This is a genomic window from Pseudoalteromonas caenipelagi (genome assembly GCF_013140855.1).
Taxonomy (GTDB): Bacteria; Pseudomonadota; Gammaproteobacteria; order Enterobacterales; family Alteromonadaceae; genus Pseudoalteromonas; species Pseudoalteromonas caenipelagi.
On record NZ_JABBPG010000014.1, the window covers coordinates 1 to 57,671 of the forward strand.

The 57,671-nt window shown below is 43.0% G+C and carries 50 protein-coding genes (1 of these 50 running past the window's edge); 30 read left to right on the top strand and 20 right to left on the bottom strand.

Going from position 1 to position 57,671, the window contains the following annotated elements:
- Positions 1-180: 180 nt before the first annotated feature.
- Both gppA and rhlB read right to left on the bottom strand, forming a co-directional pair.
- Positions 181-1,683 (bottom strand): guanosine-5'-triphosphate,3'-diphosphate diphosphatase, encoded by a 1,503-nt coding sequence (gene gppA, locus HG263_RS20880; RefSeq protein ID WP_171628004.1) that lies wholly within the window; start codon positions 1,681-1,683, stop codon positions 181-183.
- 45 nt (positions 1,684-1,728) lie between these two features.
- Positions 1,729-3,000 (bottom strand): ATP-dependent RNA helicase RhlB, encoded by a 1,272-nt coding sequence (gene rhlB / locus HG263_RS20885; RefSeq protein ID WP_171628005.1) that lies wholly within the window; start codon positions 2,998-3,000, stop codon positions 1,729-1,731.
- Between the two features lie 91 nt (positions 3,001-3,091).
- On the opposite strand from rhlB, the gene trxA reads away from it, so the two are divergent.
- The 3 genes from trxA to HG263_RS22620 all read left to right on the top strand — a co-directional run bounded on the left by trxA (position 3,092) and on the right by HG263_RS22620 (position 6,282).
- Positions 3,092-3,418: a thioredoxin TrxA gene (gene trxA / locus HG263_RS20890; protein WP_171628006.1), complete on the top strand. Its 327-nt coding sequence runs from the start codon at positions 3,092-3,094 to the stop codon at positions 3,416-3,418.
- A 214-nt stretch (positions 3,419-3,632) separates the two neighbouring features.
- The gene (gene rho, locus HG263_RS20895) at positions 3,633-4,892 is read left to right on the top strand and encodes a transcription termination factor Rho (protein WP_171628007.1); all 1,260 of its coding nucleotides are present in this window, start codon (positions 3,633-3,635) and stop codon (positions 4,890-4,892) included.
- A 127-nt stretch (positions 4,893-5,019) separates the two neighbouring features.
- Entirely contained in the window at positions 5,020-6,282 is a 1,263-nt protein-coding gene (locus HG263_RS22620) for a methyl-accepting chemotaxis protein (protein WP_281358334.1), read from the top strand.
- Here HG263_RS22620 and HG263_RS20905 read toward each other — a convergent pair.
- On the bottom strand, positions 6,259-9,090 hold the full coding sequence (locus HG263_RS20905) for an ATP-binding protein (protein ID WP_171628009.1): 2,832 nt from the start codon (positions 9,088-9,090) through the stop codon (positions 6,259-6,261). The genes HG263_RS22620 and HG263_RS20905 overlap by 24 nt on opposite strands.
- A 68-nt stretch (positions 9,091-9,158) precedes the next feature.
- Between HG263_RS20905 and HG263_RS20910 the strand changes: the two genes are divergently transcribed.
- Positions 9,159-9,773, top strand: coding sequence for a DNA-J related domain-containing protein (locus HG263_RS20910; protein WP_171628010.1), 615 nt, complete (start codon positions 9,159-9,161; stop codon positions 9,771-9,773).
- Here HG263_RS20910 and dbpA read toward each other — a convergent pair.
- Positions 9,736-11,121 carry an ATP-dependent RNA helicase DbpA gene (gene dbpA / locus HG263_RS20915; protein WP_171628011.1) on the bottom strand — a complete coding sequence of 462 codons (1,386 nt, stop codon included), beginning with the start codon at positions 11,119-11,121 and terminating at the stop codon, positions 9,736-9,738. The two genes, HG263_RS20910 and dbpA, sit on opposite strands and share 38 nt — an antisense overlap.
- A gap of 156 nt (positions 11,122-11,277) precedes the next feature.
- Here dbpA and HG263_RS20920 point away from each other — a divergent pair, with 156 nt between their 5' ends.
- Both HG263_RS20920 and HG263_RS20925 read left to right on the top strand, forming a co-directional pair.
- Positions 11,278-12,672, top strand: a complete 1,395-nt coding sequence (locus HG263_RS20920; protein WP_171628012.1) for a M20/M25/M40 family metallo-hydrolase — start codon at positions 11,278-11,280, stop codon at positions 12,670-12,672.
- Between the two features lie 142 nt (positions 12,673-12,814).
- Complete coding sequence (locus HG263_RS20925) at positions 12,815-13,636, top strand: tetratricopeptide repeat protein (RefSeq protein WP_171628013.1); 822 nt, start codon at positions 12,815-12,817, stop codon at positions 13,634-13,636.
- On the opposite strand, the gene HG263_RS20930 is transcribed toward HG263_RS20925, so the two are convergent.
- The gene (locus HG263_RS20930) at positions 13,620-16,118 is read right to left on the bottom strand and encodes a sensor domain-containing protein (RefSeq protein WP_171628014.1); all 2,499 of its coding nucleotides are present in this window, start codon (positions 16,116-16,118) and stop codon (positions 13,620-13,622) included. The two genes, HG263_RS20925 and HG263_RS20930, sit on opposite strands and share 17 nt — an antisense overlap.
- A gap of 271 nt (positions 16,119-16,389) precedes the next feature.
- Here HG263_RS20930 and ubiD point away from each other — a divergent pair, with 271 nt between their 5' ends.
- Positions 16,390-17,859: a 4-hydroxy-3-polyprenylbenzoate decarboxylase gene (ubiD, locus tag HG263_RS20935; protein ID WP_171628015.1), complete on the top strand. Its 1,470-nt coding sequence runs from the start codon at positions 16,390-16,392 to the stop codon at positions 17,857-17,859.
- An 86-nt stretch (positions 17,860-17,945) separates the two neighbouring features.
- Entirely contained in the window at positions 17,946-18,659 is a 714-nt protein-coding gene (gene fre, locus HG263_RS20940) for an NAD(P)H-flavin reductase (protein WP_171628016.1), read from the top strand.
- 57 nt (positions 18,660-18,716) lie between these two features.
- Here the strand turns inward: fre and add are convergent, their stop codons facing one another.
- From add to cyaY, 7 genes are all read right to left on the bottom strand, one after another.
- The gene (gene add, locus HG263_RS20945; RefSeq protein ID WP_171628017.1) at positions 18,717-19,709 is read right to left on the bottom strand and encodes an adenosine deaminase; all 993 of its coding nucleotides are present in this window, start codon (positions 19,707-19,709) and stop codon (positions 18,717-18,719) included.
- 136 nt (positions 19,710-19,845) lie between these two features.
- Positions 19,846-20,955, bottom strand: a complete 1,110-nt coding sequence (locus HG263_RS20950; protein WP_171628018.1) for a heme biosynthesis HemY N-terminal domain-containing protein — start codon at positions 20,953-20,955, stop codon at positions 19,846-19,848.
- Positions 20,952-22,757: a uroporphyrinogen-III C-methyltransferase gene (locus HG263_RS20955; RefSeq protein ID WP_171628019.1), complete on the bottom strand. Its 1,806-nt coding sequence runs from the start codon at positions 22,755-22,757 to the stop codon at positions 20,952-20,954. The genes HG263_RS20950 and HG263_RS20955 overlap by 4 nt, the downstream gene beginning before the upstream one ends.
- Positions 22,754-23,692, bottom strand: a complete 939-nt coding sequence (gene hemC, locus HG263_RS20960; RefSeq protein WP_171628020.1) for a hydroxymethylbilane synthase — start codon at positions 23,690-23,692, stop codon at positions 22,754-22,756. Before hemC ends, HG263_RS20955 begins: the two co-directional genes overlap by 4 nt.
- A 20-nt stretch (positions 23,693-23,712) precedes the next feature.
- Complete coding sequence (locus HG263_RS20965; RefSeq protein ID WP_171628021.1) at positions 23,713-24,552, bottom strand: DUF2914 domain-containing protein; 840 nt, start codon at positions 24,550-24,552, stop codon at positions 23,713-23,715.
- 16 nt (positions 24,553-24,568) lie between these two features.
- A complete protein-coding gene (locus HG263_RS20970; protein ID WP_171628062.1) occupies positions 24,569-25,222 on the bottom strand; it encodes an alpha/beta hydrolase in 654 nt (217 codons plus the stop codon).
- Positions 25,222-25,542: an iron donor protein CyaY gene (gene cyaY, locus HG263_RS20975; RefSeq protein WP_171628022.1), complete on the bottom strand. Its 321-nt coding sequence runs from the start codon at positions 25,540-25,542 to the stop codon at positions 25,222-25,224. Before cyaY ends, HG263_RS20970 begins: the two co-directional genes overlap by 1 nt.
- A gap of 72 nt (positions 25,543-25,614) precedes the next feature.
- Here cyaY and lptM point away from each other — a divergent pair, with 72 nt between their 5' ends.
- From lptM to HG263_RS21015, 8 genes are all read left to right on the top strand, one after another.
- Entirely contained in the window at positions 25,615-25,863 is a 249-nt protein-coding gene (lptM, locus tag HG263_RS20980; RefSeq protein ID WP_246240055.1) for an LPS translocon maturation chaperone LptM, read from the top strand.
- On the top strand, positions 25,864-27,117 hold the full coding sequence (gene lysA, locus HG263_RS20985; RefSeq protein ID WP_171628023.1) for a diaminopimelate decarboxylase: 1,254 nt from the start codon (positions 25,864-25,866) through the stop codon (positions 27,115-27,117).
- 66 nt (positions 27,118-27,183) lie between these two features.
- The gene (gene dapF / locus HG263_RS20990) at positions 27,184-28,014 is read left to right on the top strand and encodes a diaminopimelate epimerase (protein ID WP_171628024.1); all 831 of its coding nucleotides are present in this window, start codon (positions 27,184-27,186) and stop codon (positions 28,012-28,014) included.
- Positions 28,015-28,032: 18 nt separating this feature from the next.
- Positions 28,033-28,656 carry a DUF484 family protein gene (locus HG263_RS20995; RefSeq protein WP_171628025.1) on the top strand — a complete coding sequence of 208 codons (624 nt, stop codon included), beginning with the start codon at positions 28,033-28,035 and terminating at the stop codon, positions 28,654-28,656.
- Positions 28,657-28,660: 4 nt separating this feature from the next.
- Positions 28,661-29,593: a tyrosine recombinase XerC gene (xerC, locus tag HG263_RS21000; RefSeq protein WP_171628026.1), complete on the top strand. Its 933-nt coding sequence runs from the start codon at positions 28,661-28,663 to the stop codon at positions 29,591-29,593.
- Positions 29,594-29,637: 44 nt separating this feature from the next.
- Positions 29,638-30,336 (top strand): HAD-IA family hydrolase, encoded by a 699-nt coding sequence (locus HG263_RS21005; RefSeq protein ID WP_171628027.1) that lies wholly within the window; start codon positions 29,638-29,640, stop codon positions 30,334-30,336.
- Positions 30,337-30,440: 104 nt separating this feature from the next.
- Entirely contained in the window at positions 30,441-31,928 is a 1,488-nt protein-coding gene (locus HG263_RS21010; protein WP_171628028.1) for a peptide MFS transporter, read from the top strand.
- 77 nt (positions 31,929-32,005) lie between these two features.
- Entirely contained in the window at positions 32,006-32,875 is an 870-nt protein-coding gene (locus HG263_RS21015; protein ID WP_171628029.1) for a dTDP-4-dehydrorhamnose reductase family protein, read from the top strand.
- A 78-nt stretch (positions 32,876-32,953) separates the two neighbouring features.
- Here HG263_RS21015 and HG263_RS21020 read toward each other — a convergent pair whose 3' ends face one another.
- Together HG263_RS21020 and HG263_RS21025 are read right to left on the bottom strand one after the other, a co-directional pair.
- The gene (locus tag HG263_RS21020) at positions 32,954-33,679 is read right to left on the bottom strand and encodes a hypothetical protein (RefSeq protein WP_171628030.1); all 726 of its coding nucleotides are present in this window, start codon (positions 33,677-33,679) and stop codon (positions 32,954-32,956) included.
- Positions 33,680-33,834: 155 nt separating this feature from the next.
- Positions 33,835-34,662 carry a glycosyltransferase family protein gene (locus tag HG263_RS21025; RefSeq protein WP_171628031.1) on the bottom strand — a complete coding sequence of 276 codons (828 nt, stop codon included), beginning with the start codon at positions 34,660-34,662 and terminating at the stop codon, positions 33,835-33,837.
- A 214-nt stretch (positions 34,663-34,876) separates the two neighbouring features.
- On the opposite strand from HG263_RS21025, the gene HG263_RS21030 reads away from it, so the two are divergent.
- From HG263_RS21030 to HG263_RS21045, 4 genes are all read left to right on the top strand, one after another.
- Complete coding sequence (locus tag HG263_RS21030; RefSeq protein WP_216628531.1) at positions 34,877-35,512, top strand: hypothetical protein; 636 nt, start codon at positions 34,877-34,879, stop codon at positions 35,510-35,512.
- 112 nt (positions 35,513-35,624) lie between these two features.
- On the top strand, positions 35,625-36,308 hold the full coding sequence (locus tag HG263_RS21035) for a pseudouridine synthase (protein ID WP_171628032.1): 684 nt from the start codon (positions 35,625-35,627) through the stop codon (positions 36,306-36,308).
- Between the two features lie 69 nt (positions 36,309-36,377).
- Positions 36,378-36,755: a BlaI/MecI/CopY family transcriptional regulator gene (locus tag HG263_RS21040; RefSeq protein ID WP_171628033.1), complete on the top strand. Its 378-nt coding sequence runs from the start codon at positions 36,378-36,380 to the stop codon at positions 36,753-36,755.
- A 1-nt stretch (position 36,756) separates the two neighbouring features.
- Complete coding sequence (locus tag HG263_RS21045) at positions 36,757-37,974, top strand: M56 family metallopeptidase (protein ID WP_171628034.1); 1,218 nt, start codon at positions 36,757-36,759, stop codon at positions 37,972-37,974.
- Positions 37,975-38,018: 44 nt separating this feature from the next.
- On the opposite strand, the gene HG263_RS21050 is transcribed toward HG263_RS21045, so the two are convergent.
- The gene (locus tag HG263_RS21050; RefSeq protein WP_171628035.1) at positions 38,019-38,402 is read right to left on the bottom strand and encodes an MAPEG family protein; all 384 of its coding nucleotides are present in this window, start codon (positions 38,400-38,402) and stop codon (positions 38,019-38,021) included.
- Between the two features lie 252 nt (positions 38,403-38,654).
- On the opposite strand from HG263_RS21050, the gene HG263_RS21055 reads away from it, so the two are divergent.
- Complete coding sequence (locus tag HG263_RS21055; protein ID WP_171628036.1) at positions 38,655-39,527, top strand: EamA family transporter; 873 nt, start codon at positions 38,655-38,657, stop codon at positions 39,525-39,527.
- Here HG263_RS21055 and HG263_RS21060 read toward each other — a convergent pair.
- Complete coding sequence (locus HG263_RS21060) at positions 39,524-41,053, bottom strand: carbon-nitrogen hydrolase family protein (RefSeq protein WP_171628037.1); 1,530 nt, start codon at positions 41,051-41,053, stop codon at positions 39,524-39,526. The genes HG263_RS21055 and HG263_RS21060 overlap by 4 nt on opposite strands.
- 295 nt (positions 41,054-41,348) lie before the next feature.
- Here HG263_RS21060 and HG263_RS21065 point away from each other — a divergent pair, with 295 nt between their 5' ends.
- A complete protein-coding gene (locus HG263_RS21065; protein WP_246240056.1) occupies positions 41,349-42,395 on the top strand; it encodes a GGDEF domain-containing protein in 1,047 nt (348 codons plus the stop codon).
- Between the two features lie 7 nt (positions 42,396-42,402).
- On the opposite strand, the gene HG263_RS21070 is transcribed toward HG263_RS21065, so the two are convergent.
- Positions 42,403-44,697 (bottom strand): penicillin acylase family protein, encoded by a 2,295-nt coding sequence (locus tag HG263_RS21070; RefSeq protein ID WP_171628038.1) that lies wholly within the window; start codon positions 44,695-44,697, stop codon positions 42,403-42,405.
- Between the two features lie 308 nt (positions 44,698-45,005).
- Here HG263_RS21070 and HG263_RS21075 point away from each other — a divergent pair, with 308 nt between their 5' ends.
- The 6 genes from HG263_RS21075 (at position 45,006) to folX (ending at position 51,724) form a co-directional block, all read left to right on the top strand.
- Positions 45,006-48,344, top strand: coding sequence for an ATP-binding protein (locus tag HG263_RS21075; protein ID WP_171628039.1), 3,339 nt, complete (start codon positions 45,006-45,008; stop codon positions 48,342-48,344).
- 24 nt (positions 48,345-48,368) lie between these two features.
- On the top strand, positions 48,369-48,992 hold the full coding sequence (locus HG263_RS21080) for a YceH family protein (protein WP_171628040.1): 624 nt from the start codon (positions 48,369-48,371) through the stop codon (positions 48,990-48,992).
- Positions 48,993-49,050: 58 nt separating this feature from the next.
- Positions 49,051-49,887: an NAD(+) synthase gene (gene nadE / locus HG263_RS21085; RefSeq protein ID WP_171628041.1), complete on the top strand. Its 837-nt coding sequence runs from the start codon at positions 49,051-49,053 to the stop codon at positions 49,885-49,887.
- A gap of 193 nt (positions 49,888-50,080) precedes the next feature.
- A complete protein-coding gene (gene folM / locus HG263_RS21090; protein ID WP_171628042.1) occupies positions 50,081-50,788 on the top strand; it encodes a dihydromonapterin reductase in 708 nt (235 codons plus the stop codon).
- A gap of 12 nt (positions 50,789-50,800) precedes the next feature.
- The gene (gene folE / locus HG263_RS21095; RefSeq protein WP_171628043.1) at positions 50,801-51,355 is read left to right on the top strand and encodes a GTP cyclohydrolase I FolE; all 555 of its coding nucleotides are present in this window, start codon (positions 50,801-50,803) and stop codon (positions 51,353-51,355) included.
- A 9-nt stretch (positions 51,356-51,364) separates the two neighbouring features.
- On the top strand, positions 51,365-51,724 hold the full coding sequence (gene folX, locus HG263_RS21100) for a dihydroneopterin triphosphate 2'-epimerase (protein WP_171628044.1): 360 nt from the start codon (positions 51,365-51,367) through the stop codon (positions 51,722-51,724).
- A gap of 4 nt (positions 51,725-51,728) precedes the next feature.
- Here folX and HG263_RS21105 read toward each other — a convergent pair whose 3' ends face one another.
- Positions 51,729-52,166 (bottom strand): YqaA family protein, encoded by a 438-nt coding sequence (locus tag HG263_RS21105; protein ID WP_171628045.1) that lies wholly within the window; start codon positions 52,164-52,166, stop codon positions 51,729-51,731.
- Between the two features lie 70 nt (positions 52,167-52,236).
- Here HG263_RS21105 and HG263_RS21110 point away from each other — a divergent pair, with 70 nt between their 5' ends.
- Positions 52,237-52,743, top strand: coding sequence for a TlpA family protein disulfide reductase (locus tag HG263_RS21110; RefSeq protein ID WP_171628046.1), 507 nt, complete (start codon positions 52,237-52,239; stop codon positions 52,741-52,743).
- A gap of 67 nt (positions 52,744-52,810) precedes the next feature.
- Here HG263_RS21110 and HG263_RS21115 read toward each other — a convergent pair whose 3' ends face one another.
- Positions 52,811-56,308, bottom strand: coding sequence for a S8 family serine peptidase (locus tag HG263_RS21115; RefSeq protein ID WP_171628047.1), 3,498 nt, complete (start codon positions 56,306-56,308; stop codon positions 52,811-52,813).
- Positions 56,309-56,661: 353 nt separating this feature from the next.
- On the opposite strand from HG263_RS21115, the gene HG263_RS21120 reads away from it, so the two are divergent.
- Positions 56,662-57,087, top strand: coding sequence for a c-type cytochrome (locus tag HG263_RS21120; protein WP_171628066.1), 426 nt, complete (start codon positions 56,662-56,664; stop codon positions 57,085-57,087).
- A 46-nt stretch (positions 57,088-57,133) separates the two neighbouring features.
- Here the strand turns inward: HG263_RS21120 and HG263_RS21125 are convergent, their stop codons facing one another.
- Positions 57,134-57,671 carry the 3' portion of a cytochrome b/b6 domain-containing protein gene (locus HG263_RS21125; RefSeq protein ID WP_171628048.1) on the bottom strand. The gene runs 104 nt beyond the window's last position, so only the last 538 of its 642 coding nucleotides appear in the window; its start codon lies off the right edge, out of view; it ends in the stop codon at positions 57,134-57,136.

Consider the following 57,671-nt stretch of genomic DNA (forward strand, 5'->3'; position numbering starts at 1 on the left):
GTTGTTGCTTTGCTTATTCAGCGTAGCGCTCCGTGTCAGTGGGGTCGCATTATAGGGCGGCGAATTAAAAGCGCAAGCGGTTTTTGCAGAATTTTTGAAGAAAAGTGATGAAAATAGGTTGTTCGCGTAATTTTCGAGCGAAAAGGCTTGTTTTAGTAGTTAAATATACAAATAAAGCGCTTAATCGCGCTTTATTTGTATATTCCAGCCAACTCTAGACTGGTATTGAGCCTCTTGTTCTAACTCACTTTGCATAAGCGGGTGCTTCATAAGCCAATCAGATTCGAAACTCAGTGTTAGTACATCATCTTTATCTACCCAGATTAATACAGGAGGCACAACATCATCTTGTCGACGCATTGATAAAATAACAGCTAGCCGCATAATCCGAGTTAAGCGTTGTGCATACAATTCTTCAGCACATAAGGATTTAAACAACTTAATTTCAAGGTCTGCTCTATGAGACGCTGTTAATGCCACAATTATCTGCTTTTCGGCTTTTGAATATCCCGGCATCCCCGTATGAGTTAGAATGTAGGCACTGTGTTTATGATACAGTTTATAGTCAACAATTAGACCAATTTCATGTACACAGGCTACAGCCTCTAAAATTTTTTGTGCCTGACTAATATCAAGTTGCCAACTTTGAGATAGTTGTTTAACCAACGATAAACTCAATTCCGCCACATAACTGGCTTGCTGTTTATCTACATGATATCTATCCATAAAACTATTCAAAGTACGCTTGCAAATATCAGAATTATGTAACTCAGGGATCATGCTATAAAGCACCCCTTCTCGCAGCGCTCCACCGGCTAGCCCCATTTGCTGTATCTGTAAAGATTTGAATAGCGCAACCAAGATAGCAAGCCCAGATACAAATACCAATCGACGTTCTTCACTTAATCCTGGCAAATTAAGCTGCTTGATCGTTTTACAAGCAATTGCCTGTATTTGTATTTCATTGAGCTTATCTAAAGTAAGCATATCACTTTGGCCGTTTGCGCTAAGAATTTCTTGAATCGCTTGTACAGTGCCTGATGCACCTATCGCGAGCTCCCATCCCATGGTGATGAAATCTTTTTGAATCGGTTTAATAACTGACTCAGCAGCTTGGATAGCATTCGCAAAGTTTTCCTTACTTAAATTACCATCACTAAAAAACTGTTCCAGATAAGTAACACACCCCATATTAAGGCTGTTATACAGTAACGCATCAAACCCTTTGCCGATCACGACCTCAGTACTAGCACCACCGATATCAATAACCAACTGGCGTCCTTGACACGCTGACGTATGAGCAACCCCTTTGTAAATTGTCTTCGCTTCGAGTTCGCCGCTAATTACATTGATTTTATTTTGCAAAATCAACTCGGCTCGAGTTTTAAACTCATCGGCATTTTTAGCCAAACGAAGTGTTGCAGTGGCAACGATACTAATATTTTGTTTAGGAATGTCTTGTAGCCGTTCGGCAAATAGCGCCAAGCATTCCCAACCTCTTTGCATCGCTTCTATAGACAATATGCTGTGCTTGTCCAAACCTGCAGCCAAACGGACTTTTCGCTTAACCCTTCCTATGGTATGAACACCACCTGCGACATGACGTGCAATAAGCATATGGAAGCTATTGGAACCTAAATCAATAACCGCAAATACATCACTTTGAGGAGTTTTTTGCACCACTATTTATAAACCTCTAGAAACATCTACCAATGTGATCGCCCTAAATCAATTAGAGCGTTGCTTTTGGTAACTACCTTGGCGACGTCCGTTGTTACGGTTTCGTGGTCCAGATGAGTAGTTCCTTTTTCTTTGTATATTAGGCTTGGTCAAATCATCAAGCAATGCAGATTTGTCATAATGTGATAATGGAATTGCATGCTCTATATAAGATTCAATTTCATGCAAGTTGTAAGCATACTGCTCACAAGCAAAACTAATTGCGTGACCTGATGCACCGGCTCGAGCCGTTCGTCCAATTCTGTGCACATAATCTTCACAGTCATCAGGCAAATCAAAGTTAAATACATGACTTACTTCAGGGATGTGTAATCCCCGAGCAGCAACGTCTGTAGCCACCAAAAAGTCAACCTCACCTTTAGTGAACTGAGCTAATATACTCTGCCTCTTTTTCTGATTTACATCACCAGTGAGCAACCCCACTCGATGGCCATCAGCTTTTAGCCACGCATAGACGTTTTCACAACTTTGCTTCGTGTTCGCAAAAATAATTGCTTTATCAGGCCATTCTTCTTCTATTAGTGTTAATAATAACGGAATTTTGTCATCGTGAGACGGATGAAATAATTCTTCTTGAATTCTTTTGCCCGTTTTTACATCTGGCTCTATCTGAACATGCTCAGGGTTAGTCATATGTTCAAATGCTAATTCCTGTACGCGATAAGATAATGTCGCAGAAAAGAGTAAATTCAAACGCTCCGATGTATCAGGCATACGATTAAACAAATAACGTATATCTTTTATAAAGCCAAGATCGAACATACGATCAGCTTCGTCTAACACAACAACTTCGATTTCATTTAGGCTGTACGCCCCTTGTTTATAGAAATCGATCAAACGCCCGGTAGTACCAATTAAAATATCTACGCCATTTTCCAATTGCGTGCGTTGTTTTTCGTAATCTTCGCCACCATATACTAAACCTAGTTTTAAATTACACTGTGGCGCAAGAACTTTTGCATCTTTATGTATCTGAATCGCTAACTCCCTCGTGGGAGCCATGATCAGTGCCCTTGGGTGCTTTCTGGTAACACCTTCTGTTTGCAATAAACGGTGGCAAGTGGCTGTTAAAAAAGCCAATGTTTTACCCGTACCCGTTTGAGCTTGGCCCGCAATGTCGCGGCCTTCAACAACAAAAGGTAAACACTTTGCTTGAATTGGCGTACAATATTCGAAGCCATTCTCAGTTAATCCGGCGACCACTTCCGGTGCTAAAGCAAAGTCAGAAAATTTTTTATTGGTCAAATGTGTCTTAGTCATAGCAATAAAGCATAACGTTTAAACTTGCAATAAGAAACAAGAGTGTTTAAATACGCATTAAATAATTCGCCAAATTCTAATGGAGAGCGCAATGAGCGACAAAATAATTCAACTTACCGATGATAGCTTTGAAGCAGATGTACTTAAATCAGATAAACCAGTACTAGTAGATTTCTGGGCTGAGTGGTGCGGTCCTTGTAAAATGATTGCCCCTATTCTGAACGAAGTAGCTGAAGAGTTTGCTGATAAAGTAACTATCGGTAAATTAAACATTGATCAAAACGCTGGCACACCACCTAAATTTGGTATTCGTGGTATTCCAACGCTTTTACTATTTAAAGATGGTGCTGTTGTTGCAACTAAAGTGGGCGCACTATCTAAAACTCAATTAGTTGAGTTTTTAGAGAGCAACGCTTAATTTACGTGCTCTGGAAGCACCTGCTTTTAGCTCAAAAGCAGGTGCTTCCTAGCAAGATTTCCAGCTTAATTAAGATTTTTCACACAAAATTTGTATAAAGACTGGACGCCCATCGGCCTAGCTGCTAATTTATATCACCACAAACCTATAGCTTTACCAAATCAACCTCTCTCGTATTAACGAGAATGACAAGTGAAATAAAGAACCCACCAATATGCATTTACGCGAACTTAAAGACAAGTCAATCAATGAACTTGTAAAACTAGCCGAGTCAATGGGACTCGAAAACGTGGCCCGTCTAAGAAAACAAGACATTATTTTTGCCATTTTAAAAGCCCACGCCAAAAGTGGCGAAAACATTTATGGCGGCGGTGTTTTAGAGATTTTACAAGATGGCTTTGGCTTTTTACGCTCTTCAGAAGCATCTTACTTAGCAGGCCCTGATGATATTTACGTATCACCAAGCCAAATTCGACGCTTTAGTATGCGCACAGGTGATACCATCAGCGGCCTTATCCGTCCGCCAAAAGATGGTGAGCGTTATTTTGCCTTACTAAAAGTCAACGAGGTAAATTACGACAAGCCTGAAAACTCTCGTACCAAGATATTGTTTGAAAACCTCACACCTATCCATGCAAATGAACGTTTTGTAATGGAAAGAGGTAACGGCAGTACAGAAGATATCACGGCTCGAGTATTAGATTTAGCCTCACCAATCGGTAAAGGACAACGTGCTCTTATCGTTGCGCCGCCTAAAGCTGGTAAAACGATGCTTTTGCAAAACATTGCACAGTCAATTACCTATAACAACCCAGATGCCACACTGATGGTGCTGTTAATTGACGAGCGCCCAGAAGAGGTTACTGAAATGCAACGCCTTGTAAAAGGCGAAGTAATCGCATCAACGTTCGATGAGCCAGCTAACCGCCATGTGCAAGTTGCAGAAATGGTAATCGAAAAAGCGAAACGTTTAGTTGAGCACAAAAAAGATGTTGTCATACTACTTGACTCTATTACACGTTTAGCACGAGCTTACAACACGGTGATCCCTTCATCGGGTAAAGTATTAACCGGTGGTGTTGACGCTAACGCTCTACACAAACCAAAACGTTTCTTTGGAGCAGCACGTAATGTCGAAGAAGGCGGAAGCCTGACAATTATCGCCACTGCACTTATCGATACAGGCTCTAAGATGGATGAGGTCATCTATGAAGAGTTTAAAGGTACCGGTAATATGGAGCTGCACCTTAACCGTAAGATCGCAGAAAAGCGCGTCTTCCCTGCAATTGACTTCAATCGCTCAGGTACACGTCGCGAAGAGCTACTGACTAAAGCCGATGAGCTACAAAAAATGTGGATCTTGCGAAAAATAGTCCATGACATGTCTGAAATCGATGCGATGGAATTCTTAATCGACAAGTTATCAATGAGTAAAACTAACGACGAATTCTTTGATTTAATGCGTCGTAAGTAACCTCCTATGTCATAATTAAAAAAGCCTGTTTTTACAGGCTTTTTTAATGCCAATATTTGACCATTTCCAACTTTATCGACTATATCTTAATAGGTCTTTTACCCACCTAAAAAGGACCTATCAAAGAATGAATGATACTCCTGCTAACGTGCTGTTCGTAACAGGCAATGCTCTTTTGATTTTAGGGGTAAGCTTATTATTCTCATTGCATTTAACGACCATTTTGGCACTCGTCGCGGTTTCATCAATATCAGCGCTTTGCTTTATTTACTACCAAAGCCGAAAAGCCAATGATAAAAAGTATTTAGAGAAACTCGTACTTGCACTCGTAAAAGAAAATAATGTTGATTTAACATTTAGGTTTGATGAAAGCGATAACAGCTTACCGAGAGAATGCTTTGCAGTTAATGCCAGTCTAACAACGATCGAACATATGATAGGTGAAATACTTGCCTCTTCAGCAAGGCTTTACCCAATGGCCGATAATTTAAGAGATACCTATGCATCTATGACGCAAAAAGCCTCGATTCAACACTCTCATGGACAAGATCTTGCCGCTTCAATTAATCGGATATTAGAAGTCTCGAGAGAATTAGATGAAAACTTAGATAAAATTTATCACTCTGTCGACGAAGCCACACATGCAGTAAAGAAAACGCGTAAGGATACGGATAAAAGTCAGCAAAGTCTTTTAGGTTTAGTTGATAATATAGAACAGACCAGCAAGCAAATAGGTACGCTTAAAGCCGACAGTGATGCAATAAGCTCAGTAATAGATGTCATTAACTCTATTGCAGAGCAAACCAACCTTCTCGCCCTGAATGCGGCTATTGAAGCAGCTAGAGCCGGAGAGCAAGGGAGAGGCTTTGCTGTGGTTGCAGATGAAGTACGCAGTCTTGCAGCTAGAACAAGTCAGTCAACACAGCAAGTCCGAGATATGGTTGCAAAAATACAACTCGGTACAGACAGTGCCCATAACTTAATGCAAGAGGCACTAACACAAACAGAACAGACGGTATCTCTCTCTGAAGCGTCGACCAAAGAGGTAGACCAGATTGAGCAGGCTATGATCAACGTCAATAGCATGTCACAGAACATTCATGCTCAGGTAACACAACAAAAAGCAGTCTACGATGAAGCGCAGTCAAGTATAGAGTCAATGGTAGAACTAAACTCAGACGCATTATCTAACTCAAAAATTCAAGCGGTTTCGAGTAGTGACTTACTCAACCTTGCTGGCACGATTCATGAAAAGTTGTCTTTATTCACTGTTGATTGCCCACCTATTGACATCTCACAACGCGATATGCCAAAGGAGGAATCAGCGAAAACGAGTAGCAACAATATGAATAACTCTGGGACAGATTCATCCGACGTCGAGCTGTTCTGATAAACAGGTATATTGCAACTCATCGCAAAGTATTAAATACAAATTTTCAGCTTGCTTGTATTCTTGGGTTTTTAACATATTTTCTAGCTGACGTGCCGTATTTGCCAAAGAAACAAAATTGAAAGTACTGGCCGCACCTGATAGGCGATGACAAGCCCGTTGTAAATAGCACCACTCTTGTGCTTGCCAAAACTCTATAATCGACGCACGTTCACTCGCAAGCGTCGCCACAAAGCTCAATGCAAGATCACTCATATCCAATTGCATAACCGGCGCCTCAGAGACTTTAGATAGATGTCGCTGAAGTACCTTTATCAGCATTTTCCTATCCAGAGGCTTACCCAAATGTCCCGTAAAACCAGATTTTAAATACGCCTTTATTTCATGTTCCATCACATTTGCTGTTAGTGCATACACAGGCTGATCAAACCCAGACAAATGCAGCAAATTCAAAGCCTCCACACCATCCATTTTTGGCATCTGAATATCCATAAGCACAATATCAGGGTACTCTCTCAAGCACATTTCCACAGCTTCTTCACCATTTTTTGCCGCCAGAACTTGCAACCCCAATTGCTCTAAGACTCGTTGAAATAGTGCTCGGTTATCATCATGATCTTCAGCGACTAACACTTTACCATATTCCCAATGGACAGCTTGTGGTTGCTCTTCGCTGCTGGGAAGCTCGCTATGCTCTGGTGAACAAGGGATAAACACGATGAATTCACTCCCTTTATGCAGTTGGCTGTTTACACTAATACTGCCATCCATCATTTCTGTAAGCTGTTGAGACAAGCACAACCCCAAGCCCGACCCACCAAATCGACGAGTAATGCTATTATCTCCCTGTTGAAAGCTTTCAAATACCCGTCCCAGCTGCTCTTGACTCATGCCAATACCTGTGTCGAATACTTTAAACACAAGACCAGAGCTGTGGCAGCTAACATGTAACCCCACTTTGCCCTGCTCAGTAAATTTAACGGCATTTCCAAGCAGGTTAATCAGTACTTGCTTCAAACGCATGTAATCAAGCCTGACCATAATGGAATCATCAAAGTCGCCTTTGACACTGAAATCAAGGCCTTTGACCTTACACGCGTTGTAAAACATGTCGCTAATATCATCAAGCAGACTCTTGGCGGAAAACTCCGTGTACTCAAGCTCAAGGCGCTGTGCTTCTATGCGGCTAAGATCTAAAACATCACTTACCAACGCTTTTAGATGCTCTCCTTGACGCTGGATAACGCCTAATGAAACCTTCAATTCAGGATTACTGGCATGATCATTAAGCATGGCTTCTGCTTGACCTATGATAGAAGTTAAAGGCGTACGGATCTCATGACTAATATTGGCTAAAAACTGGTTTTTTACCTGATTGGCTTTACGTAACTCATCAGCAACCCGCTGTAATTCTATAGTTCGTTCCGCAACCTTTTCGCGTAATTCTACCTTCGCATTCTTCTCAGCTTGTTTGTAGTAAAGGCTAACCACGGCAATAAGCAACGATAAAACAACCATGGCACTTAACCAAATAACTTGCTCTCGTTTATCTATCTGCAGCGCCTGCAAAGCTTGGTTTTGTTTTAGTTCAGTGATTTCCCGATTGAGTTCTACAGCTTCTATACGATTTTGATATTCGACCATTTTGGTCAGTACATTTTCGTTCAAATACTCTGACTGCTTATTTTTATAACGAGTAAAATTAATGAGCGCATCTTCATGCTTACCGGCACTGGCTTGGATCAGAGCCAATGTTGCCAACTCTTCTCGTTCTAAATATCGACTACCAAATTGCGTAGACAACTGCAACGACTCTTCGATCATGTTTAATGCTGTCTCAATGTCACCTTTAGCAAATAATGTTTTTGCCAGTGGAAATAGCCCGAGCATTCGACCTGATTTACTGTTTATTTTTTCTGCATAATAAAGGGAAAAGTTAGCTTCTCTTTGCGCCTGCTCAAAGTTTCCTTGTGCAATACTTACATTGGCAAGGTAAGCATATTGGGCTATCAATTGATCGGTATTATTTTCAGCTTCATAATACTCAATAGCAGCTTGATAATAATGTCGAGCGGAGAGGTTTAAACCTTTTTTGCTGTACAATTCACCTAAGTATGTATTGGCCAATGCAATGCCATAGTCATCATTCAGCTGCTTAAAGTAATTGATCGCGATATCGAGCATTTCTTGTGCAGTGTCAAATTGATACTGACGAATGTAAAGCGCTGATAAATTGAGCATTATATCAGCTTCATCCTGTAAATTACCGTGCTTTTGATAAATCTTTTGCGCTTCACCATAATGCGAAGTGGCCCTGCTCAGTTCATTCGTTTCAACATAAGCAAGGCCTAGATTATTATGCATATGCGCTTGTTCTAATGGCTGCTTACGCTTAATCGCGATATTGAGCGCCTTGAGATAAAGCTCTATCGCAACGGTATAGCGACTCTGATGAAATGCGTTAATTGCCAAAAGCTTGGTTGCAAAATAATAGCTTTCACTGAAAGGCTCCGCTTCATGTTCGGCTTCAATTTCCTTTAAGTAACGCTCTGTCGCAGCAAAATTATCACGCTTAAATGCCTCTCTCGCTAATGACTTTAACAGTTCAAAACGCAACTCAGGACTAATATCGGGGTGAGAGAGTAATTGATGTCCTCTAACTGAGATATTATGCCAATCGTCTAATTCGGCTAATTGTGAGATCTGAGAGGCTAATGTAGGAGGTGAAGAAGGTTGTGAACACACTATTCCAATATTGAATATCAATATTGCGTATATCACGATGCGATAAAACACTCCTTGTAACATCCTTGTAATCACCATATTAAATAAAAATAATGCTATGCTGAAGATACACTAACTAACATGGTCGAACAATGCTCAATCCGCTTATCGATGCCATTTTCCTCGTTATCTCAGATCAACAGATACACAAGGTGCATACTATAAGCCGCTCTGTGGATATCAATGAAGTTTTACCAAAATTAGACAAAGACCCCTATAAAGATTTATTTAAAAAAAACTTTCTAATCATGAATGCGCTGTACCAGCTTCAGCAGGAGTTGTTCGATGATGGATATTATTTGCACATTAGTAGCATGCATATTGAGCTTTTTGAGCTGAAAGAAAATACACTGGCAGACAAAGAAGCCTTGCGAGATTACTATTTAGACTGGCGTAATTACGAAACTTCGGAGCAAGAGATCATCGAATTATTAGATGACTTTTGGCAACAGTTAGGCAAATACAAAGTAATGAAAAACGCTTCAAATGAGCGTATTAAAGACTTGTGTCTGCGATGGGCATTGCCCTATCCCTATGACCATCAAAATTTAAAGAAGTGTTGGCGCCAATATGCTGTAGCACATCACCCAGACAAAGAAAGCGGGAGTACAGAGCGCTTTAAGCAACTCAAAGATGAATATGAATTGCTTAAAGCCCATTTAAATACTGTTAACTCACGCGGCGTACGCGAAACTTTCTGCCCTTAAGTTTTCCTTCACTTAATTTGCGAAATGCTGGTTTAGCAGCATCACGCGCGACTGCAACATAGGCGCTGTTATCAAGCACATTTATTTTTCCTATTTGTGCAAACGCAATACCTTGTTCTCCAGTCAAACTACCAACAATATCGCCAGGACGTACTTTTTGCTTTTTACCGCCATCAATTTGTAATGTCACCATATCTGGTTTGTAAGGTGGTTTATCTAATAAATTGTGTGATGGCACTGGCGTAGGTTCAAAATCGCGGTCATATACATCGCCAATTTGAGCGACTTTAAACGCTTCACTTTCACCATAAATCGAGCACGCCAAGCCTTTTTTACCACCTCGCCCTGTCCGCCCAACTCGGTGTACATGAGTTTGTGAGTCATGTGCTAAGTGATAATTTATCACCATATCCATATCATCGATGTCCAGCCCTCGCGCAGCAACATCTGTTGCAACTAATATAGATGCGCTTTTGTTGGCAAAGCGAATTAAGGTTTGTTCTCGCTCCCGTTGTTCCAAATCACCATGTAAAGCAACGGTATTGAAGCCAGCAGCAGTGAGATCATCACACACCTTTTGCGTTTCTACTTTGGTATTACAAAATACCACACAGCTTTGCGGCTTGTACTGTAACAACAGTAAGCGCAACGTGTTAAAACGTAACTTGTTATTATCTAACTTAAAGAAGAGTTGTTTGATGCTGGTATTCACCGTTTGGTCTTCAACTTTAACCATATGTGGATTTTGCATCACACGCTCAGCAATCGCTTCAATACGCTTTTGATACGTTGCACTGAATAACAATGTCTGACGCTGTTTGGGTAAATACGACACAATATTGTCTAAGGCATCAGCAAAGCCCATATCAAGCATCTGATCGGCTTCGTCTAACACTAAGCTGGTCACTTCGGTTAAATTTAACGTCCCTTTAAAAAGGTGATCTTCTATACGTCCAGGTGTGCCAACAATAATGTGTGCGCCATGCTCAAGAGAACCAATTTGAGGTCCAATAGGCACTCCCCCGCATAATGTTAAAATTTTGATATTATGAATGCCACGAGCAAGTTTACGCATTTCAGTCGCCACTTGCTCAGCCAACTCTCTTGTCGGACACAACACAAGCCCTTGTACTCGATAGCGATTCACATTTAGACGAGATAACACACCTAAACTAAAAGCCACTGTTTTACCGGAACCCGTTTTTGCCTGTGCAATGACATCTTTTCCCGACAAAACCACAGGCAGGCTTTGTGCTTGGATGGGCGTCATGCTTTTAAAGCCTAAATCTGTCAACGTTTCTAACAGCTCTGCTGCTAAAGGTAAGGTATTAAATGCGGCTGTATTCATATGTTATTCTCAATGAATTAGATTGAAGCCGATTCTAGCAGAAATCTCACTGTGCGAATATCGCAGAGATTGAGTATTTAGTCCCATAAGGTTTGCCACCCGAGTCATTGATGCGACAATGACCGCCTGTTTTCATATTCACACCCCAAGGATACAATGAAAAAACTGCTGACAACGCTATGTGCGATAGTGCCACTAATAGGCACGGTACAGGCACAAGAATTCACTTCAACACAACTTGAACAAGTAAAGCAAGTAAGAGAACAAGCCCTCAATAGTGACCTAAGTTGGCAACTGCTCGAGTCTTTAACCTCTGAAGTTGGGCCACGTTTACCGGGTAGTGAAAATGATAAAAAGGCTGTTGCATGGGCGAAACAGCAGTTTGAACAGCTTGGTTTTGATAAGGTTTGGCTAGAGCCTGCGACTTTCCCTCATTGGCGCAGATATCGCGAATCAGGCGCTATCGTCAGTCCTTCCACACAGCCTTTACACCTAACGGCTCTTGGCAATAGTGTGAGTACACCTACTGATGGTATCACTGCTGCGGTAGTGATGTTTGAAACTCTAGACGAACTCATTGCCGCGCCCAAAAAAAGCTTAGAAAACAAAATTGCGTTTGTAAACTATCGCATGAACAGGCACATTGACGGAAACGGTTACGGTCCTGCAGTACGCGCTCGCAGCTCCGGCGCTGTGGAGGCTGCCAAAAAGGGCGCAATCGCATATATGATGCGTTCGGTCAGTACCAGTCATCATCGCTTTGCACATACAGGTAACAGCCGCTATCAAGAAGGGGTGAGCAAAATCCCTAACACCGCTATCGCTAACCCAGATGCAGATCAATTAGAGCGTCTAATAAAAGCAGGGCATGCAGTCTCAGTTAACATCAACCTACAAACCGAAGACTTAGGAGAAGGAACTAGTTACAACGTTATTGGTGAGATAACAGGCTCCGAGTATCCTGAACACTATGTACTAATTGGCGGACACCTTGATTCTTGGGATTTAGGCACAGGAGCGTTAGATGATGGAGCAGGCGTTGCACTGACCATGGCTGCTGCAACCCACATCAAACAAGTCGCGCGCCCAAAACGCTCTATTCGAGTTGTACTTTTTGCCGCAGAGGAGCTAGGACTGTGGGGTGCAAAAGCGTATTTCAAACAACATGCCGATAAGCTAGATAACATCGTTGCGGCAGCAGAATCAGATTTTGGCGCAGACCTTGTATATGGCTTTGAGTCGAGTGTATCGGCCACATCTTTACCAATTGTAAGAGCGATTGCACAACAGCTAGCACCGCTAGGCATAGAATATATTCGTGCGAACAGTGCACGTGGTGGACCAGATCTTATCCCTCTTCGTCAAGCCACAGATGCGCCTATATTCGCTTTACATCAAAATGGTACTGATTACTTTGACTATCACCATACAGCTGACGATACATTAGATAAAGTTGCCCCTGATAAGCTCAAGCAAAACACTGCAGCGTATGCCGTATTTGCTATGATGGCAGCCAACGCCAAGACAACGCTTACTGGTAAAGCTAAATAGTCCTTCGAGTGGTCGCCGTTTTGCGGCCGCTTTACTATTCCCGTCCTTCGTTCATTTTCGCTAAATATACTACTGTTAGCAATCTACACGAACTCTTGTTAAAGTGTGAACTCATCAGAGCATATATCATAGGGAATAATGTATGTACTTTAATAGCTTATCAATGATTCATCGGCTAACACTCAATATACATGGTTGGCTAGAGCTGGTAATCGTAAAATACAAAGTACAACTTATTCTCTTGTTCACCATTATAGCCGTTATTCATCAAGCCCTCTCATATCAGCAATCACACCGTCTGCAACAAACTGTGTTACTGCAACCACAAAAGGACGATGTATGGATAATCAATATGGGACACTTCCAAACCCAGCGCAAATACCAAGCACAGTATCGAGTCGCACAGGTGCTAAATGTCACAGGTGAGCATGTTGAGCTGCAGCAAGGTAGCTTTACTTACCGTAAAAGGCGCGGCGCAGAACGTGCGATATCTCTTGATTCTCTGATGCTAGATAGCTATTTTAGAAAGCAAACACTGACCCTAAAACGTAGCGAACTTCTGTCATATTTTGAGGCGCAAGCCATTGATACGGTATATCGCCCCGAAGATATTTATGTACTAGGTGGAATCGTAAAAAGACGCGCTATGCCCAAAGCTATCAATGCCAGCATCCGCACAAAGGTGGTGCTTAACCATTACAACAACGAAGGTATAACGCTTTTCCAAAAAGGTGAATATCAAGCTGCGCGAGAAAGCTTTTTACAAGCGGCTGAGCAAGGTGATAGTTGGGGACAATATAATTTGGCTGGTATGTTAGAGCACGGACAAGGCGGAGAAAAAGACTTACAGCAAGCGATTTATTGGCTAGAACAAGCAGCTGTACAAGGACATAGCCAAGCAAAACAGCTGCACAAAGATCTGTGTATACAACAACGGGCACTATGCACTAATGAGATTCATTAAAGTGCATCAGATATGCTTCAAAATCTTCGGCCCCCAAAGGTCGACTATGGTAGAAGCCTTGCGTAAAGTCACAGTGTAACTGCTTTAACAGACCAAGCTGCTCAGCAGTTTCGACCCCTTCAGCGACCACTTTAAGATTTAAATTAGCTGCCATCGAAATAATCGCAGCGACCAGAGCTCGGTCTTCTGCATCAGCGGGGAGGTCACGAATAAACTCTTTATCAATTTTTAACTTAGATAGTGGAAAACGCTTTAAGTAACTCAAAGATGAGTACCCGGTGCCAAAGTCATCAATCGCCAGCTCAACGCCCATTTCTCGCAGTGAGTCTAGTTGTCGCAAAATATGACCTGAATTATCAGCCAATACATTTTCGGTAATTTCTAGAGTTAAACAATTGGCTGGTAAGCCCGTTTCTCGCAGTACCTTTGCGACCAGTACAGAGACATCTTGTCGCTTAAACTGTGTACTTGATACATTAACGGTCATAAAGAAAGGTTTGCAGGCTTTGTCATACCAACTTTTAGCTTGAGAGCACGCTTGATAAAGCACCCACTCACCCATTGCTAAAATCAATCCAAGCTCTTCACTGACTGGAATAAACTCTACAGGAGATACCTCTCCCAGCGTCTCACTTCGCCAGCGCAGTAAAGCCTCGCAGCCAAGGCGCTGTCCTTGGGTATCATGAATGGGCTGATAAACAACATATAGTTCTTTATTGATAAGGGATTTATGCAGCGCCCCTTCAAGTTGGCTACGTGCTTTAGCATTTTCGTGCATGGCACTGGTATAAAATTGAAAGCAATTTCTACCATGCTCTTTGGCTTTATACATGGCACTGTCGGCATTTCTCAACAATACTTTTCTGTCATCGCCATCATCAGGGTAAAAAGTGATCCCTATGCTGCCTGAGACAAATGCTTCATGCCCTTCAAGCACAAATTGACTGCTCAACTGATGCAAAATTTTATTGGCGATTCCCTCAACATCTCTGATGCTTTTGATGTCTGTTAGCAAAATTGCAAACTCATCTCCCCCTAAACGCGCGACCGTATCTGAGCTTCTGGTACAATCTTGAATGCGCTGAGCCGCTTCAATTAAGAGTAAATCGCCAATATGATGTCCCAGCGTGTCGTTAATTGCCTTGAAACGGTCTAAGTCAATAAAGCAGATAGCCAAACGGGTTTGTTGTGCCTTGGCATTGTCTAAAGCTTGATCAAACTTTTCATGATAGTGGTGACGATTCGCCAAGCCAGTTAAGGTGTCAAAATTAGCCTGCTGCCACATCATTTGCTCATGATGTTTACGCGACGTAATGTCGTTAAATAAGGCAACATACATTTCAATTTCACCTTCGTTGTCAAACACTGCAGATACTTGCAACCAACTTGGATATACATCGCCACTTTTACGACGGTTCCAAATTTCACCTTCCCAGTGACCTCGTTCATTGAGCGTTTGATACAACTTGCTGAAGTAGGCACTACCATGGTGACCTGAATTAAACATCGCTGGTGACTGGCCTATTACTTCATCAGCGCAAAACCCTGTGATCTCCGTAAAAGCCCTATTTACCATCTGAATACGATTGCCTCTATCAGAAACCAATACCCCTTCACTGGTTGTATCAAACACTGTACTTGCTAGGCGCTGACTTTTTTCTTGTGCCAAACGTTCAGTAATATCCTGCAACACATACACATATCCAACATGTTGTTTTAACGAATCTAACACTGGATTTTTGGTAACGCTAAACACGCTATTATGGTTTGCAATGTTGATCTCACAATGCACTTGATAACACGTACTCTGTTTTGTACAAGGACAGCTCTTCAAAAGTGCTTCTATGGGCTGATTAAGCAAATCATGGGTAACACCAAACACATCTTGAACGCGTTGATTAGCCGATAAAATGGTGCCTTGCTTATCGGTGAACACCAGCAAATCAATAATACTATCAAAAATTGCTGTAAGCCTAGCCCCTTGAGCCTCAGAACGTTGCTTCGCGCTGCGCAAACGGACCAAAAGTACCACAAGCACAATTGTTGATATCAGCAATATGACAATGATCGCCGCCAGCAACAGTATCCGCATACTGTTCATTTGCTGAATTTCTTTTGTCTGCTCGGATACTTGCTCTTCCAAATTATTTTGATAGTACCAAAGCGCATCTTGTAGCTCACGCTGGGCACTGATGTCGTGGATCACCGATAACAGCTGAGATTGCCCTTTTTGATCGGTAAAAGGAGCCGAATACACACTGACAGTGCGCAATGTACCATCTGCAAGTTGATGTCTAAAAATAAAGTAGTTACGGCCCTCAGCAAGTGCCTGAGCACGCTCTTGTGCAACTTGCTCATCACTAAGCTGATTAATGTCTTGAATGCGCATTCCCTGAAGTTCATCAACAGCATACCCATAAAACTTTGCCGCCGCGTCATTGGCCGCAATAATGTCTCCTGATTCGGGATTGATGATCATCATCACCGCGCTATGTTGCAAAAAGACGGGATCGTGATTAGACAGTGCAGCTAAGTTGCTACAAAAAAAAGAGAAACACAGAGCTATTGTTTTTATTATCTTCAATCGAGCCACCAGAAAAATAAAGGCTTGAGACCGACTATAGAGCAAAGCGCTTCCTTTTAAAATACTTCAAAGCCCTAAGTATTGCACAACATCAAATAAAGCGCAGATTACTGCCATTTCAAAGTCATCTTGTTATACTTGGTCACAAACTCAGATGCCTAGTAATCAAATGAAATATAAAGACTTGCGAGATTTTATAACACGCCTTGAAGAACAAGGCGAATTAGTGCGTATCTCTCAGCCCATTTCAACCAAATTAGAAATGACGGAAATAGCCGATAGAACACTAAGAGCTGGCGGTCCAGCTTTGTTGTTTGAAAATCCTATCGGATTTGATATCCCAGTTTTAGCAAACTTGTTTGGCACCCCAAAACGTGTTGCTATGGGTATGGGTCAAGAAGATGTTAGCGCTTTGCGCGAAGTGGGTAAATTACTGGCCTTTTTAAAAGAGCCAGAACCCCCAAAAGGTATTAGAGAGGCGCTAGGGCAACTACCGGCATACAAGCAAGTCCTCAACATGCCAGCAAAAGAAGTACGCAAGGCACCCTGCCAGCAAGTTGTACTCAGTGGTGACGATGTTGACTTAACTAAGCTTCCTATTCAGCATTGTTGGCCTGGCGATGCCGCCCCTTTGATCACATGGGGCCTAACGGTAACTCGTGGCCCATACAAAACTAGGCAAAATTTAGGTATCTACCGCCAGCAACTACTGGGGAAGAATAAGATTATTATGCGCTGGTTATCCCATCGTGGTGGCGCATTAGATTTTCAAGAGTGGTGTAAAGAACATCCAGGCGAGCCGTACCCAGTATCGGTGGCACTGGGAGCCGATCCTGCTACCATTCTAGGTGCCGTAACACCTGTGCCTGATACGCTCAGTGAATATGCTTTCGCAGGGCTGTTACGTGGCGCAAAAACAGAAGTTGTTAAGTCGATATCTAACGATTTGCAAGTGCCTGCCAACGCAGAAATAATACTCGAAGGGTATATCATGCCTGGCGAGTTGGCACCTGAAGGCCCTTATGGTGACCATACAGGTTACTACAATGAAGTCGATGATTTTCCGGTCATGACTATCACTCATATCACCCATCGCAAAGACCCTATTTACCATAGCACTTACACTGGCCGCCCACCGGATGAACCCGCTATTCTTGGCGTGGCATTAAACGAAGTGTTTGTGCCGATTTTGCAAAAACAATTTCCTGAAATAGTTGATTTTTACTTACCGCCTGAAGGATGTTCATACCGTATGGCTGTCGTGACTATGAAGAAGCAATATCCAGGTCATGCTAAGCGAGTCATGATGGGAGTTTGGTCTTTCCTCAGACAATTTATGTACACTAAGTTTGTCATTGTCTGTGATGATGACGTAAATGCCAGAGATTGGAATGATGTCATTTGGGCTATTACAACACGCATGGACCCTTCGAGAGACACCACGCTTATCGACAATACCCCAATAGATTATTTAGATTTTGCTTCGCCAGTATCAGGTCTAGGTTCAAAAATGGGACTCGATGCAACGAACAAGTGGCCTGGCGAAACCGACAGAGAATGGGGTGAACCAATTGTCATGGATGAGACCACAAAGCAGCGTGTTGATGAAATTTGGGATAGCCTTGGAATTAAGACCTAGCAATAGGATATCAAAAGGCGCTGTGATAAAGTGCCGACACTTTATACAAACTTTTATATTGTTAGCCCCCGTGCGAAAGGTAAAATATGCAATTAGTTAACGCTGAAGTGGTAACTATCAGCCCACTTACAGAATTTGTTCACAAAGTAACGCTTAAACCCGATACTGCCGTGTCATTTGAAGCAGGACAGTATCTACAGCTAGTATTAGGTGAAAAAGACAAGCGCGCCTTTTCAATCGCCAGTCGTCCATCAATGCACCACGAGCTTGAATTACACATTGGCGCCTCTGGCGCGGACTCTTATGCAATGCAAGCGCTTGAACACCTTCAACAAGCACACACGAATAAGCAAAGTGTTGTACTTGAGGTAGGATTAGGTATCTCACAGCTACGTGTTGATAACCAACGTCCTATCATACTACTTGCTGGCGGCACCGGGTTTTCTTACATTAAATCTATGGCCGATCACCTTGCAGAAATCGAGTTTACTCAGCCTGTGCTACTGTATTGGGGCGTAAAAGAAGAGTCCGCTTTATATGCTAAGCAAGAGATGGAAGCGTGGGCTGCCAGCCGTAAGAATTTTCAGTTTATTCCTGTTGTTGAAAATGCCTCTGCAACATGGCAAGGACATACGGGGTATGTACATCAAGCCGTTATGAAAGATATCGTATCACTAGAACCGTATAGTATTTATATGGCAGGCCGTTTTGACATGATAGGCGTGGTCCGTGATGACTTTATCAATCATGGTGCTGAGCGCGAGCACATGTACGCAGATGCTTTCGCGTTTATTAAGTAACCTTAAACTGAGCTGATAAAAAACGCGCCAATGGGCGCGTTTTTTATCAATACTTAATCAATACTTTGCGCGCAAGGCTTGCTTGTCACTGTCACTTAAGAATGCAATGTCTATCGCATTTCGTTGTGCAAGTTCCATATCTGATTGCGTTAGTCCCGCTTTTGGTGCGGCAACTCGATATTCGTAATCTAATTCAATCCCCTGCACCGCTGGGTCATCGGTATTAATACACGCTAAGATGCCATGTGCCAAGAATTGCTTTAATGGATGTGCTTGTATGTCATTCACGGTACTGGTCAAAAGGTTGCTGGTTAAACACGACTCTATACCGATATGGTTATCACGTAAAAAATCCATTAGCTTAGGGTCTTCTATCGCCTTAACACCATGACCAATACGTGTCGCACCCAATTCATTAATTGCTTGCCAAATACTCTGCGCGTCGCGCGCTTCACCGGCGTGGATCGTGACCCCTAAATAGGCATCTCGTACTTGCTTAAAATGCCCTACAAATAACTCGCCTGGATAACCGATTTCATCACCAGCCAAATCAACAGCAACTAAACTGTCTTTGCAAGCCAACAATGCATCTAACTCATACTGGCACTTTTCAACACCAAATGTGCGCGACATAATACCAATCAGATTGACTTTAATATCTTGGTCCTGAGACGCGGCTTTAACACCATCGATCACCGCTTCGGTGACCCCTTGAGGATGCAAGTTGTGAGTTTGCGCCATGTAATAAGGGCTAAACCGCAGCTCGGTATAATCGATGTTTTGTGCCACAGCATCGGCAACATTTTCCATCGCAATACGACGACAGGCATCGTAATCACCCAGTACTTTTACGCCCCAATCTAGTTTAGCCAAAAACGCCATCAGATCGGGGGCGTTATCTATCACCTGCACATGCTCTCGCAACCCTTCTAAATCCTGAGCGGGTAGCGCAAGGTTAAATTGTTGGCCAAGCTCTAAAATCGTACTCGCACGCACATTGCCATCAAGATGGCGGTGTAAATCAAGTAAAGGTAAAGTTTTATTGATCATAGGTCACTCAGCTGCAGATAAAATTTTTGGGATCATACGCCCCCATCAATAAAGATCAAGGACACATGTCCAATTTTAGTATTGCCGATTTCTTATTCAAGTACAAAAAAGCCAGCAAATTGCTGGCGTTACATTTTTACCATTGGTGGCGGGCCAACTGGTACGCCCTTTGAAACTGCCCTGTTTGCTCAAAACTATACAGTGCAGGCTCAATCCAATACCGCTGCCAATCTTGCTCGGGCAAACTGGCAAATATTTTTGCCGCCAATTCAAAATCCCCTTCAGCATTGGCCATACAGGCTAAACAAAATAACAATTCGCTATGTTCTGGCTGCTTTTTCAACTGCGTTTGAATAGCTTGCGTTAGTTTTATGTCTGCACCCTTTGCATAAGCGAGTACCTGAGCCAGTTGACTAAATTGACCTTTTTTAAGCAGCTTAATAAGCATGTCATGGACATTATCTAAGTACCCGTGACTTGCCATGCTCTGCAAATAAGCAAGCTGAGCATAGGCCTGCACTGCTTTTGGCAATTGAGAAAAATAGTCGCTTGCCTGCTGTTTTGCACAATCAAAAAAGCGTTTAAAAAAGCCTTGCCACTGCATTGTCGCTAAATCAAGTTGCTTATATTTACTTGATAACGTAGCAACTACATCTGCTAGCTGCTGTTCATGCAATAACCCTTCTAAATAACTACTCACAGCCGCCGCATTAGGCTTTTTCTGCTGCATTGGTTGCGACAATAAGGCTAATGCTTGCTCTGATTGATTCGCGTTAAGCCACAGCTTAGGTACTTGTGCCTGCGATTCATCTGACATGGCTTGTAAATGCTGTAAAGCCTGCGCTTGCTCGCCCGATTGCAATGCTGCCTTAGCAAGCAATGCGTGTTGTTGGTCTTGCCACTGCGTAGGCGCATCGTTTTTTGTAAATGCACTTTTGATCATGTGGGCATCGTCGTTAAGTACGCCCCAAATTGAGTCGGTAAGTGCTTGCTCAGATTGAAGACGTTTCTTGTTGCTGAAGTGACCTGTGGTTGAGCGGTATAATCGCCACACAACAAGTATCAGCTTTAGCAACATCCACCCTGTTAATACCATCAGTAGCAGCAAGATAACAAAAGCAACGATAGTCCCTTCAATGGTCGTATCGTTAAAGGCGATAAGCACATACCCCTTTTCATCAATTAGTAAATGCCCTGTAGCCATGGCTACGGTAACGAGGGCTATCACCATCAGCGCTTTTATCATTTTAGCCACTCCTTAACAGCCTCGGTCGATTGCAACTTCACTTGTGTGTTAAATTGAAGTGGCATAGCTTGCAACTCTGTCAATTGGTCCTGAAGCGCCTTAACAGCACTATTGTGAGTATCATAAAACTGCTCAATAGTGTGTTGTGCTGATGCTAACGAGCTGAAGAAAATACTTGCCTGCTTATCCATGAGCGCTGTTTGGGCTTGTGAGAGATGGCTTCTAAGTTGCGCACGCAACAATTGTTGTTGTTCCGCATCGAGTAAAGGGTCTATGACAGCAACTTCACGTGTTCGTACTTTAATAAAATCATCCACTAATTTGTGCCATGTTTTCTTCAAGTTACTTTCAAAGTCACCAATATCACGAGACAATGACTCATCGTTTTGCTCTTTCGGATCGGGTAGTTGCAAGGTCTTCAAAGCCAAATTATCAACTTGCTGCAACATTCCATGCAACTGTAAATAAAGCGCCTCTACAGCAGGCTTTGGTTGAGCCTGCAATGCAGCAATATCCGTCGCTATGGCACTCAATAAAGCGGTGTTATCGTTTTCGTTTTGTACAACATCGTAAAGTCGTTTTAATACCGCTGATGCACCTTGATAGTCTTGATCTGCATTGGCCTTAAACTCCGCCATACGCTGCAAGTACATCACTTCACTGCTTAATGCTCCACTGATCTGTTGCTTGGCCTGAGATAACGCCGCACTAAGTTGTGCGTCAACCGTTTGTGATTGCACTGCTAGACGCTCTTCAAGCTCTTGGTTTTGCTGCTGCAAGCTATTTTGCATCAATGCCAGTTGTGATGTTGTTTGTTTGAGCTGTTCACTCAATTGCGCATTGTCTTTTTGTAATTGCGCCAACGCCGCATAAGTTTTATCACTGATCTGCTGGCCATGTATGATGAGCCCTGCAGTAGCCACACCACCAGTAACCGCGACCAATAATGCTAACACCGCAAGTTTGCTGACTTTTTGTTTGAACACGGGTTGATTTAGGGGCGTCTCAATATTCGATGTGACAGGTCCAGATTGTGTTTCTTGCTCACTCATTTGGCTACCTTGCTGCTGTTGGTTAGGCATTATGCTGTTAAATATGGCCAGATCATCTGGCCCATTAGCAATACTGATACGCTGTGGTTCCACCCCATAGGTGTTTTGTAAATAGTGTCCACTACGCTCACTGACAACAAAAAAATGTCTACTTCTGAGCCAGTCTAAATGCTCGTCTCGTTGAGCATTAAATATCGCATCAAGTGTTGCATTACTCGTGACGACTATACCGTCAATTTGTTCACTACGCCAGTGGTCTAACCAGCCATCGGATGTGTCTTGTTGAGCCACCCGTTTATAGACCGCACAGACATTTAAAATGGCGCCACGTTGCTTAAAAGTCTTGGCAAGTAAAGTGCGTCCACCATGACCTTTAACTAGCACAACTTGTTTAGAGTCTAGTTGCTGAAGTGGTGCTAAAGCCAATAAACCTTCGGAGTCTTGCTGTTTGGGTGCTATCGCCTTGCGTGAAAAACAGCCCTGTACAACGTTTGCGGTTTGCTCACCCACAGCAAAAAGCTGCGCCGTGCAAGGCAATGCGTCGACTTGTTCAGCCAATTGCTTTACCGAGTCTTGCGAGATAAAGACAATAATGTCAGCATCTTGAATTGGCGCCAACTGGCTAGAGGATAACTGACAAGGTTCAATGCGCAGTACAGGTGTATGCACATTGAAAATACCTTGCTGGCTCAGCAATTTTGCCAGTTCTAATCCTTTTCCTTCAGGACGAGTGATCGCAATACGCATCATTGACTATCTTTATAAACCTCAGCGAGGATTTTATCAGCCCCTTGTGCCAACAGTTGCTCAGCAAGTTCAACACCAAGCTGCTCAGCCTGTTCGCTTGGACCCGTTACTTGTGCGCGTAAAATTTGGCTACCATCAAGTGCGCCCACTAGACCGCGCAAAGTAACTTGATCTGCAGTCACTTCAGCATAAGCGCCAATGGGTACTTGACAGCCCCCCTCAAGACGGCGATTCATTGCGCGTTCCGCGAGCACTCGAATGCGTGTATGTTGATGCTCAAGTGGCGCCAATAAACGTTTTGTCACTTCATCATCACTGCGACATTCAATGCCAACCGCACCCTGGCCGTTAGCTGGTAGCGATTGCTCTGGCGTAATAAAGCTTGCAATACGCTCTGGCATCTCAAGCCTGATTAAGCCAGCTGCAGCAAGAATAATGGCATCATAATCACCATTATCTAGCTTAGCTAAGCGAGTATTGACATTACCTCGTAAATCACGGATGTCTAAATCTGGGCGCAGCGCTTTAATTTGACACTGACGGCGTAAACTCGAAGTGCCAACTACTGCACCTTGAGGTAACTCATCCAGTGCTTTATAGCTATTTGACACAAATGCATCACGCGGGTCTTCACGCTCACAAATCGTATACAGTTCAAGACCCTCAGGAAACTCGACGGGAACATCTTTCATCGAATGTACAGCAATATCAGCACGTCCATCCAACATAGCTTGCTCAAGCTCTTTAACAAACAGTCCTTTACCACCAATTTTAGCTAAAGGCGTATCTAAAATGATATCCCCTTGGGTAGACATAGGCACTAGCTCAACGGTTAGCTCGGGGTGGAAATGCTCCAATTGCGCTTTTACAAATTCAGCTTGCCATAATGCCAAAGCACTTTTTCTGGTGGCGATACGTAAAGTATGTTGTTGTGTCATGATTAACCTTTAGTGGCCTGTTACTCGGCCTCTGAAATAATGCGAAAAGATTTTTGTGCTAATAGTTGACCTTGGTCAGTCACTACTTCTACACGCCACTGCCCTGTTTGGCTTGGCATAATATTCTTACTTGAGTACGTGCGAAAACGAATTGCACTAATCGATAAGGGTATCTCGGCCATCAGCTGATCTTGATGAAACCATAAATGCTGCACCGTCTGCCCCTGCATATTATTTATTTCTGTAAAGAAAAATAATTTATCTACAAACTGGGTAAGTTCAAGGTTTTCTTTGAGTACATCAATCGGCTCTCTGTCTACAACCCCAGTCGTTAATACAGCTCGCGAGACTAAGTTACTATCAATTTGCGCACCCAAAGCGACATTGGTGATAGCGGCATGCTCTGAAAATGTATTTTCGCTTAGTTGCTCACTTTGTTCTTCATCGACAACTTGCTCAACAACATCCGATGGCGTCTCTGATTGCATGTCAACCTGGTTTTGCACTGAACTTGAAAGGCGCTCCTCATCGTTAATAATAACAGCCGCGGGGTTATCTACGGTGACTTCTGCCACATTGATAACAGGCGCAGGTGCTGACTTTTTAGGAGTAACGACCTGCTTATGCTCAGCCTCATCATCAGCCTCTATTATTACTTCACTCTGGATAGAGCCCCTGTCAGTGGTTTGTATTTCATCAGCATTGACAGAGTTCATAAGCCCATATATCAACGCAGTAGCAAACAATAACACCACGCTAAAAGCCATAAATATACGCCGCCAATGCCATTGGTAACTTACCGAAGCATTCGCCGTTGGCGCTTTATTTACCGACGTTTTAATAACGATCCTTTGTGTCATTGTTGCAGCTCCTAATTTAAGACAGTGTCGTAATTAACCATGTGCGTATTGCTACGAGCTCTTCGTAGCACACCTGATGTTCCATCGGGTAATCTTGCCAGCTTACCTGATAGCCTTGTTCCAGCAAGGTGTCATAAGCAAGTTTTCCCGCCGACATGGCAACCACAGGGTCATGGCTGCCATGAGCCATAAAGATATTGAGTTCAGGTTGTTTGGCTTCATCCACAAGTTTTTGTGGTGCACACATATACGTTGATAATGCCATAACACCGCCAATTTTATACGATAAACGTGGTGCTAAATGCAGCGCGATGACACCGCCTTGTGAAAAACCAGCCAAAATAATACGCTCAGGAGCAATGCCTTTGTCTAGCTCTGCTTGGATCAATGCTTCAACCGCTTTGGCAGACTCTCTTACGCCGCCTTCATCCGCTCGATTCTCTAAATCCAAAGATTTAATGTCATACCAAGCACGCATCACCATGCCACCGTTAATTGTTACAGGCTGCTCTGGTGCGTGTGGAAAAATAAATCGCACGCCGAGTTCATCAGGTAATTTTAGCTCAGGCGCAATGGGTAAGAACCCTTCTCCGGAATCACCTAAGCCATGTAACCAAATAATGCTCGCTGTGTGTTCCCCTTTTGCTGCGTACTCTACAAACGGCAACATTAGCTGTGCTGCCATTGAATGGGTGTACCAGCTTGGCGAGTGGCAGCATCACACATAAACTGCCAAAATTCTGCCCCCGAGCGATTATCAATCCACTTATCACCGTGAAGCTCAAAATGATGACCGTTAAACTTTGTTGCTACCCACACTTGATGCAATGGTGCTTGTTTGTTTATCACGATTTTACTTTTATCAGCAAAAATAATCTCTAAGATACCTGCTGCAGATTCGTAATCTAGGTCAGCATCACAGTCGTCTATTTGTTCTTCTATGGTGAGCATTAAGGCATCAGCCAACTCATGGTACTCGGAATCAGTCATACGGTATCCCTCATTTGTACAAAGTTTTAGCTATTCAAGCGTGAAAATACTTATCTTCAATAGCTGCTTTTTTTGCGAATTCTGTTACTCTGCGATTATAAAGGCACTGACACCATTAATCTAATGAAAGCGACACTCTCTCAATCTAGCTTATTTTTTCTCGTAATATTCACTACGCTTATATTAGCTGGCTGTGGACAAAGTGGGCCTCTTTATTTGCCCGAAAAGCAAAACTCAAAGCAGACTAATCAAGAGTTAAGCAAGTCTCAAGCAAAACCACAGCAAAATACCAAAGCGCAAACAAATCAGCAGGAAGGTTAGATGGACTTTTTTCAATATCAAGAAAAACAGTTGTTTGCTGAGCAAGTCAGCGTAGCCGATATTGCCAAGCAACATGGTACACCTTGTTATATCTACTCTCGAAAGACATTAGAGCGTCATTACCACGCGTTTACCGATGCAGCGCAAGGGCACCCTCACTTGGTCTGTTATGCCGTTAAGGCTAACTCCAATATTGCGGTACTCAATGTGCTTGCTCGATTAGGAGCGGGTTTTGATATTGTCTCTAAAGGTGAGCTTGCTCGGGTAATTGAAGCCGGCGGTGATACCAGTAAAGTGGTCTTTTCAGGCGTGGCTAAAACGGCCGATGAAATCACCTTTGCTCTTACCCACAACATTAAATGTTTTAATGTAGAGTCAACAGCAGAGCTCAAACGGATTAGTGAAGTCGCTAGCAGTACGGGTAAAGTCGCGCGAGTATCTATTCGAGTCAACCCTGATATCGATGCTAAAACCCATCCTTATATTTCTACTGGACTAAAAGAGAATAAGTTTGGCATCAATATTAAACAAGCCTTTGACGTTTATCAGCTCGCCTATGCATTACCAGGCATTGAAGTGGTCGGTGTTGATTTTCATATTGGCTCACAATTAACCGAGGTTGAGCCATTTTTAGCGGCGTTGGATAAGGTTATTGACCTTGTTGAACAGTTAAAAACGGCGGGGATTGAGCTGCAACATTTAGATATCGGTGGCGGTTTAGGTGTCCCTTATGATAGTGAAAAGCCGCCGCACCCAAGCGCCTATGCAGCGCAAGTAAAGGCGCGATTGACGAATTACCCGCATTTAGAGCTCGTGTTTGAACCGGGTCGCGCTATTGCCGCCAATGCCGGTATTTTGGTAACCAAAGTTGAATATCTCAAGCGCTCTGAGGATAAGCACTTTGCGATTGTCGATGCAGGTATGAACGACATGCTAAGACCCTCATTATACCAAGCTTGGCAAAATATTATTCCTGTGACGCAGCGTCAAGATGGCACGCCAATACATGCGTATGATGTAGTGGGACCAGTTTGTGAGACCGGCGATTTTCTTGGTAAAAATCGTCAATTAGCGATTCAACAAGGCGACCTTTTAGCGCAACGCAGTGCAGGTGCTTATGGCTTTACGATGAGTTCAAATTACAACTCGCGACCAAGAGTTGCAGAGCTTATGGTTGATGGCGATACATGCTATGTAGTTAGACAAAGAGAATCGCTCACGTCACTTTGGCAAGGTGAGCACCTATTACCCTAATTTATTAATGACAGCGGTGCCCCAAGCGTGGCAAAGTAAGTTCATTAGGAGTTGTATTAGAACATTATGTTTGTAAATTTTTCTAAAATGCATGGCTTAGGCAATGACTTTATGGTGGTGGATAACGTCACACAAAATGTATTTTTGTCTCGAGATCAAATCAAAAAGCTTGCAGATAGAAACTTTGGTGTAGGCTTTGATCAACTCTTGATGGTCGAAGCACCGTACTCACCCGATCTGGACTTCCATTATCGAATTTTTAATGCTGACGGCACCGAGGTAGAGCAATGCGGTAATGGCGCCCGTTGTTTCGCTCGATTTGTGCGTATGAAAGGGCTAACTAACCGTCATAAAGTATGTGTCTCGACCAAATCAGGCAACATTACGCTCTATTCTGAAAAAGACGGACAAGTTACTGTTAATATGGGGCATCCGCAATTTGCCCCCAGCAGCGTGCCATTTAAAGCCAGTAAGCCTGAACTCACTTATATCATGAGGGCACAAGAGCATACGGTGTTTTGTGGGGTCGTTTCTATGGGCAACCCTCACTGTGTGATTGAAGTCGACGATATTGACACCGCAGACGTTGAAACGCTGGGACCGCTATTAGAAAACCATGAACGTTTTCCTGAGCGCGCCAATGTGGGATTTATGCAAGTTATAAATGAAGAACACGTAAAGCTCAGAGTTTGGGAGCGAGGTGCACAAGAGACCTTAGCGTGCGGCAGCGGTGCCTGTGCAGCGGTGGTGATTGGCATTACTCAAAAGAAGTTAGCAAATACTGTTCGCGTTGATTTGCCTGGTGGCAGCTTGCAAGTACGATGGCAAGGTGAAGGACACAGTGTAAAAATGACAGGCCCTGCCGAGCACGTTTTTGATGGGCAGATCTCTTTATAAGATACAAAAGGTGTATTTATGAGTAAAATAAACGACATTGATGAACAGCTAATTTGTGATTATTTAACTCATCACCCAGATTTTTTGCTCAATCATCCGTATGTTTTGCTCGACATGGACCTGCATGGTAAAAGCTTAGGGTTACCTAACTTAGCGCTACAGCAACAGCGTGTATTACGCGAACAAAACATTCAGCTAAAACAGCAAATAGCCACTATGGCTCGTAGTGCTATTGAAAACGAACAAATTTTTAGATTACTCAGTGAGTGCCAACGACAGCTATGGTGCTGCAATAGTCTAGGGGAACTAACACAAAAACTTGACGAGTTCCTATGCCAACAACCGAATATTGTCAGTTGTAAATTAATCCCTTACCACAGTGAACTTGCCGATTTAGCACAAACACGCTTACAAAATGGTGTATATCTTGGTCGACTATCTCAGCAAGAGCTGCAACTCTTTTGGCCCCAAGAGGCGTCAATTCAGTCTGTTGCCTTATATATGCTAGGCAGCATCTCTGCGCCAGATGCAATTTTAGCCTTTGCTAGCAACCACGCAGAGCACTTCGCACCTACTAACGACACTTTGTTTATGCAAGAGTTCGTCACCACTTTACAGGTGCGTTTCAGCGCATTGGCCTAAAAATATGGCTGATGAGAACGCGTTGAGCGAGCTGTGGCTTAAGCCTCTAGATGCTTTTATGGCCTATTTACGTCATGAAAAGCAATACTCAAAACATACCTTAAGCCAATACCGCATTCAGTTGCTTCAAGCTGCCAACTTCTTTGCCCCAAACGCCCAAGACTGGCTGATGGTAAGTAGCGAACAAGTTCGCCGTTATAGTATGCACCTGCGTGGTAAACAGTATAACCCGCGCAGTATAAACCTTAAGCTCAGTTGTATTCGTAGCTTGTATAAATACCTAAAAGCAAAGCACACGCAAGATACCACCTTCGTCAACCCAGGAGAAAATATTAGAGGTCCAAAATTTGATAAGCCGCTGCCTAAAAATCTCGATGTAGATCAAATGGCACAACTGTTATCAATTAATGATGATGATGTTTTAGCCGTAAGAGATAAAGCGATGATGGAGCTTATGTACTCGAGTGGTTTGCGAATCAGCGAGCTAGTCAATGTCAATATGGGAGACATACGAGATGGTGAGATCCGTGTTTTGGGTAAAGGCAATAAAGAGCGTGTTATTCCCGTTGGAGGCAAAGCACTGCATGCCTTAGAGCATTGGTTATTGTTAAGGCCTCAGTTGGCCAATGAAGATGAGCTTGCGGTGTTTTTAAGCAAACGCAAACAACGGATCTCTATTCGCCATGTCCGTGAGCGCATGAAAGAGTGGGGCCTTAAACAAGGTATCAGTACACCCATTCACCCACATAAATTACGCCACTCGTTTGCCAGCCATATGCTCGAGTCCAGTGGCGATCTGCGCGCCATACAAGAAATGTTAGGTCACACCAGTCTATCAGCAACACAAGTGTATACACATGTTGATTTTCAGCACCTTGCCAAGGTTTACGACCAAGCTCATCCCAGAGCAAAGAAGCGCCCTAATAAAGACGAATAGCGTTTTGAAACAATGTCCTTAATTCACCAGATAGGTTAGTAACCATGAGATTCAACCGTGCCATAGGCAAAATCAAAGTCCTTAGTTTTGACTTAGACGACACGCTGTATGACAACCACCCAATCATAGCGTCAGCGCTACGAGCGCAAGCCGACTACCTACGCCAATTGCCATGTTGGCCTCATCAAGATAACCGTTTTTGGATGGCATGTCGCAACCAAGCACTCAAAGAAAACCCTGACCTGCTACATGATGTCACGCTGTGGCGGCAACGCGCGCTTTACTTAGGATTATTAGAGTGCGGTTTAACACACGAAGACGCCCTAGAGCATGCGCAAAATGCCTATGCAGCGTTTGCCCAAGCGCGCAGCCAAATCAGCGTATGTCCATCGGTTATCAAGTTACTGAACGACCTTAAGCAACGTTACACCTTAATAGCCATTACCAACGGTAACGCTGATGTCGAGCAATTTAATCTAGCGGGTATGTTTTCTCTGGTGTTACAAGCGGGTAAAGACGGCAGATCAAAGCCTTTTCGCGATTTATTCGATAACGCCGTTAATCAGCTAAACATACTCCCTACTCAGTTATTGCATATAGGTGATAGCTTAGATACCGACGTGCAAGGGGCAAATAATGCACACTGTCGCAGCGTATGGTTAAACAATCAGAATTGCACTTATCGCTATCAAGGCTTAGCTGATATAGAAATAAGCGATATCAAACAGTTACAATATTTTTAGCCTCTTTGAGCTAGGCTGAAAAGCACCGCACTGCGGTTGCATTCATTGACTCTTTAACGTACTAATAAAGGCTGACTTTTAAAATATAATAACGGAAGTGAACTATGTCAGCACAGGATACGGGCTTTTTTGGCCATCCCAAGGGCCTCTCAACGCTCTTTTTCACCGAAATGTGGGAACGCATGAGTTACTATGGCATGCGTGCTTTGCTGGTATTATTTATGACTGCCAGCTTACAAGACCAAGGGCTCGGCTTTACCGTTGCCTCTGCGGCTGCTATTTACGGCCTATACACTGGCGCTGTGTATTTCCTTGGTCTACCCGGTGGCTGGGTTGCAGATAGGCTGCTTGGCGGGCAAAGAACCGTGTGGTACGGGGGTATTATTATCATGTGTGGCCATATTATCTTGGCCATCCCAAGCACCCACTCGTTTTTTATCGGTCTTATTTTTGTTGCATTTGGCACCGGCCTGCTCAAACCCAATATTAGCGCCATGGTTGGACAGCTTTACAGCTCTGACGATGAACGCCGCGACAGTGGTTACGCCATTTACTATATGGGTATTAATCTGGGTTCGGTCATCGGTTACTACGTCTGTGGCTATTTTATGGAAAATGTTGGCTGGCACTATGCATTTGGCGCAGCTGCGGTTGGCATGGCTGTCGGGCTTATTCAGTATCGTAAAACGCTCGGTAATATTGCGGGTGTTGGTGAGGCCCCCACAAACCCTTTTAGCCCAGAGCAAGCAAACAAAGTGTGGGCGCTTATCGCACTGATCATTGCAGGGTTTGCTGGCATCACCGCACTAACTTACGCTGGCATTATTGTTATCAACCCGGTGATTTTAGCGCAGTATGTTGCAGTCGCCTTTACTGTTATCTTTTTTATTTACTATGCGCTTATCTACTTTAAGGGGAACCTTTCTGACGATGAAAAAAAGAAAATGTGGGCACTGTTTTTTGTTTGTGTTGCATCGGCATGTTTTTGGTCTGGGTTTGAGCAGGCGGGCTCATCTTTAAACTTATTTGCACGAGATTATACCGATCGGTTAATTGGCTCATTCACCATACCTACCGCTTGGTTCCAATCAGCGAATGCTATATTTATCATCGTATTATCACCGTTTTTTGCCGCACTTTGGATTAATTTATCAAAACGCCTGATCACCCCATCTTACAACCTCAAATGTGCGGTGGGCTTAGTGATCATGGCCAGTGGTTTTTTAGTGATGTTTATGGCTTCGCAATATGCTGCGCAAGGGCTAAAAGTGGCACCATATTGGTTGATCACAACCTACTTTCTACACACTGTGGGTGAGCTGTGTTTAAGCCCCGTGGCACTCAGTGCGGTTAGTAGGTTATCGCCAAAAAGGTTTGCCGGTCAGATGATGGGCGTATTCGTATTAACCTATTCAATTGGCAATATTATTTCAGGTTTATTGGCTGGTCACTTTGACCCCAATAAAGTAGAAGAGATGCCTAACCTTTATCTACAAATTAGCCTCTTTTGTATTGGCGTTGGTATCATTGTTGGTCTACTCAGCATAAAGTCTAAAAACTGGGAGCAAGAAGCGCAACCGACCAATACATAAACGTTTTTTCAATCAGTTAAACTTGCTAAGCTAGTGGCTGTTGTTTGCCTATTTGGATACTTAAGGAATCAGCCACTATGCAAAAAATTATGCTCACCGGCGCGACCGGACTGCTCGGTCGCACACTTTATAAAACCTTAGTAAAAGACTTTGAGGTTGTTGGTACCGGTTTTAACCGCGCAACTCCCCCGCTCTATCAACTAGACTTAGGCAACCAACAGGCGGTGATTGACTTTTTAGAGCAACACCAGCCCGATGCGTTAATTCATGCCGCTGCAGAGCGTAAGCCTGATGTCTGTGAGAACGAACCAGAGCAAACTATCGCGCTTAATGTTGCTGCCAGCGAGTTTCTTGCCAAGCAGTGCGCCCAACGCGATATTGCACTCATTTTTATTAGCACCGACTATGTATTTGATGGCAAAACGCCGCCGTATTTAGAATCTGCTCAAGCAAACCCGTTAAATCTGTATGGCCAAAGCAAACAACGCGCTGAGCAAGCAGTACTTGCTCACTCAACACGCCACAGCATAATACGTGTGCCCGTTTTATATGGCGACGTATCAGAATTAGCAGAATCAGCGGTATCGGTGATAGCAACTCAGATAAGTGCCACCCAAACCACCGCACATGACAACTGGGCGGTACGTTACCCAACCCATGTTGAAGATATTGCCTTTACCTTAAGAGACTTGCTAAAGCGCCCAGAAAACTTGGGCGGGATTTTTCATATTTCCGATAATCAAGCAATGAGTAAGTATGATATGGCCTGCATTATGGCCGATATTTTAGGCTACCCTCAATCGTTGTTAGAACCTCTTGATGAACCAAGTCAAAGTGCAGCTCGCCCTCACGATTGTGCATTGGCCGATTCAAGATTAAAACAATTGGGGATCGCTCATGGTAGAGAGTTTAAAGAGGCTTTAAAGAGCATACTCTTAACAGCATAGGGCGGGGTTGCTTCAATCAATAAGGGGCAATCAACTTCGCCCCTTTTTACTATCAATGTTTTTAATCAATCCATGAACTTAAAACTTGCTAGTACATGTAGCTGTCGCAGTTACATCTCTTTGCTGAGAACTGCCGCTTAACTGCCAGTAGCCGTTACTTTTAGATAAGCTCACTGATTCACCATACCCTTTAAACTTGCCTGCAATTCTAGTTAAATAACAAACATTAGTGGCGGTAGGTGCCAATGTTTTTGTTCCTTCACCTTGTCTCCAAGTGTATGAACGAAGGTTAGGGTTATAACGACTTAAACATGCCGCACTTGCTTTTACACTGTGCTGATCAGAAGTGCCACCCAAGTATACACCCGATGGTGTATTTTTAACTTCGATAGATTCTTTCCAACCCTCATATTTTCCGCTCATTGAGGTTAAGAAACATACATTGTGACGATCACCCATATACAAGTAGCTTTGTCCCTGCTCCCATGTGTCAAATTGCGTATACTTGTCACCTTTTGGATTAAGCACACACGTGGCCGTTGCAGCTACGTTATCCTGGTCTGATTTACCGCCTAGGTAGTAACTCGCACCCACTTTTTTAACGCTAACTTCTTCAGCCCAACCTTCGAATTTCCCTTGCACACTTGATAAAAAACATACGCGATCTCGTGAAGAACCTAAGCTTACTTGTTGCTCGCCTTGTTTCCAGTGAAAAGTGTTGTATTGGTAATCGCTTGCAAATGCTACGCTGGTTAGTGATGCTGTACCTATTGCGGATAATAAACCAAGTTTAAATAGTTTCATAAAATTTCCTTTTTATTAAACACGCTGACCCAATGCCAGCGCGCAAAATAATAACACAAGAAAATGAAATGTAAAATATTTGGGTACAAGAGGTTTTTAATCTGTAACTTCCTTAAAGGCCAATGCGAGGCGGATAAAAAAGAGTAACGTCAATGTTATTTGGTTAAGAGTTTTCCGACTTTATCTCGTATTAATCGAGTAAAAGGACGGTGAGGTTTTATAGATAATGACAACCTCGGGTTATTCGCCAATTCTAGTATGCTATAACTCAACAAAAGATCAGAAATTTGCTCATGGATAAACTTTCTAGGCTGCTTATGCCAGTAGTGATAAACAACCTTGTCACCTACCGTATGGACTTTACCTTGTTTGCAAAGAAAAAACCCTAATGCAAACTGTTCTGCCGTATGATAGGTCGTATATTTACTTACTTCTTCCATAAGCCACAAAGCGTCTTCAAATAATGATAAGTGAACTTGTGCTAACCCTATAAACCCAGAGTTGTACATCGGAGCACTTTCCGTGATCAGGCAACGGCCGCCCTTGTCGCTATTGAATGTTCGGCCTATTACATTTTTATACTGTCTGGTAAAGCGTCTGCGACTCAAATGACCTTCTAACTTATGCAAAATACTATTGCTGTGATCAATCATATCGAAGTAATGCATTAAGTTACTGCGTACCAAAGTGTCAGAATCTAGAAAAATAATTTTTTTTGCATAGTTTTGAAGCAAAAATCGTATTCCACTCAGCTTCAGTCGGAAGTGATAATTAGAACAACCAAGCCATTGCTTTTGTTGCTGCTCAGTGAAATTGATTACTTGTACATTGGGGATCTCTGGAAAAAAGTCGACCCATTCAGCAAGCACTATAATATTGGCCTTTGGGTTGTAAGTAAGCAATGTCGACATACTTAGTATGGTCTCTTGATAGTATCTTAAGTGCTTACCATACAGAACATAGATAAATGCTTTATCAATCAATTTACTAAACTCTTCTATCTTGCAACATCGCCCGCTATCGTAACCAATTCTTCGATTGCCTTTCAATATAATATCGCGTATTCAGATGAGAATGAAACTTTTAAAAAATAGACTACATTTTTTTACATTTAATAGCTTACCTAACAAAGATACAGGCATTAACATTTCCCTTGCAAATAATTTGCAAAAAACATTTTTCTATAAGGATATTAAAATGAAAACATTAGTAACGACGCTTGCCATTGTAGTCAGTAGTTATGCAGTGGCAGAACCAGAAATGTATGCACCAAGCGGTACAGGTGTAAACTATGACTTTAGAATTGGCCTACAAGCTTTTGACGATCGTGGTCGCGATGCTGGTCGAGTTGAATACACTCAATATCTTTCTTCAGGTTCTAGCACAGAGACTAACTGGGTTGTAGACAGAGACGCATATGATCCAGATGCGCTTAAGCTCCACCTATCAATTTTAAGAAATACACCAGTAAACAAGGACTTCCGCCTCGCGATCAGAGCTGCTGACAATGGTGGTCGTGGTGGATATGGCTACTGGCAATATACGCCATGGGCGAGTGAAGGCGGTGGTTGGTCAGGCTTTGCTTTGGACAGCGACGGTTATGATCCTGATGCATTTAAAATCCGCATTGAAACTAGAAATTGGCAAGAATATGTATCTTTAAGAGACTTCCGTATCGGTTTGAAAGTTGCTGACGACCGAGGAAGAGAACAAGGTTCTGCAACATTTACGCCTTGGGCGTCTCATGGTGGTGGCTGGACTTCGCTAGCTACAGATAATGATTCCTATGATTTCGATGGTTTTGCTGTAAGCCTTGAAGTACGCAAGTATTAAGAGAAAGCATAGACAGCCCTGATTTGGGGCTGTCTTATAATTGACTAAATTGGCGTTTCTATTCAACTAAAATATGTTAGGGTTCCACCTTTACTTTGGTTAAGTCCTAATTATGTCTACACGCCTTGCCAAATACCTTGGCCATGCCGGAGTATGCTCCCGCCGCCAAGCGTCACGCCTGATTGACTCAGGGGATGTCACCGTAAATGGCCGCCCCGCCAATCATATTGATCATGTGACTGAACAAGACGAGATTATCGTATTGGGTAAAAAAGTATGTGGACCTGCCACCAAAGTACTCTATGCCTACCACAAACCCGTTGGCATAGATTGTAAATTAAAGCCTGACGACCCCAGTAGCCTCCTGCATCACTTGTCAACATCACAGCGAGTGTATCCAATTGGTCGCTTAGATAAAGATTCAAGGGGTTTGTTATTACTCACTAACGACGGTGAGCTATGTCAGCGTCTTATCCATCCAGATCATCATGTAGAAAAAGAATATTGGGTGAAAGTTGACCGACCGCTAGACGCTGAATTTTGTCAAAAAATGGCATTGGGTGTCCCTGTTGATGGGCAAATAACCTTACCCTGCCAAGTAAGCTTATTAGATGCTACACGCTTTAAGATTGTGCTTAAACAAGGGCTCAATAGGCAAATTCGTAAAATGGCAAAACATTGTGGCTACAAAGTGATAGACCTTTATCGGGTGCGCATTGCCAACTTCACACTTCCCAACACGCTACCAGAAAACCAGTATCAGCAGATCAATATCGCTTCGTTGAAATTAACTTAAAAACACACTTGACAGATTTGATTACAGATGTAATCTTAACTCCATAGATTACACTTGTAGGCAATACTCATGATAGAACTTTCAAAAGCTGAATTTGCAGTGATGGAAGCGCTTTGGCAAGGCCACCCAGCTAAAGCCAGCGATATTATCCAGCGCTTAAGCAACGATACACAATGGCACGAAAAAACCATCAAAACACTGGTCAGCCGCCTTGTTAAAAAGCAAGCAGTGAGCTTTGAAAAACAAGGGCGAGAATATATTTACACCCCCACTATTGGCCGAGAGGCATATACATTAAAAGAAAGCCAAAGCTTTATTGAGCGCTTTTTTAGAGGCCGAATAGCCCCACTCGTTAGCGGCTTTGCCAAAACTGAGCAACTGTCTCAGCAAGATATTGATGAGTTAAAACAGATCATCAAGCAGTGGGAACAAAAACAAGGAAAGTAACATGCTATATCCGTACTTAGAGTGGCTGTTAAATCCCAATACACAACTGGTTTTAGGTGCCATTATTATCACTTTAGTGCTGTTGCAAAAGTATGCAGCGGATAGCTTAAGTGCCCGCTTAATTTACAGCTTATGGTGGCTAGTACCACTGAGTATCATCGCATTAAACTTACCCAGTGAACTAAAGCCGATTACCAATGATGCGATCAGCTATTTTCGGGTAACGCCACAATTGCAGCAACACACAGCAGTTTGGCAATTTAGTGCAACAGCGGTGTATAGCGCCATCGTTATGCTACTGCTGCTAATGCTTTGGTGGCAGCATTACAAATTTAGCCGTGCTCTAAATATTAAAGCCGTCAAAAACAGTCATTTTGATCAGCCGCTTTTTGTCAGCTCACAATTAAGCACCCCTATGGTGATAGGTTTATGGAAACCGATTGTGGTGTTACCCAGTGGCTATGACAAACAGTTTGACCCCGAAACCTTCAAGCTATTACTCGAGCACGAAAACACCCATATTCGGCGCTTTGATAATGTTGCAAACATGGCGCTTATCCTTTTATGCATTGCTTGCTGGTTTAATCCCATTATGTGGCTGGGCTACCAAAGTTTTCGTCGCGCCCAAGAACTGGCATGTGACGAACAAGTACTACAACAAAAATCAACACATCAACAGCTAATGTATGCAGAAGCACTGATAAGTTGCGCACAAAATGCCCGCAATCGTGCCTTAGCATATAGCTACTACGGAGATAAGAGCACTATGAAACAAAGATTACTACATTTACAAAAGTTATCGGGGGCATCCATGGGTGCCAAATGTTTAGTCGTCGCCCTAGCGTGTGGATCACTCAGTGCTATGGCGCTTGCAAAACCCAATGAAGTACAAGCACATAAACATGAAGGAAAACCGCATCCAGTAATGCGCATAGAGCCCAAGTACCCTGCTGAGGCTGCGAACGCAGGTATTTCTGGGTATGTCACCTTACAATTTACTATTGATGGGCGTGGTCATACGAACAATATAGAAGTGATCGACGCACAACCTCAAGCGGTGTTTGAACAAAGTGCCATTACCGCACTGCGTCAATGGCAATACACTGGCGCGTCAGATACCACGGAGCGTCATGTTGTTCAGCTAGATTATGAGTTAGGTGAACCATCTGAATCGACCAAGAAAAAAGTAAAGCATGAGCGCATTACGGTCGCACATTAAAAGCCTTCAAGGCCAGCTATAGAGCAATATAACTGGCCTTTGCATTATAAACTCACCGCAATCATGGCAATCGCACACCCCAAGCCTACCGCCCAAATCAACGAACGAAAAATGTGCAAATTGAGATAATAAAACACACAGTACAGAATACGCGCCACAATATGGCCGATTGCAAGATACTGCACCGTTGAGCCAACTGTATTCGTGCCAAGTACAACGGCAACAGCCACTGCAAATACCGTTAACGATTCAAAACAATTTTGATGCGCAGCCAACGCTCTTGCACCAAAACCTGTTAACTGAGCTTGCTGAGCCCTTGGGTGTTGATTGTCGTATCCACCAAGACGGTTCATCGCGATGGCTACGGGGGCTTTTGCCAAATACGGCAAAATTACAGCGATGAGCGCACAAATTAAAATCGTTGTCATACTAAGTCCTTGCATGTTTTTTGTTCTTTAACAAAATCCACCTTAGCATGAGCCAAATAAAAAAGCCGCCTTAAATTGAAAGGCGGCTAAATTGTGTAGCATCAAGTTAAAGTATATGCGTAGCAGCTAACAAATGCACTGCGACAGATTGTCGCACTCAAGCAAGCACAGCACACCCCTTTATGAGAAAAATGCGTTAGCCGATACGCATATGCATTGTTAAACTCAAAAAAAAAATAAGATGGATAAGCAATGAGTTGGATAGCCTTTACCGTATTGGCTGCGTTTTCTCAAGCATGGCGAAATGCGCTGCAAAGCCAATTGAGTCAATCAGCCAGTGTTGCAGGTGTGACGCTTGCACGCTTTTTGTTGGCGGTGCCATTGGCTGTGATTTATTTACTGTGTTTGTACCATTATCAAAATGTTCCCACATTAACGATTAATGGGTCGCTGATAGCCTATGTACTGAGCGCCAGCATCATGCAAATTGTGGCTACAGGGTTAATGGTTTTATTGTTTAAGCAAAACAACTATGCGGTGGGTGCAGGCTTAGCTAAAAGCGAAGCACTGATGGCGGCTATATTGGGCATGGCACTGTTTGGCTCTGCTTTATCTTTGATTGGTTGGATTGGTGTCGCCATTGGCGCTATTGCCGTACTGATGCTCAGTGGTTTTAGCGTAAAGCGATTTGCGCCCAAAACAGCTTTACTTGGCATCGCCTGCGGTAGCGCATTTGCGCTCACTTCTTTATGGGTAAGAGAAGCTAGCTTAGCAACTGGACTGCCCTTTTTACACAGTGCCGCGTGGGTGCTGCTATTGGTTTTGTTCACCCAAACTGTGATTTTGAGCCTATTTATTAGTCTCAAAGAAAGGCAAACATGGCAGGTCCTGTGGCAAAAGCGCACACTCCTAAGTACCATCAGCCTGACTAGCTTTGTTGGCTCCGTCGGCTGGTTCAGCGCTATGAGCTTACAACATGTTGCTTATGTCAAAACGCTGGGCCAAATTGAGGTCTTTTTTACTATGCTTATCGCTGTGTTATGGCTCAAACAGCCGATTAAAAAAAGCGACAACATTGGCCTGCTACTCATCGGCATTGCCGCTGCATTAGTGATGTTAAGCTAGCTTTTTTGTTTAACTATTACTTGGTACAAGTCGGTGCGGCGATCTTTTAAGTTCCGTACCGTCCCTTCACTGTGTAGTAGCTTAAGCTTATCAAGATCTAAATCACTAAACAGTAGCATTTCGGTGTTTGGAGTCGCTTCATTTAATGCCGCATCATGCGGAAAAGCAAAGTCTGACGGTGTTAAAACAGCGGATTGCGCATACTGTACATCTAATGAGTCCACTTGCGGTAGGTTACCAACGCTGCCAGCGATAACCACATAACATTCGTTTTCAACAGCTCTTGCTTGGGCGCAATGTCGCACCCGCAAGTAACTGTTTTTAGTATCAGTCCAAAATGGTACAAACAAGATATCTAAACCGCGCTGTGCCATAATACGGCTAAGCTCAGGAAACTCCACATCGTAGCAAATCTGAATACCCACACGCCCGGCATCGGTTTCAAACACACCAATTTCATCACCACCTTCAATCACCCAATCATACGCTTCATGGGGCGTAATATGAATTTTACGCTGCTCATCAATTTTGCCGCTACGGTGACATAAATAACTGACATTATATATTTTCTCGTCTTCCATTAGCGGCATAGATCCTGTGACAATATTGGCGTTATATTCAATAGCCATTGTCGACATAGCATCTCTAAACTGCTCGGTATACTCAGCCAAATAGCGAATTGCTTCGGTTTGATTGCGGTGCTCTTGCAGACCCATTAAAGGTGCGTTAAAAAACTCAGGAAAAATAATAAAGTCACTTTGGTATTCCGACACCGTATCAACAAAATACTCAACCTGTCGCATTAGCTCTGCAACCGACTCCACTTCACGCATTTGCCATTGTACCGCGCCAACCCGAACAATGGTTTTTTTGGTTTCGATGACCGTATCGGTCGGTTGGAACAAAATGTTATTCCACTCTAATAATGTGGCGTACCCTTCGGAGTCGTCATCCTCAGGCAAATACTGTTTTAGTAACCGCTTTACTTGAAAGTCGTTGGCCAACTGAAAGCTTAAAATAGGATCATAAATTTCTTTATGATCGACCTTATCGATGTATTCCATTGGCGTCATTTCATCACAGTGATTGCTATAGCGAGGAATACGGCCACCCGCTAAAATTGCCCGAAGGTTGTACTGCCGACACAACTCTTTTCTTGCATCATAAAGACGTCGACCTAAACGCATACCGCGATGGCTTTTCGCTATCACAACATCTAACCCATAGAGCGCATCACCATTGCTATCACTAAATACTCGGTTGTGGGCATCGACAATTTCATCGTACGTGTGCGGGTTAGAAAAACGGTGATAATCGACTTGGACACTCAGTGCTAAGCCAACCAAGCGACCATCATCTAAAATACCAATCTGACCTTCAGGAAACTGATCTATCAGTCTAAATATTGTATGACTTGGCCACGCGCCGCCTAAGTCGGGATATGCCTCATCCATCAATGTTTTAATTTGTGGATAATCTTCTTTGTTGATATTACACAGCGTAATGCGTGCTTTTTCTATCGACATACTCCCTCCAGCGTAACAATGTGTTAAGCGATATATACTTACTATAGAATACTCAGTAAGCAAAGATTTATAGGCCCTTGAAAAGTTTACATTATCATTGTGGTTATGCGAGTGCCAGTCATTGCGGGTGAATAAAAAGCAATTTCATAGGCTATTAAACTTGATAGCTTTGCCACATCACCTTATTTGCACAACAGCAATAAAACAGTTAAGAACCATCTATACTGATCACTGTATTGCTTTTAAAGCAATTACTTTTAGAAGCAAAACCAGTCAGCGATAAAAGGGGGCATAGTTGGAGCATCCACATAAACAGCCCAATGAAGTGGAACAATTAAAAAATCACTTACTCAAAAAGGTAGCTTGGTACTGCATGGGTCTGCATGCATGCTTAGTTTTTGCATTTTGGTACGCTCAGGTTGAGTTGCTCAGCGTATTCAACGTGTTGAGTGTAGTTACATGGTGGTTTGGTATCACTCTATTAGAACGGGAGCAGCAGTCACTGGCATTGCGTATTTTTAGCTTAGAAGTGACCATTCACTCAGTGCTGGTGTGTGCTGTGATTGGCACTGATTACGGTTTCCAATTCTATCTTTGGGCCGCCTCCTGTTTGCTCCTTCTTGATACGCAACTAAAATTAAAGCAAGCAGTAGTCTGGTGCGCCGCCATTATTGTTATTTTTGCTTTAACCTATACATGGTTTGAAGAGCCTTTGACGTACATTGATTACCAAATGTTCGCCCCATATTTACATTTGCTCAATGTCATAGTTTGCGGTATCCCTATGATCTATACCATAGGCCTAATCAGAGAGATAACGATTAACCAGCAACGTGACCTCGAGACTTTAGCCGCACACGACTCTCTGACCCATCTTTTTAATCGTCGTTATGCCCATGGCTTAATTCAGCAAGCGTATAAAAGCTGTATCAATCAACAACAACCCATATGTGTTGTCATGGCTGATATAGATCATTTTAAGCAGGTTAATGACCTCTATGGTCACGAATTAGGTGATGAAGTCATCGAGCGAGTTGCGCAGTGCTTGAGTCAACAACTAAATAACGCAGATATCGCGGTCCGTTGGGGGGGAGAAGAGTTTTTATTGGTGTTACCTAACTGCTCACAAGCAGACGCACAAAAACACTTAGAACAACTACGCCAATCAATCGAAGCCATGACTTTTGGTAAAGGTGCACTGCAGGTAACAATGAGCTTTGGGCTGGCAACATGGCAAGCCCATTGCGATTTTGAAGAAGTGTTAAAACAAGCTGATGTAGCGCTTTATAAAAGTAAGCATAAAGGGCGAAATACCATTACCGTCGCCCCTCAAGTTCATTAAGTTATCACTATGGGCTAGGCACTATCGTCAACCGATGTACAGCTTCTCCCGGTAGTAACGGTGTGGCTTTGCCTTGTGCATAGTCATCAAATCCGGCGCGATAAAACGCCGAAAGAGGATGACCACTTTGGCCACCAGCAACGGTCATTATTGCCTTTTCTAAGGAGCCAGGTTGCGCAATAAAGCGTTGTGATGCGCCAAAGTCCGACTTTTGAACGGCAGGCATAAACGTATCACCAAACGCATCTACTTTCGGCATATCAAGTAAACCACTTAAAATAGGAAGTTGTCGACTAAATGGATGCTTTACTCGTAAAGCATTAACCTCTCCCCACCGCCATGCACTCATATCAGCGCCATACTCCTGCGCCAGCTCAGCTTTAGCTTGTGCATAAGCTTTCAGTTGTAAGCTCTGCCAACTATCATGGCCATTTAACCAGCTATGTGGTTGGCTTTTTAACAGCTGCCACAGTGCAGGTTCAAGATAGTTCTTAATATGGCTAAGCGAACTACCCTGTAATTTTAATTTATCCTCTATTTGCGCAAATACCTCATCAATCAATGCTCCCCTAAAGCGCCTCACTAGCGTATATCCCACTGAGCTTGCACACGCACATCCTTGCCAGTTTTGTAAGTGTTGCAAATCTTCACCATAGGGTGCTTTGCCTTGTGGAGCGCTATTTAATAGCTCAGCTAAATGTGTATGCCATGGAGCAAGAAAGCGCGCTTCGTTATCTTGTTGTAACTGATTGAAGTCTTGCTCTGTAAACTGCGACTTCTCAGTGAGTCTATCTCTGATCTGCTGTGCCCGTGCGCCCAATGCATATCCACCATCACCGAAACGTTGGTGTTCACTAATAGACACCACTCGTGCATTTGCTGTCCACAACCTTTGTCCTTGTGGATTGACGATACTTGGCCTCACGCTTTCATTTTTGTGCCATAACTGCGAGTACTCACTTTGCTTGATAGCTGTGTTAACAGGATTAGTGCGTGCAGGAATAGCCCCCATGGGCTGCCAGCCAGCACTGCCTTGAGCATCAACAACCATTAAATTTTGTACAGGAATACCTACTTCTGGAGCTAACTGCATTGCCTGAGCGACAGAAGTTGCCCGCTCAAGTTCCAATAAGTTTAAGTTCACTGCGTAAGACTGATGTGCAACCCAGCTCAATGCGTAACTTTTCCCATTAAAACGTTTGACCGGACCAAACTCGCTCATCATCAACTCGTACTGATGAAACTTACCGTTGGGCAACGCTATTTGTTCTGTGATCAACCAAGTCTTGGCATGCGCATCAAGCTCAAGCCAATCTGCAGTATCTAAATAACCATTCGTAAAGCCCCAAGCAATTTGATTATTACTGCCTACAACAATAGAGGGAGCCCCAGGCAGTGAGACGCCTGTCACTTGCCATGCCTGTCCTTGATAAGAATAATTAAGTTGGGCACGGTACCAAATGGCAGGAACATTCAAGCCTAAATGCATATCATCAGAAAGCATGGCTTTATTGGTTTGTGTTAACTGCCCAGTAACAGCCCAATTATTGCTGCCCAAATGAGCTAAAGATGCGATAGGACTTACTTTCGCCTGAACAGCCGAGCTCTCAAGCTCAGGAGGTTGAATATTAGGCATCGGTATTGTTGAGCCATCTAAAGCCGCTTGATATTGGCTCGGTTGCGTTAGAAACAAACGCATTTTTTCACCAAACATGCTTTCAAGATGAATAAGCGCCCGATCACGTTCGAAGTTACCTGCTTGTAAGTCTAAATACATCGCAAAAATAACTAACACACTATCCTCAGGCCGCCATGGCAATTGAGCGCTCCCCGTTAACAGATACTCAAAACCCTCAAAGCCCGCCTGTGTGCGCCCATCATTGACACCTTTTGCATATGCTTGCAAAGCAAGTTTGTGCTGCTGGGGCAAAAGCTTAACAATACGTTCACTGCGTTGCCTAAATTGATGAAAACGCATTCTTTCATCCAAACTGATAGCCGCATCACCAAATAGCTCACTGAGTTCGCCCGCAGCACTGCGCCGCAATAAATCCATCTGAAAAAATCGGTCTTGCCCATGTGCATATCCCAACCCATAGGCTGCATCTTGGCGATTATCCGCATAAATTACCGCTTGGCCCAAAGCATCGCGATTAACAACAACCTCTGAGATAACGCCGCCGCTGGTTTGCGTACCATCTAGTTGCGGCAAACTCAGCGAGAGCACCCCATATAGCGCTCCAGTAAGCAGTAAACATGCGATAATGACAACCACCAGCAGCCACTTAAGTAACTTAAGCATATCCTTTTCTCTCTTAATTATTTATAAGTTCATAGGAGCTGTTGCTCTTTGCTGTTTAATTATGTCCCCCTAAGGACTGCACTTGAAAGATCAACAAGCCCTAGTTTAAGCAGTCATATGTGACATTTAACAGATGGTTATTTACCCTCGTTAAGATCAACAAACTGACTGTCACTTCCAAGCCCTAATAATACAGACTCTCAATAGTCTAGTGCATCATCGCGAGTCATTTTTATTATAGAACACGCCTGTTTATAAAACGCACAGTGGTCTATAGTTATTAAACGCTCAATAACTCTCGCTAAGTAATGTTTGCAAATTTGTCGAATGCACCAAGGAAGACGCAATCCATTAAAGTCAGCTTTTGGCTGCTACTTGGTGCGATTGTTGCCTTTGGCGGTTACGTTGATACTGTAAATTACAATCGGCTAGTACAAGAAGAAAAAAGCAGGGCCTACGAAACAGTCAACGTATATAGAACTCAAATTGAAGGTATCCTTGCAACTAATATTCAATTAGTCAGAGGGCTGGCCATTGCCGTTGCGCAAGAAGAGCAGCTCACTCAGGCATCGTTTGAGCGGATTGCAGAGCCACTATTTCGCTCCAGTGGGGTACTGAGAAATATAGGAGCTGCACCAGATATGGTTTTGCAGTTTATTTACCCTCTTGAAGGCAATGAGAAAGCACTTGGCCTGAATTACCTCTCCCACCCTACGCAAGGCGCTGAAGCAATTGAAGCTAGAGACTCTGGTAAAATTGTACTGACAGGACCGTTAGAGTTACTGCAAGGAGGACAAGCCCTTATAGCCCGCGTACCCGTTACAGATAAAAAAACTGAATTTTGGGGCTTGCTCTCAGTGGTCATAGATATACAAAAGTTATTTACTATGGCGCGCTTAGAAGATCTAAAAAACAACTTTAATGTGGCTATCCAAGGGCGCGAACTATTAGATCAGCAAGGTGAATTTTTTTATGGGGACAGTAGCATTGTACTTGAGCAATCTTTGTCACTAACTATTAATGTTGCAGGGGGACATTGGACGCTATACGTCTATCCAAGAGGAGGATGGCAACCACAAAGCGCAACCATTTGGCCTTTTCGCCTTGCTTTAGCAACAATTATTTTGCTATTTATCGGGGCTTTTGTCTTTTTTAACCGTCTATTAAAGCAGCTGCAAGATAATGCCCACTCACTCAGTAGCATGGGTGCGCTGGCAGAAGTAGGTGCATGGACTATCAATTTAAAAACAAGGAATATTTCTTGGTCGGAAGTGACCAAAGAAATCTTTGAAGTGCCCGCCAGCTATCAACCTTCATGGATTGCTACCACCGAGTTTTTTGTCGCAGGTGCACACCGCAGATTAATGCAAGAAACCTTTGATAAGGCAATTAAAAAGGGCATCGATTTTGAACAGGAAATGTTGATAAAAACGGCAAAGGGGAATGAACGCTGGCTGATGGTCAAAGGCAGAGCTGTTAGGCATGGAAATTATACCAGTCAACTTTATGGCTCAGTGCAAAACATTCACGCTCGTAAATGCCTTGAAATTGAGCATAACAAAGTTGCTAAAAACAATGAGTTACTAGCCCAGCTTAGCAGTCACGAAGCGGTTTTAAACTTAAAGTTGGAACCCGCTCAAAACATTGCCATCCGAGCCGTATGTGAAGGCCTTGAGGCACAACGTGCCAGTATCTGGCTACTTAACGCTGATGGCTCACAGTTGATCCCCTCTGCTTTTAGTAATACGCGTGAAGAGGACCTACAACATTTCCCGCCATGGCGAAAAAAACAACTGCCCGATCTGTTTGCTGCAATTTTTAAACAGGAACTGATACTAGCAAACTTTGCCCACACTCACCCATGCACTCAAGAGCTTAAAGATAATTATTTAAGTCCGTATGAAGTTAATGCCATATTAGGATGCAGCATTGCTTACAAGGGACATGCCATCGGCCTGCTTTGTGCGGAGTATAAGCATCCTCATTTAGTGTGGGATAACACCGATAAAAAGTTAATTAAGGCTGTTGCTGCAACCTTAGGCAGCTTATTTGCAAGCAGAGAACAGCAACAAGCAAGGCAACAAGCTGTAATGGAAAAAGAGCTTGCACAGCAATCTGCAAAAATGAAAGCTGAGTTTTTGGCCAGTATGAGCCATGAAATACGTACGCCACTCAACGGCGTATTAGGCATGTTACAAATTGTCACCAACTCCGATTTATCTCCTTCACAAATGCATCATTTGCAACTGGCACAGAACTCGGCAGAGTCATTGCTGAGTATCATCAATGACATATTAGATTTTTCAAAAATTGAAGCGGGTAAGCTGCAAGTTGAGCTTATTGAATGCGACTTGGTCAAAGTTATCAGCGATAGCATTAGTAGTTTTGCGCCCAAAGCGCTAGAGCAACATACTAGATTGGTTCTTGATACACATGAACTGAAGGTTCAATGCGCCAAAACAGATCCTCACAGGTTGAAACAAGTGCTCAATAACTTACTTAGTAATGCTATAAAATTTACTGAAAATGGCACGGTTACACTGAATTGTTACACGGAGCAACAGGCCCAACACACTCGACTATGGTGTAATGTTGAAGATACTGGCGTAGGGATAAGTAAATCTCAGCTAAGTAAAATATTTGACTCGTTTACACAGGCTGATGTGTCGACCACAAGAAAGTTTGGTGGAACAGGTTTAGGATTAACCATTGCACGTCAGTTATGTGGTTTATTAGGTGGTAACTTGAATGCCTATAGTAAAGTTGACGTAGGTAGCACCTTCAGCTTTTATATTGAACTTCTTGAACCACAGCCCTTATCCTCTATTGAATTTAATTGTGAGGCATTGATCATTGTCGATCCGCACTTAAAACAAGAAGCGCGACAACACTATTTGTTCGATAGTTGGGGAATGCCTTTAATCCACCTGGACTCAATTACTCAAGCCATAGAATATGTTGAGGATAAATTATTAAAAGACCCGGCTTTAATTATTGCTTCTGAGCAATTATTAAATACATCAAGCACCCTACTGCAACGATTGCACCAGCTACATCAGCGGTCTAAAGGAGGCTTGGCTGTGCTGGGAAATAGACTGGTAGCCAAAACAGAATTTACTCCCTTAACGCCTGATTTAACACTACTTAGGCCACTTACACCTGCAGATATGCTTAAACTGTGTCAGTTGGATCACAAAAACTCAACTCACACCGAAAGTACGGCCACTGACCTCAGTCACCTAGAGGTGTTACTTGTAGAAGACAATAAGATTAACCAAACCGTAGCCTTAAAATTGCTGAGTAGATTTGGTATTCATGCCCAATGCACTGATGATGGCCTACAAGCCGCAGAACACCTAAAACTGCGTGACGAGCCATACGATATCATCTTGATGGATTGCTTAATGCCTGAACTAGACGGCTATCAAGCAACTAATCTAATTCGCACTGGTGGTGTTGGTGCTCAGCATAAACAGACACCGATTATTGCGCTGACAGCAAACGCCATGCAAGGAGACAAACAAAAGTGCTTAGCCGCGGGGATGGACGATTATATATCCAAACCAATCAAAGTAGACGAGCTAGAAGAGAAACTAAGATACTGGCAAAATGAGACTAAACAAAACGTTGCCAATAGCGTACAGTGATAAAAAAATATCGTGAGTGTGACTATGGAACTGAATGAAGTTGAACAACGTATTGTTGGTTGCCTGCTAGAAAAACAAACAACCACCGCTGAACATTACCCACTATCGCTTAACGCTCTAACCAATGCTTGTAATCAAAAATCTAATCGCGACCCGGTGATGAACATCACTGAATCAGAGGTATTAGACGCAATTGAAGCATTAAAATCTAAGCATATTGTCACGATAGATGAAGGCTTCTCGGGAAGAGTTAACAAATACGACCATCGATTTTGCAATACTGAATTTAGTCGACTGCAATTTAGCGAACAACAAAGAGCCATTATTTGTCTGCTACTGCTAAGAGGAGCACAAACACCTGGCGAACTACGAACTCGCAGTGCAAGATTAGCGACTTTTTCGCAAGTTAGTGAAGTTGAAGACGCGCTGGAAACACTACAAAATGAAGGCTTTGTAAAAAAGCTTGCTCGAGAACCAGGCAAACGTGAGAGCCGCTATATACACCAATTTCAAGACGCCGAGCATTATTCAGCAGCACCAAATTCCCCTTCTCAAAAAATAGAAAACTCAGAACTAGATGCGCTACTGATAGAGATCGAACAACTTAAAAAAGAATTGGCTGACATCAAACAGCATTTGGGACTTTAAATTAACTTTCAATCACAACATAATATCCCCAAATAGCATTGGCAATGAGGAGCATAAAATGCGCCAAGCGATACTCGCTGAAATGCAAGTACAGCCACAAATAGATGTGGCATTCGAAATCACTCGCAGAATAAACTTTATTAAACAACGTTTAGTTTCGGCGCACTGCCGTACTTTAGTGTTAGGTATAAGTGGCGGTGTTGATTCATCAACCTGTGGTAGATTGTGCCAATTGGCCGTCGATGAGCTCAATGCAGAGCATGACACAGACCAGTATCAGTTTATTGCTATGCGCTTACCTTATGGCGTACAAGCAGATGAAGGTGAAGCGCAACTTGCTCTAGACTTTATTAAGCCTTCTCACCGCATCACTGTAAATATTAAGCCAGCAGTCGACGCAATGCACGAACAAGCGATGCAGGCTATGCATACGGCGCAATTATCTATACCAGCGCAAACGTCTGTCGACTTTGTTAAAGGTAATGTAAAAGCTCGCCAGCGTATGGTTGCCCAATACGAAATTGCGGGATTAACACAAGGTTTGGTTGTTGGCACAGACCATAGCGCTGAAAATATCACCGGTTTTTATACCAAATTTGGTGACGGTGCGTGTGATTTAGCTCCGTTATTTGGCTTGTCTAAGCGTCAAGTTCGCAGCTTAGCAGCACATTTGAGTGCACCTGTAGAATTGGTCACTAAAGCCCCTACTGCTGATTTAGAATGTGATAGGCCAGGCCTAACCGATGAAGAAGCGCTTGGCTTAAGCTATGACCAAATAGATGACTTCTTAGAAGGTAGAGATGTTGCACCTGAGGTAGAAGCAAAACTCATCGCGATTTACCAACGCACCCAACACAAACGTCAACCTATACCAACAGTATACGACGCCTTATAGCCACAAACATCTAACCTTTTGATTTTAAAGCAGCACATTGCGATATAGCACAACGCAGTGTGTTGCCTTGCTAGTATAAAAGCGGCACACACTAAGAATCTGAATGTATCGCAGTGATCGACAATTCGTAACATGACGTAAAAATTACGTTATAGTTAACTTATTGATACTTTTCAGAGGATAAGAGTTTTTAATGACCGCACCGATTTTGATCACTGGCGCAGCCCAACGTATCGGCTTGGCTTTAGTGCAACATTTTGTAGCAACAGGCCAACCAGTGGTAATTACCTATCGCACCAGACATAACGTTATTGATGAACTAGAACAAAGCGGTGTGCATTGCATCAGTGTTGATTTTGATAACTCACAGTCTGTAGAACAACTTCAAGAAACGCTGCGCGCTCGCTACAGTGCTCTGCGGGCTATTATTCACAATGCCTCTAGCTGGGACTGTGAAGCCAATAATCCTGACTTTGACAGCTTGTTTGACAACATGATGCGAATCCACGCCAAAGTACCTTATAAGCTAAACTTAGCACTTGCAGATTTACTTTTGGCTTCGCCAGTACCAGCTGACATTATTCATTTGACCGACTATGTGGTTGAGACAGGTAGTCCAAAACATATCGCCTATGCTGCCAGTAAAGCCGCGTTAGATAACCTCACCCGCTCTTTTGCGACTAAGTTTGCACCTAAAATTAAAGTTAACTCAATTGCGCCAAGTCTGATCATTTTCAATCAAGATGACCCACCTGAGTATAGAGAAAAAACCTTGAAAAAATCACTCATGGGAATAGAACCCGGTTGCAAGGAAATAATTAATAGCGTTGAGTTATTGCTCAACAGCGACTATATCACTGGGCGCACAATCCCAGTCGATGGCGGTCGTCACCTAAAATAAGCAGAGACCATTATGCACGACAATTTAAAAGACAGTTACAAACAAATTATTGCCGCGGTTGGAGAGGATGGTGACCGAGAAGGGTTACTAGAGACACCTAAACGAGCCGCAAAAGCGATGGAATATTTAACCAAAGGCTATCGCGAAACGCTTGAAGAAATTACTAACAATGCGGTATTCACATCCGACGCCGACGATATGGTATTGGTACAAGACATTGAATTGTACTCAATGTGTGAACACCATCTACTGCCGTTCGTTGGTCGTTGCCATATTGCCTATATTCCTAACGGAAAAGTACTCGGGCTCTCAAAGTTTGCTCGTATCGTAGATATGTATGCACGCCGATTCCAAATTCAAGAGCAGTTAACACATCAAATTGCAAAAGCCGTTGAGCAAGTTACTGGCGCTAAGGGGGTTGGCGTTATCGTTGAAGCAAAACATATGTGTATGATGATGCGTGGAGTAGAAAAGCAAAACTCGAAAATGCGTACCTCTGTAATGCTAGGTAACTTTCGTGAAGACCCAAAAACCCGCAATGAGTTTATGCAGCTAGTAAAAAACTAAGGATAGCCTATGCAAAATGCCATCATTAATGTCACAAACTTACGATTACGTACTTATATTGGCTTTAATCCAGAAGAGCGTGAAAAAAAACAAGACGTTGTGGTTAATATCGAGATCCATTATCCCGCAGATACCGCTTGCGTCAACCATGATGAGGTCGAGCACGCGCTTAACTATAAAACAGTCACAAAAGCCGTGATAAAACTCGTTGAGGACGGCCATTTTCTGCTGTTAGAAAAATTAGTAGCAGACATTTTAACCGAGTGCCACCGTCATTCATCTGTAACTTACGCCAAGGTGAAGGTTGATAAGCCGCATGCATTGCGATTTGCAGATTCAGTATCACTCACCTTAGATTGGCATCGATGAGCAGCTAAAACAGCTGCTCTACTCCTACAGCTAGCGTAATTACCATCGCATATCTCAACCCTTTACCAAGGGAGACGAGCAGCACAAATAGTCGCTTTTTCATCTTGAATACGCCAGCTAAAACAGTCAAAGGGTCGCCAATAATTGGCACCCACGAAAACAACAAACTGATACTACCAAATCGTGTGTACTGAACTTTCGCTTTTTCCAGTTGACGCTCTGAAACAGGAAACCAACGCCTATCCTTAAAGTACATCGCATTACACCCAAGCCAGTAGTTAATACAACTTCCCACAACGTTTCCCAACGTCGCAATTAGCCACAGCATCACCAAGTTTGCGTTATCTAATACGGCTAACCCAGATAGAAATATTTCTGATGAACCTGGCAAAAGTGTTGCCGAGCTCAACGCCGATAGAAACAAGCCTTGATATAACCACATAATTTATCTCATACACTTAAAAATAGGGTATTCTCTAACACTAATTTTGCCACTCAAAAGGAAGATAATAATGATAAAAAAGGTTAATCACTTAATATTTGCATCTGCTTTGCTATTGAACATCTCGGGTTGTAGCACAGTGCAGGCTGATAGCCAGCCACCAAAAAATTATGAAACTTACATTACTGCTGGTGACAATTTTAAGCACCGTTCTTTCACCGATATCAATGGCGACAAAATTGAGTTGGGAGATAAACGTAAGCTGGTCATTTTATTCGCAACTTGGTGCAGCGATTCCCAACGAACACTACAAGAGCTTAAAGCCTCTCCCCTTATTAATGACCCGAATCTACAGATCATTGCCATCGGTCGCAATGAAAACAATGAGTCTATGGCTAAATTTAACGAAGAATACCAGCTACCATTTGCATTGGTTTCAGACCCTGAGCGCGAGATTTACAGCCAATATGCCAATGCCGGCATTCCTAGGCTTATTTTACTCAATGAACGCAATCAGGTAGTAAAAACACTCATAGGTGAAGAACCAAACAGTATTGATAAGGTGATTTGGAAGTAAATGGCATTGTGATTTACAAACAAAAACGCCAGTCATAAGACTGGCGTTTTTAGTTTAAGCATTATGCTTATTTTTGCTTGCGACGACGTAGTGCAGCAAATGGTGCAGCTAATAGCGCTAACCATGCTAGTGAACCTGAAGAGCTCTTCTTCGGCTCAGGGGTTACGTCAACTACAGGCGGCTGTTCTGCATCCGTATCTACTACGTTGGTAATATTTACGATAACTTCCGCAGGCTCAGAGATATTGCCCATTACATCGATAGCAGTAACAATCAGTTTAGCTTCGTTGTTACCCGCTTCAAAATCTAGAAGCTCACCGTTAGCAACCACAATCTCACCCGCTGCATTCACAGATAAGCCTGCATGGGTAGAAGATTTCAAGTAGAACTCAGAAACATCTAACGTGTTCTCAACTGTTTCTGCCGCTAATGTCGCAATAACTGTACCAGTCTCTGTGTTTTCAGCAACGCTTACTTCAACACCGTTAAGTACAGGTGCGTCAAATGGCATAGGGTTGTTTAATACTGCATCAGTCATTGGTGCAACCACACCTGATAAATCAGCGCTTGTAAGTGCAAATGGCGCATCAGCAGTTACATATGCTTTCGCTCCTGGTGCTAGCTTCTCAACTGCTTCACCTGATGCTGTTACCAACTTAGCATTTGATGTAGCAAATTTAGCAGTACCAGCAAGTGCATCCTCAAACTCAGCTGTGTAAAGACCTAAGTCATAACCAAAGCCGACTTTTGATTCAAACGCAATATCTTGACCTAGGTTATCAGAACCTAAACCAATCCACTCAGCACAACCTGTAAAGGTTACTGTGTTAGAGCCACCTTCATGTGCAAAAGCACTCACGAAAGCTGCACCCCAATTAGGCGCACCATCTACTAAAGGAGCAACTGCAGAGCGTGTACGTCCAGGGATAGCAGCACTACGACCCACATCACTATATTGAGCTAGTAAATAATCATGCTCACCGTCACCATCAATGTCTAGACGAGTTTCATAGCCACCAACTTGACGCTGATGAGCAAGCGCATCGCGTAATACTAATGAAGACGTGAACCATAAACCTGACTCACAACCTTCGCTTTCATAAACGTTGAACGTCGTTGCAACAAGATTTACTGACTTGTCTTCTTTTGACATAGCTTCACGCTGAGCAACTAGTTGCTCAGTCATAGGTGTGAATTCTTCTGCACCGTTATTTGTAACAGTTACCATCACCTTGCCGTCAACTAATTCATAACCCACGCTGATGCCCTGTGCTGCTTTTGGAAGCACATGGTAAACCAAGTGTAAATCATGATCGCCATCAGTTGCTGGGTCGTCGAATACTAACGCACCGTCAAATTCAGCTAACGTTAGCGCTGGACTAAATGCCGCTAAATCATCTGCATTAAGCGGGTTACCTAGCTTCCACTGTGGAAGTTTCGATGCGTCAATTGTTAGTGTTACATCAAACTCAACTGTTTGACCTGCAGGCACGGTAACCGACTCAGGCATATTCCAGCTGATAGCGCCAGTTTCTGCGTCATTTGCGTAACGAGCTTCTGTGCGTAGGTTGTATGTTCTTTCTTGTGCTGAGAAGTTCTTCAAAGTAACTGTTTTAGTATACTCCGCAGTGCCTTCTACATGTACTAGACCAAACGATAATGCTGCCTGATTTGTGTCGAACTGCTCATGGTGAACCCAAGCAGCAACTGGAGAATTAACCGCTTTTTCAACATCTACTAAGCCCGCACCAATCATACTAATAGGCGCTAATTCACTATCAGGATTAACTGTCAACGCTTCGTTCGTTACGTTTAAGTTCGCCGTATTCATCAGCGTTGCTTTGATTTCGTATGCGTTGCGCTCAGGAAGGGCTTCTCTAACTAGTGCTACAGCACCAGCAGTCATAGGACCAGAGAACGATGTACCAGTTGCTGGAGCTAAACCGTCTTGTGTGCCCGTCGCAGCTACCATGATGTTCGTACCTGGAGCTGTAATTTCAGGTTTCAACAAGCCATCCATAGAAGGACCGCGAGATGAGAAATCTGCAACCGCGCCCGCTAAGTTTTTCATTTCAACTTTAACGCTGTACGTTGCTGCACCTGACGCTAGTTGCTCTTTTAACGCTGCACCCGCTTCAAAGTTAATACCTACAGAGCGAATTGTTACGTCATCTGAACTACCGCCCATTGGCGCTGGAGAACCATCGTTGTTATTGTTTGCGATAAGAACAAACGTCGCGCCTTTAGCTTGTGCATTAAGCACTTTAGATACAAACGCACATGCACCACGGTCGATAAGCACTGCTTTACCCGTGAAGTCAACATCATCAGCGAAAGCCTCACAACCATTCTGATTTGCATCCGGATAAACTAATGGCGCAATATCACTCGTCATTTCGAATGCGCCTTGAGGGCCAAAGCTTGCACCTTGAATGATTGCTTCAGAACCTGCAACAGTACCTGAAGCAATTGGTTCAGCAATAGTTGGGTGTGTCATTGCACCTACAGATAGTGCATTTGGTGTTGTACTTGGACCACCAATGCGGAATGGGTTGTCACCATCATTACCTGCAGAAATAACCATGTTAACACCTAGGTCAACCGCTCGTTGAATTAGGTATTGAGTACCACTTTGCGTGTAAGTATCACCATACTCACCACCTAATGACATATTAATTACATCAACACGGTCACTGATATCTCCGTCGCCATTAGGGTCCATTGCAGCCTCTAGCGCAGCCGCTTGTGCAGCACCTGGACAGCCACCGCCACATACAGAGTAAACATATAGTTCAACATCTGGAGCTATACCGGTAACAGAGTGAGATACTGAAGTACCATGACTAGTCGGGTCACCTTCTGCAGGGCCGATTGACGGGTCATTCTCTATTGGGTCAGCGTCGTTACGCATGTAGTCGTAACCACCTTTTACTTGACCTTGTGGCCATGAAACGCTTGTAGGGTCTTCTTGAGCCGCTTGATAAGCCTCAACGGTACCAGCGCCATCAAAAATAGCGTGAGTGTAATCAATACCAGTATCAAGTACCGCTACTTTTTGCCCCATACCCGTTGCTACGCCAGCAGTTCTAACCGGGGTTGCTTTAACATAGTCAGAAGATTCTTCAATGTGTAACTCAGAGTCAAACATTGGTAATACTTTAGAGACGCGAGGGTCATTTTTTAACTTTTCAACAGTCTTTTCTGACGCTTCGATGATTAATGTAGGAGCCAATACTTTAGTACGACCAATTACTTTCGCATTAATATCTATATTGCTTAGTTCTAAACTAACTGCGTTTTGAATACGTTCAATTTGTGCAATTGTTGCTCTTGTATCACCAGTTTGATAGGTGCCCTGAGCAAACAAGTCAGCTGAAGATGTTGCTTTTAAAACAACTAAGTATGAAACTGGTTTTTGTTTTTGAATATCACTGATATTGACTTTATCAGTTTGAAAACTAGCATATTTGTTTACTAATTGCGCTGTTTGTGCAGACACGCTAGCAGATAGGATAACACCACCTACCGCCGCTGCAATTGCAGTCTTTTTGATCATATTAGACATGTTTTCCCCTAGGACTTGTTGTTTACTATGTGTTGCTATTATTTTTCAAATTGAGTGGTCAATTAATATAATGTAAACACACAGACACAAGCAACATAGATGAGACATAAAAGTATGACTTAATTCACAAACTAACAATTAATACACATAACGCCATGTTTATTAAGAACAAATTAATGTAAAAAAAAGTAAACACACACAAAAAATGTCATAATGCTATGATTTAAAGCGCTCAAAAAGACTAAACACCTTTAAAACCCACCTGAATACACTTGCCTCTATAAACGATTTCCGCAACACTGGTACACTAAAATAATATTTAATGGAGTAAGTAAGTGAAAAAATTACTAATAATGGCATTGGCTTTGGCTAGCTTAAATGCAAATGCAAATAGCCTATTTGAGTCAAATGAAGATGCGATTGAATACCGTAAAGCAGCATTTCAGTTAATACGCTACCAAATTGGTGATATGGGTGACATGCTTAAGGGTAAAGTACCATTCGATGCAAAACGCTTTGAACAAAGAGCGAACAACGCAGCTCAGCTATCTACTATACCTTGGGAAGCGTTTATAGCAGGCTCAGACAAAGGCAACACAGATGCATTACCTGCAGTGTGGTCGGACAAAAAAACTTTTGATAGCAAAGCTAAAATGTTCGCACAGTACGCGCAAGAACTTGCCCTTGTAGCTAAAACTGGTGATAAAAAGGTAATAGGCCCAGCTTTTAAAAACTGGGCAAAAGGTTGTAAAGACTGCCACAAATCTTTTAAAGACTAATATTAAAAAAGGCCTAAAAAGCTTCCAATTTAGGCCTTTATTGTAATCAGTTAATTAGTGCACTTAGCGGTTGCTCACCCCAAACACTCATTATTAGCACTGATAGTATAATAAATATCAAATAAGCCCATTTACCAGGCACCATTCGAGGCTTTAGTTGGACGTTGTTTTCCTTACCCGTTAAAAGCGTTTTGGCTAGATTCTTACCTTTCAAGCGATAGACAATAATTGCCAATATATGTAGAGCTATCGTATACAGTAAAACCTCAAAGTTTTCATGATGTAGTTCAGAGGCTATTTCGCTCCAAGAAGTCGGAATATAAGCAACTAAAGGCCCCTCAACTAAAATATCATCGGTACTCATTAAACCACTGAGTAGCTGTACCACAATGAGCACAAAGAACAGCAGTACCATGTAGCTTCCAGCAGGGTTATGACCGACACTCTGAGCGCCACTACGCATAGCCAATAATGCCGATTTTGGCGAATGTATAAGAGATGAGAGCTTAGCCGTATCACTACCAATAACCCCCCAAATTAACCGAGTGAGCATGAGTGCTAAAATCAGGTAACCTGTCACAAAA

What these genes read in the sequence shown, in the direction of transcription:
- HG263_RS20905 (WP_171628009.1), bottom strand. Translation starts at nt 9,090, where the DNA reads ATGTTACAAGGAGTGTTTTATCGCATCGTGATATACGCAATATTGATA.
- folX (WP_171628044.1), top strand. Translation starts at nt 51,365, where the DNA reads ATGCAAAATGCCATCATTAATGTCACAAACTTACGATTACGTACTTAT.
- HG263_RS21110 (WP_171628046.1), top strand. Translation starts at nt 52,237, where the DNA reads ATGATAAAAAAGGTTAATCACTTAATATTTGCATCTGCTTTGCTATTG.
- HG263_RS22620 (WP_281358334.1), top strand. Translation starts at nt 5,020, where the DNA reads ATGAATGATACTCCTGCTAACGTGCTGTTCGTAACAGGCAATGCTCTT.
- HG263_RS20920 (WP_171628012.1), top strand. Translation starts at nt 11,278, where the DNA reads ATGAAAAAACTGCTGACAACGCTATGTGCGATAGTGCCACTAATAGGC.
- rhlB (WP_171628005.1), bottom strand. Translation starts at nt 3,000, where the DNA reads ATGACTAAGACACATTTGACCAATAAAAAATTTTCTGACTTTGCTTTA.
- xerC (WP_171628026.1), top strand. Translation starts at nt 28,661, where the DNA reads ATGGCTGATGAGAACGCGTTGAGCGAGCTGTGGCTTAAGCCTCTAGAT.
- trxA (WP_171628006.1), top strand. Translation starts at nt 3,092, where the DNA reads ATGAGCGACAAAATAATTCAACTTACCGATGATAGCTTTGAAGCAGAT.
- add (WP_171628017.1), bottom strand. Translation starts at nt 19,709, where the DNA reads ATGATCAATAAAACTTTACCTTTACTTGATTTACACCGCCATCTTGAT.
- HG263_RS21020 (WP_171628030.1), bottom strand. Translation starts at nt 33,679, where the DNA reads ATGAAACTATTTAAACTTGGTTTATTATCCGCAATAGGTACAGCATCA.
- HG263_RS21035 (WP_171628032.1), top strand. Translation starts at nt 35,625, where the DNA reads ATGTCTACACGCCTTGCCAAATACCTTGGCCATGCCGGAGTATGCTCC.
- HG263_RS21050 (WP_171628035.1), bottom strand. Translation starts at nt 38,402, where the DNA reads ATGACAACGATTTTAATTTGTGCGCTCATCGCTGTAATTTTGCCGTAT.
- HG263_RS20950 (WP_171628018.1), bottom strand. Translation starts at nt 20,955, where the DNA reads ATGATAAAAGCGCTGATGGTGATAGCCCTCGTTACCGTAGCCATGGCT.
- HG263_RS21005 (WP_171628027.1), top strand. Translation starts at nt 29,638, where the DNA reads ATGAGATTCAACCGTGCCATAGGCAAAATCAAAGTCCTTAGTTTTGAC.
- HG263_RS20910 (WP_171628010.1), top strand. Translation starts at nt 9,159, where the DNA reads ATGCTCAATCCGCTTATCGATGCCATTTTCCTCGTTATCTCAGATCAA.
- HG263_RS21055 (WP_171628036.1), top strand. Translation starts at nt 38,655, where the DNA reads ATGAGTTGGATAGCCTTTACCGTATTGGCTGCGTTTTCTCAAGCATGG.
- nadE (WP_171628041.1), top strand. Translation starts at nt 49,051, where the DNA reads ATGCGCCAAGCGATACTCGCTGAAATGCAAGTACAGCCACAAATAGAT.
- HG263_RS21080 (WP_171628040.1), top strand. Translation starts at nt 48,369, where the DNA reads ATGGAACTGAATGAAGTTGAACAACGTATTGTTGGTTGCCTGCTAGAA.
- HG263_RS21115 (WP_171628047.1), bottom strand. Translation starts at nt 56,308, where the DNA reads ATGTCTAATATGATCAAAAAGACTGCAATTGCAGCGGCGGTAGGTGGT.
- HG263_RS21010 (WP_171628028.1), top strand. Translation starts at nt 30,441, where the DNA reads ATGTCAGCACAGGATACGGGCTTTTTTGGCCATCCCAAGGGCCTCTCA.
- HG263_RS21015 (WP_171628029.1), top strand. Translation starts at nt 32,006, where the DNA reads ATGCAAAAAATTATGCTCACCGGCGCGACCGGACTGCTCGGTCGCACA.
- HG263_RS20965 (WP_171628021.1), bottom strand. Translation starts at nt 24,552, where the DNA reads ATGACACAAAGGATCGTTATTAAAACGTCGGTAAATAAAGCGCCAACG.
- HG263_RS21105 (WP_171628045.1), bottom strand. Translation starts at nt 52,166, where the DNA reads ATGTGGTTATATCAAGGCTTGTTTCTATCGGCGTTGAGCTCGGCAACA.
- HG263_RS21120 (WP_171628066.1), top strand. Translation starts at nt 56,662, where the DNA reads ATGGCATTGGCTTTGGCTAGCTTAAATGCAAATGCAAATAGCCTATTT.
- cyaY (WP_171628022.1), bottom strand. Translation starts at nt 25,542, where the DNA reads ATGACTGATTCCGAGTACCATGAGTTGGCTGATGCCTTAATGCTCACC.
- rho (WP_171628007.1), top strand. Translation starts at nt 3,633, where the DNA reads ATGCATTTACGCGAACTTAAAGACAAGTCAATCAATGAACTTGTAAAA.
- folM (WP_171628042.1), top strand. Translation starts at nt 50,081, where the DNA reads ATGACCGCACCGATTTTGATCACTGGCGCAGCCCAACGTATCGGCTTG.
- hemC (WP_171628020.1), bottom strand. Translation starts at nt 23,692, where the DNA reads ATGACACAACAACATACTTTACGTATCGCCACCAGAAAAAGTGCTTTG.
- HG263_RS21060 (WP_171628037.1), bottom strand. Translation starts at nt 41,053, where the DNA reads ATGTCGATAGAAAAAGCACGCATTACGCTGTGTAATATCAACAAAGAA.
- HG263_RS20995 (WP_171628025.1), top strand. Translation starts at nt 28,033, where the DNA reads ATGAGTAAAATAAACGACATTGATGAACAGCTAATTTGTGATTATTTA.
- HG263_RS21045 (WP_171628034.1), top strand. Translation starts at nt 36,757, where the DNA reads ATGCTATATCCGTACTTAGAGTGGCTGTTAAATCCCAATACACAACTG.
- HG263_RS20955 (WP_171628019.1), bottom strand. Translation starts at nt 22,757, where the DNA reads ATGATGCGTATTGCGATCACTCGTCCTGAAGGAAAAGGATTAGAACTG.
- HG263_RS20925 (WP_171628013.1), top strand. Translation starts at nt 12,815, where the DNA reads ATGTACTTTAATAGCTTATCAATGATTCATCGGCTAACACTCAATATA.
- dbpA (WP_171628011.1), bottom strand. Translation starts at nt 11,121, where the DNA reads ATGAATACAGCCGCATTTAATACCTTACCTTTAGCAGCAGAGCTGTTA.
- HG263_RS21030 (WP_216628531.1), top strand. Translation starts at nt 34,877, where the DNA reads ATGAAAACATTAGTAACGACGCTTGCCATTGTAGTCAGTAGTTATGCA.
- dapF (WP_171628024.1), top strand. Translation starts at nt 27,184, where the DNA reads ATGTTTGTAAATTTTTCTAAAATGCATGGCTTAGGCAATGACTTTATG.
- HG263_RS21070 (WP_171628038.1), bottom strand. Translation starts at nt 44,697, where the DNA reads ATGCTTAAGTTACTTAAGTGGCTGCTGGTGGTTGTCATTATCGCATGT.
- folE (WP_171628043.1), top strand. Translation starts at nt 50,801, where the DNA reads ATGCACGACAATTTAAAAGACAGTTACAAACAAATTATTGCCGCGGTT.
- HG263_RS20930 (WP_171628014.1), bottom strand. Translation starts at nt 16,118, where the DNA reads ATGATGATCATCAATCCCGAATCAGGAGACATTATTGCGGCCAATGAC.
- HG263_RS21075 (WP_171628039.1), top strand. Translation starts at nt 45,006, where the DNA reads ATGTTTGCAAATTTGTCGAATGCACCAAGGAAGACGCAATCCATTAAA.
- fre (WP_171628016.1), top strand. Translation starts at nt 17,946, where the DNA reads ATGCAATTAGTTAACGCTGAAGTGGTAACTATCAGCCCACTTACAGAA.
- lysA (WP_171628023.1), top strand. Translation starts at nt 25,864, where the DNA reads ATGGACTTTTTTCAATATCAAGAAAAACAGTTGTTTGCTGAGCAAGTC.
- HG263_RS21040 (WP_171628033.1), top strand. Translation starts at nt 36,378, where the DNA reads ATGATAGAACTTTCAAAAGCTGAATTTGCAGTGATGGAAGCGCTTTGG.
- HG263_RS20970 (WP_171628062.1), bottom strand. Translation starts at nt 25,222, where the DNA reads ATGTTGCCGTTTGTAGAGTACGCAGCAAAAGGGGAACACACAGCGAGC.
- ubiD (WP_171628015.1), top strand. Translation starts at nt 16,390, where the DNA reads ATGAAATATAAAGACTTGCGAGATTTTATAACACGCCTTGAAGAACAA.